Annotated in this window: 53 protein-coding genes, 5 tRNA genes and 1 pseudogene (1 of these 59 running past the window's edge); 39 read left to right on the top strand and 20 right to left on the bottom strand. The window is 38.1% G+C overall.

Annotated features, from left to right (window positions below; genetic code table 11):
* On the top strand, positions 1 to 216 hold the final stretch of the coding sequence (locus G466_RS0109935) for a biotin--[acetyl-CoA-carboxylase] ligase (protein WP_026813527.1). Its footprint begins 516 nt before the window's first position; 216 of the gene's 732 nt are visible here — the last part of the coding sequence; its start codon lies off the left edge, out of view; it ends in the stop codon at positions 214 to 216.
* 159 nt (positions 217 to 375) lie between these two features.
* On the opposite strand, the gene G466_RS0109930 is transcribed toward G466_RS0109935, so the two are convergent.
* Both G466_RS0109930 and pyrE read right to left on the bottom strand, forming a co-directional pair.
* A complete protein-coding gene (locus tag G466_RS0109930) occupies positions 376 to 768 on the bottom strand; it encodes a hypothetical protein (protein ID WP_026813526.1) in 393 nt (130 codons plus the stop codon).
* 3 nt (positions 769 to 771) lie between these two features.
* Positions 772 to 1,413, bottom strand: a complete 642-nt coding sequence (gene pyrE, locus G466_RS0109925) for an orotate phosphoribosyltransferase (protein WP_026813525.1) — start codon at positions 1,411 to 1,413, stop codon at positions 772 to 774.
* Between the two features lie 7 nt (positions 1,414 to 1,420).
* On the opposite strand from pyrE, the gene G466_RS0109920 reads away from it, so the two are divergent.
* Complete coding sequence (locus G466_RS0109920) at positions 1,421 to 2,008, top strand: NUDIX hydrolase (protein WP_026813524.1); 588 nt, start codon at positions 1,421 to 1,423, stop codon at positions 2,006 to 2,008.
* Positions 2,009 to 2,013: 5 nt separating this feature from the next.
* Here the strand turns inward: G466_RS0109920 and G466_RS0109915 are convergent, their stop codons facing one another.
* The 5 genes from G466_RS0109915 to G466_RS0109895 form a co-directional block, all read right to left on the bottom strand.
* Positions 2,014 to 3,759, bottom strand: coding sequence for a M14 family metallopeptidase (locus G466_RS0109915; protein ID WP_026813523.1), 1,746 nt, complete (start codon positions 3,757 to 3,759; stop codon positions 2,014 to 2,016).
* A gap of 133 nt (positions 3,760 to 3,892) precedes the next feature.
* Positions 3,893 to 4,303, bottom strand: coding sequence for a response regulator (locus tag G466_RS0109910; protein ID WP_026813522.1), 411 nt, complete (start codon positions 4,301 to 4,303; stop codon positions 3,893 to 3,895).
* On the bottom strand, positions 4,290 to 6,140 hold the full coding sequence (locus G466_RS0109905; protein WP_026813521.1) for a PAS domain-containing sensor histidine kinase: 1,851 nt from the start codon (positions 6,138 to 6,140) through the stop codon (positions 4,290 to 4,292). The genes G466_RS0109910 and G466_RS0109905 overlap by 14 nt, the downstream gene beginning before the upstream one ends.
* Before the next feature lie 107 nt (positions 6,141 to 6,247).
* Positions 6,248 to 6,706: a pantetheine-phosphate adenylyltransferase gene (gene coaD / locus G466_RS0109900; protein ID WP_026813520.1), complete on the bottom strand. Its 459-nt coding sequence runs from the start codon at positions 6,704 to 6,706 to the stop codon at positions 6,248 to 6,250.
* Between the two features lie 93 nt (positions 6,707 to 6,799).
* Entirely contained in the window at positions 6,800 to 7,783 is a 984-nt protein-coding gene (locus G466_RS0109895; RefSeq protein WP_026813519.1) for a D-alanine--D-alanine ligase, read from the bottom strand.
* Between the two features lie 186 nt (positions 7,784 to 7,969).
* On the opposite strand from G466_RS0109895, the gene G466_RS0109890 reads away from it, so the two are divergent.
* The 4 genes from G466_RS0109890 (at position 7,970) to G466_RS0109875 (ending at position 10,866) form a co-directional block, all read left to right on the top strand.
* Entirely contained in the window at positions 7,970 to 8,557 is a 588-nt protein-coding gene (locus G466_RS0109890) for a PASTA domain-containing protein (protein ID WP_026813518.1), read from the top strand.
* A 2-nt stretch (positions 8,558 to 8,559) separates the two neighbouring features.
* A complete protein-coding gene (locus tag G466_RS0109885; RefSeq protein ID WP_026813517.1) occupies positions 8,560 to 9,591 on the top strand; it encodes an RluA family pseudouridine synthase in 1,032 nt (343 codons plus the stop codon).
* A gap of 89 nt (positions 9,592 to 9,680) precedes the next feature.
* Complete coding sequence (yaaA, locus tag G466_RS0109880; RefSeq protein ID WP_026813516.1) at positions 9,681 to 10,442, top strand: peroxide stress protein YaaA; 762 nt, start codon at positions 9,681 to 9,683, stop codon at positions 10,440 to 10,442.
* Between the two features lie 61 nt (positions 10,443 to 10,503).
* Positions 10,504 to 10,866, top strand: a complete 363-nt coding sequence (locus G466_RS0109875) for a hypothetical protein (protein WP_157373851.1) — start codon at positions 10,504 to 10,506, stop codon at positions 10,864 to 10,866.
* A 24-nt stretch (positions 10,867 to 10,890) separates the two neighbouring features.
* Here the strand turns inward: G466_RS0109875 and G466_RS23505 are convergent, their stop codons facing one another.
* Entirely contained in the window at positions 10,891 to 11,019 is a 129-nt protein-coding gene (locus tag G466_RS23505) for a 30S ribosomal protein THX (RefSeq protein WP_084148844.1), read from the bottom strand.
* Between the two features lie 207 nt (positions 11,020 to 11,226).
* Here G466_RS23505 and G466_RS0109865 point away from each other — a divergent pair, with 207 nt between their 5' ends.
* Together G466_RS0109865 and G466_RS0109860 are read left to right on the top strand one after the other, a co-directional pair.
* A complete protein-coding gene (locus tag G466_RS0109865) occupies positions 11,227 to 14,679 on the top strand; it encodes a pyruvate carboxylase (RefSeq protein WP_026813514.1) in 3,453 nt (1,150 codons plus the stop codon).
* Positions 14,680 to 14,728: 49 nt separating this feature from the next.
* A complete protein-coding gene (locus G466_RS0109860; protein WP_034235238.1) occupies positions 14,729 to 15,439 on the top strand; it encodes a uracil-DNA glycosylase family protein in 711 nt (236 codons plus the stop codon).
* A 94-nt stretch (positions 15,440 to 15,533) separates the two neighbouring features.
* Here the strand turns inward: G466_RS0109860 and G466_RS0109855 are convergent, their stop codons facing one another.
* The 11 genes from G466_RS0109855 to G466_RS0109800 form a co-directional block, all read right to left on the bottom strand.
* Entirely contained in the window at positions 15,534 to 15,941 is a 408-nt protein-coding gene (locus tag G466_RS0109855) for a hypothetical protein (RefSeq protein ID WP_026813512.1), read from the bottom strand.
* A 475-nt stretch (positions 15,942 to 16,416) separates the two neighbouring features.
* Positions 16,417 to 17,184, bottom strand: a complete 768-nt coding sequence (gene trpA / locus G466_RS0109845; RefSeq protein ID WP_026813510.1) for a tryptophan synthase subunit alpha — start codon at positions 17,182 to 17,184, stop codon at positions 16,417 to 16,419.
* 51 nt (positions 17,185 to 17,235) lie between these two features.
* A complete protein-coding gene (gene trpB / locus G466_RS0109840; protein ID WP_026813509.1) occupies positions 17,236 to 18,417 on the bottom strand; it encodes a tryptophan synthase subunit beta in 1,182 nt (393 codons plus the stop codon).
* A gap of 66 nt (positions 18,418 to 18,483) precedes the next feature.
* Positions 18,484 to 19,140, bottom strand: coding sequence for a phosphoribosylanthranilate isomerase (locus G466_RS0109835; RefSeq protein ID WP_034235235.1), 657 nt, complete (start codon positions 19,138 to 19,140; stop codon positions 18,484 to 18,486).
* Complete coding sequence (trpC, locus tag G466_RS0109830; RefSeq protein ID WP_026813507.1) at positions 19,137 to 19,922, bottom strand: indole-3-glycerol phosphate synthase TrpC; 786 nt, start codon at positions 19,920 to 19,922, stop codon at positions 19,137 to 19,139. Before trpC ends, G466_RS0109835 begins: the two co-directional genes overlap by 4 nt.
* A 32-nt stretch (positions 19,923 to 19,954) precedes the next feature.
* Entirely contained in the window at positions 19,955 to 20,950 is a 996-nt protein-coding gene (trpD, locus tag G466_RS0109825) for an anthranilate phosphoribosyltransferase (RefSeq protein WP_026813506.1), read from the bottom strand.
* Positions 20,951 to 21,101: 151 nt separating this feature from the next.
* A complete protein-coding gene (locus G466_RS0109820) occupies positions 21,102 to 21,716 on the bottom strand; it encodes an anthranilate synthase component II (RefSeq protein ID WP_051315596.1) in 615 nt (204 codons plus the stop codon).
* Between the two features lie 76 nt (positions 21,717 to 21,792).
* Complete coding sequence (locus G466_RS0109815; RefSeq protein WP_026813504.1) at positions 21,793 to 23,190, bottom strand: anthranilate synthase component I family protein; 1,398 nt, start codon at positions 23,188 to 23,190, stop codon at positions 21,793 to 21,795.
* Positions 23,191 to 23,467: 277 nt separating this feature from the next.
* Positions 23,468 to 24,046 (bottom strand): YceI family protein, encoded by a 579-nt coding sequence (locus tag G466_RS0109810; protein ID WP_026813503.1) that lies wholly within the window; start codon positions 24,044 to 24,046, stop codon positions 23,468 to 23,470.
* Positions 24,047 to 24,080: 34 nt separating this feature from the next.
* Positions 24,081 to 24,713 carry an NAD(P)H-dependent oxidoreductase gene (locus G466_RS0109805; protein ID WP_026813502.1) on the bottom strand — a complete coding sequence of 211 codons (633 nt, stop codon included), beginning with the start codon at positions 24,711 to 24,713 and terminating at the stop codon, positions 24,081 to 24,083.
* A 37-nt stretch (positions 24,714 to 24,750) separates the two neighbouring features.
* Entirely contained in the window at positions 24,751 to 25,197 is a 447-nt protein-coding gene (locus tag G466_RS0109800) for a MarR family winged helix-turn-helix transcriptional regulator (protein ID WP_026813501.1), read from the bottom strand.
* A gap of 189 nt (positions 25,198 to 25,386) precedes the next feature.
* Here G466_RS0109800 and G466_RS0109795 point away from each other — a divergent pair, with 189 nt between their 5' ends.
* The 28 genes from G466_RS0109795 to G466_RS0109660 all read left to right on the top strand — a co-directional run bounded on the left by G466_RS0109795 (position 25,387) and on the right by G466_RS0109660 (position 51,456).
* Positions 25,387 to 25,701 carry a rhodanese-like domain-containing protein gene (locus G466_RS0109795; protein WP_026813500.1) on the top strand — a complete coding sequence of 105 codons (315 nt, stop codon included), beginning with the start codon at positions 25,387 to 25,389 and terminating at the stop codon, positions 25,699 to 25,701.
* A 299-nt stretch (positions 25,702 to 26,000) separates the two neighbouring features.
* Positions 26,001 to 27,284, top strand: coding sequence for a DUF2851 family protein (locus G466_RS0109790; protein ID WP_026813499.1), 1,284 nt, complete (start codon positions 26,001 to 26,003; stop codon positions 27,282 to 27,284).
* Positions 27,285 to 27,293: 9 nt separating this feature from the next.
* Positions 27,294 to 27,521, top strand: a complete 228-nt coding sequence (locus G466_RS0109785) for a PspC domain-containing protein (RefSeq protein ID WP_026813498.1) — start codon at positions 27,294 to 27,296, stop codon at positions 27,519 to 27,521.
* A 2-nt stretch (positions 27,522 to 27,523) separates the two neighbouring features.
* Positions 27,524 to 28,531 carry a potassium channel family protein gene (locus G466_RS0109780; RefSeq protein ID WP_026813497.1) on the top strand — a complete coding sequence of 336 codons (1,008 nt, stop codon included), beginning with the start codon at positions 27,524 to 27,526 and terminating at the stop codon, positions 28,529 to 28,531.
* A 100-nt stretch (positions 28,532 to 28,631) separates the two neighbouring features.
* Positions 28,632 to 30,695, top strand: a complete 2,064-nt coding sequence (locus tag G466_RS0109775) for an amino acid carrier protein (protein ID WP_026813496.1) — start codon at positions 28,632 to 28,634, stop codon at positions 30,693 to 30,695.
* Between the two features lie 166 nt (positions 30,696 to 30,861).
* Positions 30,862 to 32,676: a sodium-dependent transporter gene (locus G466_RS0109770; RefSeq protein ID WP_026813495.1), complete on the top strand. Its 1,815-nt coding sequence runs from the start codon at positions 30,862 to 30,864 to the stop codon at positions 32,674 to 32,676.
* Positions 32,677 to 32,696: 20 nt separating this feature from the next.
* Entirely contained in the window at positions 32,697 to 32,828 is a 132-nt protein-coding gene (locus G466_RS24600; protein WP_262482324.1) for a hypothetical protein, read from the top strand.
* Positions 32,829 to 32,831: 3 nt separating this feature from the next.
* Positions 32,832 to 33,725, top strand: coding sequence for a ComEA family DNA-binding protein (locus G466_RS0109760; protein WP_229797130.1), 894 nt, complete (start codon positions 32,832 to 32,834; stop codon positions 33,723 to 33,725).
* Between the two features lie 44 nt (positions 33,726 to 33,769).
* A complete protein-coding gene (locus G466_RS0109755; RefSeq protein ID WP_026813493.1) occupies positions 33,770 to 34,909 on the top strand; it encodes an acyl-CoA dehydrogenase family protein in 1,140 nt (379 codons plus the stop codon).
* 120 nt (positions 34,910 to 35,029) lie between these two features.
* Entirely contained in the window at positions 35,030 to 35,377 is a 348-nt protein-coding gene (locus G466_RS0109750; protein ID WP_026813492.1) for a DMT family transporter, read from the top strand.
* Between the two features lie 250 nt (positions 35,378 to 35,627).
* A complete protein-coding gene (gene rpsU / locus G466_RS0109745) occupies positions 35,628 to 35,822 on the top strand; it encodes a 30S ribosomal protein S21 (protein WP_026811407.1) in 195 nt (64 codons plus the stop codon).
* Positions 35,823 to 35,968: 146 nt separating this feature from the next.
* On the top strand, positions 35,969 to 36,859 hold the full coding sequence (locus G466_RS0109740) for a tyrosine-type recombinase/integrase (protein WP_026813491.1): 891 nt from the start codon (positions 35,969 to 35,971) through the stop codon (positions 36,857 to 36,859).
* A 36-nt stretch (positions 36,860 to 36,895) separates the two neighbouring features.
* Complete coding sequence (gene hpf / locus G466_RS0109735; protein WP_026813490.1) at positions 36,896 to 37,198, top strand: ribosome hibernation-promoting factor, HPF/YfiA family; 303 nt, start codon at positions 36,896 to 36,898, stop codon at positions 37,196 to 37,198.
* Positions 37,199 to 37,295: 97 nt separating this feature from the next.
* Positions 37,296 to 37,369, top strand: a tRNA-Thr gene (locus G466_RS0109730).
* A gap of 291 nt (positions 37,370 to 37,660) precedes the next feature.
* Positions 37,661 to 37,742 (top strand) — tRNA-Tyr (locus tag G466_RS0109725).
* Positions 37,743 to 37,820: 78 nt separating this feature from the next.
* Positions 37,821 to 37,893, top strand: a tRNA-Gly gene (locus tag G466_RS0109720).
* A gap of 180 nt (positions 37,894 to 38,073) precedes the next feature.
* A tRNA-Thr gene (locus G466_RS0109715) sits at positions 38,074 to 38,145 on the top strand.
* 54 nt (positions 38,146 to 38,199) lie between these two features.
* The gene (gene tuf / locus G466_RS0109710; RefSeq protein ID WP_026813489.1) at positions 38,200 to 39,387 is read left to right on the top strand and encodes an elongation factor Tu; all 1,188 of its coding nucleotides are present in this window, start codon (positions 38,200 to 38,202) and stop codon (positions 39,385 to 39,387) included.
* Positions 39,388 to 39,528: 141 nt separating this feature from the next.
* Positions 39,529 to 39,601 (top strand) — tRNA-Trp (locus G466_RS0109705).
* Positions 39,602 to 39,770: 169 nt separating this feature from the next.
* Complete coding sequence (secE, locus tag G466_RS0109700) at positions 39,771 to 39,959, top strand: preprotein translocase subunit SecE (protein ID WP_026813488.1); 189 nt, start codon at positions 39,771 to 39,773, stop codon at positions 39,957 to 39,959.
* A gap of 10 nt (positions 39,960 to 39,969) precedes the next feature.
* Complete coding sequence (gene nusG / locus G466_RS0109695) at positions 39,970 to 40,521, top strand: transcription termination/antitermination protein NusG (RefSeq protein ID WP_026813487.1); 552 nt, start codon at positions 39,970 to 39,972, stop codon at positions 40,519 to 40,521.
* A 106-nt stretch (positions 40,522 to 40,627) separates the two neighbouring features.
* Positions 40,628 to 41,065: a 50S ribosomal protein L11 gene (gene rplK / locus G466_RS0109690; RefSeq protein ID WP_026813486.1), complete on the top strand. Its 438-nt coding sequence runs from the start codon at positions 40,628 to 40,630 to the stop codon at positions 41,063 to 41,065.
* Between the two features lie 20 nt (positions 41,066 to 41,085).
* On the top strand, positions 41,086 to 41,775 hold the full coding sequence (rplA, locus tag G466_RS0109685; protein ID WP_026813485.1) for a 50S ribosomal protein L1: 690 nt from the start codon (positions 41,086 to 41,088) through the stop codon (positions 41,773 to 41,775).
* A 21-nt stretch (positions 41,776 to 41,796) separates the two neighbouring features.
* A complete protein-coding gene (gene rplJ, locus G466_RS0109680; RefSeq protein ID WP_026813484.1) occupies positions 41,797 to 42,312 on the top strand; it encodes a 50S ribosomal protein L10 in 516 nt (171 codons plus the stop codon).
* A 53-nt stretch (positions 42,313 to 42,365) separates the two neighbouring features.
* A complete protein-coding gene (gene rplL, locus G466_RS0109675; protein WP_026813483.1) occupies positions 42,366 to 42,743 on the top strand; it encodes a 50S ribosomal protein L7/L12 in 378 nt (125 codons plus the stop codon).
* Between the two features lie 132 nt (positions 42,744 to 42,875).
* On the top strand, positions 42,876 to 46,685 hold the full coding sequence (gene rpoB, locus G466_RS0109670) for a DNA-directed RNA polymerase subunit beta (protein WP_026813482.1): 3,810 nt from the start codon (positions 42,876 to 42,878) through the stop codon (positions 46,683 to 46,685).
* Between the two features lie 62 nt (positions 46,686 to 46,747).
* Positions 46,748 to 51,046: a DNA-directed RNA polymerase subunit beta' gene (gene rpoC / locus G466_RS0109665; protein WP_026813481.1), complete on the top strand. Its 4,299-nt coding sequence runs from the start codon at positions 46,748 to 46,750 to the stop codon at positions 51,044 to 51,046.
* Between the two features lie 98 nt (positions 51,047 to 51,144).
* The gene (locus tag G466_RS0109660) at positions 51,145 to 51,456 is read left to right on the top strand and encodes a DUF3467 domain-containing protein (protein WP_026813480.1); all 312 of its coding nucleotides are present in this window, start codon (positions 51,145 to 51,147) and stop codon (positions 51,454 to 51,456) included.
* Between the two features lie 86 nt (positions 51,457 to 51,542).
* On the opposite strand, the gene G466_RS0109655 is transcribed toward G466_RS0109660, so the two are convergent.
* On the bottom strand, positions 51,543 to 53,132 hold the full coding sequence (locus G466_RS0109655) for a peptide chain release factor 3 (RefSeq protein ID WP_026813479.1): 1,590 nt from the start codon (positions 53,130 to 53,132) through the stop codon (positions 51,543 to 51,545).
* A gap of 722 nt (positions 53,133 to 53,854) precedes the next feature.
* Here G466_RS0109655 and G466_RS0109650 point away from each other — a divergent pair.
* The 3 genes and pseudogenes from G466_RS0109650 to G466_RS21730 form a co-directional block, all read left to right on the top strand.
* A complete protein-coding gene (locus G466_RS0109650; RefSeq protein ID WP_026813478.1) occupies positions 53,855 to 54,808 on the top strand; it encodes a PorP/SprF family type IX secretion system membrane protein in 954 nt (317 codons plus the stop codon).
* Positions 54,809 to 55,096: 288 nt separating this feature from the next.
* Positions 55,097 to 56,680, top strand: coding sequence for an Ig-like domain-containing protein (locus G466_RS0109645; RefSeq protein WP_026813477.1), 1,584 nt, complete (start codon positions 55,097 to 55,099; stop codon positions 56,678 to 56,680).
* Between the two features lie 461 nt (positions 56,681 to 57,141).
* A pseudogene (locus G466_RS21730) lies at positions 57,142 to 57,671 on the top strand (hypothetical protein); the annotation flags it as partial.

Genomic DNA, 57,671 nt, shown 5'->3' with positions numbered 1-57,671 from the left:
TTAGTACACGCAGAGGAAGAAGAATTTAAGACCATGTTTGCTAATTATGAGGACCAACTTTTTAGAAAGGATAAACCTTCCACTTTTCAAAATACCAATGGGGAGCTATTTATGGGATTTATAAAAGGGGTATCTCCTTCTGGTAAACTAGTACTGCTTTTAGAGGATAGTGTTATGCGGGAGTTTGATTTAAAAGAAGTGAGCTTGATGTATTAAGGACTTTTACTATCGAAATAGGGGAGTAAAAGAATTGCGTGGGTAGCGAAGTATCCCAAGAAAGGAATAATTAATAGACTTGGGTATTTGTAAAGGTAAATAGCTCCTTCTCTTTCTAAAATAATAGAAGAGAAGGAGTGTAGGGGTAAGGTTAAGTTTTTATATCTTAGATAGGTTCTGAGATAGCGTACCTATGAAGTTAGTGATGGGTGATTTAACCATCATCGCCATCATGGCATTAAACTGGCCTTCAAAGCTTAGAACTACCTCGCTTTCAGAGTCGTTAATTTCTACGATATCTGCTGTCAATGAAAAAGGTAATTTATCACTTGCGGCACCTAAAACAATTTGTGAGTAAGGAGTCTGCTCTTTTTTCTGCAATACTATTTCTGGCATTCCCTTAAGAGCAAACAAAAATCGCTCTTCATTAAGCACCTCAAACTTGCTTATGTTATCGGGCATTAGAGTTTCAAAATTCTTAATGTCGTTAAGGAAATCAAAAACTTCTTTGCTGCTTTTGTTTACGGTTTTCTTTGGTGTCTCTAAATGCATAATTTATGGTTGCCAGGTAGCGGGCTCTGTCCTCCACTCCATTAGCGTTTTATGTTGATCTTCCTTTATGTAATTGGTTTCTGTGGCTTGTTGCAAAAGGTGGTCGTAATCACTTAGAGTGTGTAATTCCACATTGTATTTCTCAAAGTTTTCGTTTGCAACTGCAAAGCCATAGGAAAATACAGCTAGCATTCCTTTAACGTTAGCTCCATTGTTTCTCAGTGCTTCTACTGCGTTAAGACTGCTTTTTCCAGTGCTTATTAAATCTTCTATAACTACCACGTTCTGGTTAGCTTCCAAATGGCCCTCAATTTGATTTTGACGTCCATGAGCTTTGGCTTCCGGTCTTACATAAATAAAAGGAAGACCCAAATATTCCGCTACCAACATCCCTATTCCAATGGCGCCTGTTGCCACTCCGGCAATAACATCGGGCTTGCCATAAAGGGTTTCTAATTGCTTTCCTAATTGTTCCCGCATATAATTTCTGATAACCGGATAGGATAAAATTATACGATTGTCACAATAGATGGGAGACCTCCAACCAGAAGCCCATGTAAAAGGATTTTCAGGTTTCAACTTTATTGCATTAATTTGCAACAGAAGTTCGGCCGTTTTTTTTGCTGTGTCTTTATCTAAAACCATAACGCAAATGTATAAAGTTTTTGTTAATGAGTCACCTTTGATTTTAACAAATAAATTGTCTGACGCCACCAACAATAAATATTTCTTGTTAAATGCTTCCTCTATTAATGAGGCTATCAGCTCCTTGGCTTCAAAAAAGCTAAAAGAAGCTTTTATTTATCATCCAAATAAAGAGGAAATATTAAAGAAATTTGCTAAAAAAATACCTTTGGTGGTCGCTGCAGGGGGTGTGGTGACCAATAAAGAGGGTAAAGTGCTCTTTATTTATAGGGAAGGGAAATGGGACCTTCCAAAAGGCAAACTGGACAAAGGAGAGACTATAGAGGAGTGCGCTCTTAGGGAAGTGGAGGAGGAAACAGGTGTGAAAGGGCTTAAAATTGAAAACTTTCTAAAGACTACCTATCACATTTTTAAAAGGAATGGTGGTTATAAATTAAAAGAGGTGCATTGGTTCGCCATGAGAACCAATTATAAGGGAGAATTGGTGGGAGAAGCCAGTGAAGGCATTGAAAAAGTGAAATGGAAGGGGCCAGGGAAAATTAAAAAAGCGTTGGAAAATTCCTATGCAAATATTAGAATTTTGTTTGAAGAATAGGTAAGCTAATCTTTAAGGACCCGGTAAACCGGATATTGCATAAAGTGGGGGTCGTAATGCTTGGATCGCTTATAGATCCAATCTAATTGTGCATACCAATTGCTTGCGAAAAGACTGTCCCTCTCCTTTTTTAGAATAAAAGCCGACTTTAGTTTTGAGTCTTTTTTTAAGGTTGCTAAGGCTATATCCTCAAAGACATAAGGGGAAAATCCTTCTTTTCGCTGCAGTATTACATCAAAAAAGTTCCAGTTGAAAAAAGAATCTGTTGCCTCGGGCTCTAAGGTTTCCATTAAATATCGTAATCCTTTTTGATTGGTTGGAACCAAAATATCGCCTGGGGTAAATTCAATATTTTCCAGTGTGGCTACAACATTGGTATTGTAGTGTGGGTAATGACCCTCATAAGAATTTTGGTAGGTCTCAAAAGTATCAATCTTATACGATTCTACATTGTAGGTTTTCTTTTCTTTTAAAATTTCATAACTAATCTGATTGTTTTCTAATAGAGTGATGATGTTTTCCCATCCTTTTTTTATTAGGTATGCTTTTGGTATTTCTACTTCTTTGGTAGGCGTATAGTAATTGTGGTAAGTGACTTCTTGGGTGAAAGGTTTTTTCTGATCGTATTTTAATCTAGGCAAGCCTGTTACTTCGCTAACAAGGGTGTCTGCGCTATATCCTTTAAACTCTAAAAGGCTGACTTTTGTGCTGTCTATTGCCCATTGTAGGGGATAGGTCATTTTCTCCAAGTACCTTTCAAAGGAGTGTTCCCTTAGGTTTTTTATTTTTTTGTGATCCTTCTCGGCAAGGTCTATTAGTTTTGCCATTAATATATAGGTGCCCTCTACCCTTTGCTTGTAAGGTTTTAGCATATGGGTCTCTACCATTAACCCTAAGGTATTCCATAAGGCCGTGTATCCGGTGGAATAGCGAGGATAATCCATAAACTGGTGAAACCCGTTCTCTGGGACAGTGTTAAACACATTAACGTAAGGGGTGATGTCCCAACCTGCATCTGTTAATGATTTTTCTAGCGAGGGCATCATTTCTTGGTGTAAGTATTCCCCTAATTCACCGTCTAGTTTGTTATGTTGAGTGAATAAATGGGTAAGAGTATATTGATAATCTGCACCATTGCTTACGTGATTATCTATAAAAATGTCTGGCTTTACCAGGTGAAAGATTTTGGAAAAAGTGTGTGCATTTTTTGTGTCCGCCTTAATAAAATCCCGATTAAGGTCGTAGTTCTTTGTATTTCCTCTAAAACCATAGGAGTTGGGACCATTCTGGTTTGTCCTGGAGGTGGAATTTCTGCTCAATGCACCCCCAATATTGTAAACGGGGATAGTGACAAGTACAGTGTTTTTTGGAGGCCTTATCTTCTTTAAGGCTAGATCTCGGTATAATAGCATGCTAGCGTCTATGCCATCGCTTTCACCAGGATGAATTCCATTGTTGATGAGGATTACGTTCTTCTCCTTGCCTATTTTATTAAAATTAAATTCGGCTTCGGTGTTATAAGTTACAATATGTAGCGGATAGCCACTATCAGTGGAGCCTATGGTCTGAATATTTATTTCGGAAAATTCCTTGGCAAGTTCAATGTAGAAATCAATGGCTTGGAGGTACGTTGCGGTTTCTTTTCCGTTGCTCTTTTCAAAAATGGTGGTAATCTCCTTTGTCTTACTTTCCATTTGGGTCTCGCAGGAAATTAAGCTGAGCACCAAGCTAAGCGCAAATATGAATTTCATTCTTTATACTTTGATTTATAGTTGATAATCAAAAGAAATATCCCCGGAAATAATACAATAAATGGGAATTAATTTTGATGTAAGGGATTGTATTTAATTTTGTATAAATCAAAGTTAACTAAAAACCACTGGGTTAAGTGGTGACCGCATTGGTAATTTCAGTAATTTCTTCTTTGCGTATGGGTTTGCTGTTAAAAAGAATACGGTGATGGGTGCCTGGCTTGTAACTATCAGTTTTATCTATATCGTTTTGGTCTATGGAAGAACTAACAATGTTTATATTGACGGATTTTGCTATTGGGAATTTAATGAATTCATCCAAAAACTCCCAACCGTCCATAATAGGCATATTGATATCCAAGAATATAATGTCTGGGAATTCTTTTTTCTCCAAGATTAATGCCTGCAAATGGTCAATGGCTTTTTTGCCATTTTGGAAATCTAAAACTTCCTCGCAATTAACAACTGATTTTAAAATTTTTTTGATTCCGTACACGGTAATCGGATCATCATCTACTATGAAAATTGAATTAATTTTCCTCATTGAAATATAAATTTAATGTGGTTCCTTCTCCAACCTGACTGTGAGCATTTACTTTTCCGTCCATAGTTTCGATCTGATTCTTGACAATAAATAGCCCCAACCCTTTAGTATCCTGGTTATCATGGAATGTTTTGTACATACCAAATAATTTTTCGCCATATTTCTTCATGTCCAATCCCAGTCCATTATCTTCAATACTTAGTACCGTGTAATTTTGTACATAGCTTAGACCAAGCTTTATTAAGGGATTGACATTAGGTTTTTTGTACCTAATGGAATTAGAGATAATTTGGGTCAGAATATTGTTCAGGTAGCTGGGGATTACGTGTATGCGAGTACCTATTGGAATATCCGTGATAACAGTTGCCTTATTCTCTTCTAAAAGTGAATTTAAATTATTCAGGACTTTATTTACTTGTATGTTTAAATCCACCTCTACCTTGCTAGTAGCAGATTCTGAATTAATGGTCACTATATCATTTAAAGTATGAAGTGTTTCCATTAGGTTATTGGAGGCATCCGTTAACATACCTACAATTTTTTGGCGCTCCGCTTCTTCTTGTTCTGCGATCAAAAACTCCAATAACATGGAAAAATTGGCCGAATGCGATCGCAGATTGTGCGATATAATATGTGCAAAGTTTAACAGTTTTTTATTTTGTAGCGAGGTAACGTTGATAAGATTTTTTAAGTCTTTCTCCTTTTGTTTTATTTCGGAAATGTCCATGGTAATACCAACCAATCCTGTGGTTTCCCCATTTGTGCCTTTTAATGGTATTTTGGAACTTAGGAAATAGCTGCTAGACCCGTCGGGATTTTTATGACGTAATTCCTTATTGATCATTGGAGTTTGGGAAATCATGACCTCTAAATCTTCATTCCTATATTTTTGCGCTAATTCTTTGTCATAAATATCAAAATCGTCCTTCCCAATAATATCAATTTCATTGCTTATCCCACAGTGATCCAACTCCATTCTATTGGCTAATATTTTTTTGGATTCAGTATCCTTGATATAGATTTGAAGTGGAATATTATTGATTAGAGTCTTTAAAAGGTGTTCACTGGTTTTTGTTTGATGTTCTTTTAGCACATAGTCGGTAATATCTTGAACGATACCAATTATACCAACATACTTCCCGCTGTTATATAGGGGTTTTCCGGAAACATTTACCCATCTCTGATTTCCCTTTGCCGTTATCAGCTGTAATTTTTCGTTCCAAGCGCGTTTGTTTTCCATAGCGGAAAAGATGGCCATTGATAAGGTGTTTCTATTGTATCCTATCTTGTAAAATTCAATATACTCATCCAAGGTTAACTTGGAGTTTTCCTCTATTTCCAATATGGTATTGATCATGGAACAAGAGGTAAAAATATCTTGAGACTGCTTATATTCCCAATTTCCAATCTTTCCTATTTCAACGGTTTCTTTTAGGATAAATTGGAGTTGTTCAAGTTTTTGTTCGTTATTGGCGTGTAAGGTAATATCCTCTGCTTGGATAATTGCTCCTATTATGTTCTCGTCTTCGTTATACCAAGGAAGCATGTCCCATTGAAACCATCTTGTTCCATGTTCTATGGTAGTGTAATTTTCCTGAAAGCTGTCTGATGTTTTTCCCTTAAAACAACCGAGTACAGCATTTATCCATTGATCGCTGTTGAGGCCTAATAGGTCCTGGATATTCTCATTCAAAATATCCCTAGTAGACAAGTTAAACTCCTCGACCCATTTATCGGATGCAAAAACAACCTTAAAATCCCTATCAATTAATGCAGTTGCTTTGGGCAACTGCTTAAGTAGAAATTGGTTGATAATGACTGGAGTATTCCTAAACATCAATATATTAATTTAATGCAATATTATTTTATTCCTACCAAGTATAGAATTGTTTGTTGTGAATTGCTCTATTTAAGTGGTGTAAATATTAATATGGAGGGATTCGTTCAGTTTACGCGAACTGAATCGGGTACCAAGCCGGTGTAATCCCCTCCATTTCGTATTACATCTCTTACAATAGAAGAGCTAATATAAGATTTTCCTGATGAAGTTAGTAGGAAAACAGTCTCAATTTCTGATAGTTTTCGATTAGTATGGGCAATAGCTTTTTCAAATTCGAAATCCCCAGGATTTCTGAGTCCCCTTAGAATAAATTGAGCATCCATTTTTTTGCAAAAATCTACCGTTAACCCTTCATAGGTAAGCACTTTTATTTTGGGCTCTCCTTCAAAAGCTTCTGAAATAAAACGTTTGCGTTCTTCTAGGGAAAACATATAATTTTTATCCGTGTTTACTCCAATGGCGATAATCAATTCGTCAAATAGGGTTATGCCACGTTGAATAATATCGTAATGTCCCAATGTTAAAGGGTCAAATGATCCTGGAAAAATTGCGCGTCTTTTCATTCTTTCGGATTAATATAGTGAGCATTACACTGTTACGATGAACATAGGAATATTAATGTAGGTAAATTCTTTACATTCAAAATTTCCGTAAAGTTACTTCTTTTCTTCCAAAGCTTGCCAAATAGCACTTTCAAAGAGTTCTGATAGCGAGATACCTGCCGCAGCTGCCTGTTGTGGTAAAATACTTTCATTGGTCAAGCCAGGGGTGGTGTTCATTTCTAACATGTACGGTTCGTCCCCTACAAAAATAAACTCACTTCTAGAATATCCCTTCATTTTCAGAGTGTCATAAGCCAACTTAGCGACTCGGACTACATTTTGTTCCTGTACTTTGGAAATTCTGGCTGGAGTAATTTCTTGGGCTTCTCCTTTATATTTTGCGGAATAATCAAAAAAATCATTTTCAGAAACGATTTCGGTTATCGGAAGCACTTTCGTTTTTCCTTGATGTTGGATAACCCCTACCGATACTTCTGTACCATCCAAAAATGATTCTACAAGAATTTCATCATCCTCTAAAAAGGCGGTTTTGATGGCTTCAGGCATTTCTTCTATTTGATAAACTTTGGTGATGCCAAAACTGGATCCAGCCTTATTGGCCTTTACAAAACAGGGTAACCCCACTTTTTTTATAATATCCTCGGCGACTATCTTATCGCCTTTATTGAGGTAATAAGAGGTGGCCGACTTAATTCCGTACGGTTTTAGTACGCTTAAAAGGTCTCGCTTGTTAAAGGTAAGCGCAGCTTGATAGTAATCGCAGGATGTCTGAGGAATGCCTATAAGATGAAAATAAGCTTGCATAATGCCATCCTCGCCCGGTGTACCGTGTATAGCATTAAAAACACAATCAAATGTCAGTTTATGGGAGCCCAAATTTACTGAAAAGTCATTTTTGTTAACCAAATGCTCTTCATTGTTTTCATCCACTAGGACCCACTTTTCTTCAAGGATGTGAATTTTGTAGGCGTTAAATTTCTCCTTATTTAAATTTTGGAAAACCACATCCCCACTCATCAGGGAAATTCCATACTCGCTAGAATAGCCACCCATAATAATGGCAATGTTTTTTTTCATCCTATAAAAATTAAATGTTCCTGATTGCTAAGCGGTGCAATGCCTATTTTCCTGTTGCCGTTATAATCTGGATTGGGTTGTTTCTTAGTGTTTTTAACTCTTTAATTTGAATCGGCAAATATCATGCATTCAAAACAAAGAAAAAAGCATTCGGTTTTCTATCTTTGCTGTTCAAGAAAATTAATTATGCGGAACTTTTTCAAATTTTTATTTAGTAAGACTTTATTAATACAGTTGGGACTTGCAATATTGGTTTTGGTATTAGTGGTCTTTGGTGCTATGCAATGGTTAAAGAAAACTACCAATCATGGACAGTTTGTTGAAGTTCCAGATTTGGCTGGGCTCTCTGTAACGGAAACCAGATCCTTAATAGATAAGTCGGGCTTGCGGTTTTCTGTATTAGATTCCGCTAATTATAATCCGTCTTACCCCCGATTCTCTATAATAGATCAGAATCCGCTAGCCGGTAGTAAGGTTAAGGAAGGCAGGAAAATATATATTACGGTAAATCCGTCAGGATATAAAAAAGTTACTATTCCCAATATTATTCAAGTAACCCAAAGAAATGCCAGTTCTATGCTTAAGGCGGTAGGATTGGATGTGGAGCGCGTTACTTATATTGACGAGTTGGGAAAGGATATGGTGTACCAAATAAAATACAAGGGAAAATATATAAAGCCTGGAGATAAATTACCAAAAACTTCCAAGATAGAATTAGTTTGTGGTAATGGAAATATCTCTGATAGGGCTCAAATAAAGGCAGATTCGGAATAACTATGGTAGAAAACGACGATTATGAATTAAATGAGGATGACCTTTTTGAACACCATAGTTTTGTAGCATCAAAAGGCCAAGACCCATTAAGAGTAGATAAGTTTTTAATGAATTTCATTGAAAATGCTACTAGGAATCAAATCCAACACGCAGCAAAAGACGGGAATATATGGGTGAATGGGGCTTCGGTAAAACAAAATTATAGGGTTAAAGCCGGGGACCATATACGTGTAATGTTTCCGCATCCACCACACGAATTATTATTAACTCCAGAAAACATCCCATTGGATATTGTCTATGAGGACGATGTTCTTTTGGTGGTGAACAAGCCGGCTGGAATGGTGGTGCACCCTGGTCACGGTAATTATTCGGGGACATTGATCAATGCCCTACTATATCATCAAGGGAATTTGCCGAAGAATAGCGATGACCGTCCAGGATTGGTCCATAGGATAGATAAGGATACCTCTGGGCTATTGGTAGTGGCAAAGACGGAAGCGGCTATGACGCATCTGGCCAAACAGTTTTTTGATAAATCTAGTGAGCGCGAATATATTGCGTTGGTATGGGGAAATGTAGCGGAAGATAAAGGAACTATAGAGGGGCATATTGCAAGAAATCCGAAAAACAGATTGCAGATGATGGTGTTCCCAGAAGGGGATCAGGGAAAGGAAGCAGTTACCCATTTTAAGGTGCTAGAGCGATTGGGGTTTGTAACCCTTATTTCCTGTAATCTAGAAACGGGAAGAACACACCAGATAAGAGTGCATTTAAAGCATATTGGCCATACCTTGTTCAATGATGAGCGATATGGTGGTGAGAAAATCTTGAAGGGAACTAAATTTACGAAATACAAACAATTTGTAGATAATGCTTTTAAACTTCTACCAAGACAAGCGCTGCATGCAAAAACACTAGGATTTGTACATCCTGTATCTGGAGAGTATATGAGGTTCGATTCCGAAATACCGGACGATATGGCACAGTGCATTGAAAAATGGAGGCATTATGCCCAACACAGTCAGACAGAATAACGCTGCTTAAAGCCCCACTAGTTTTTTTTTAGATGGATGGGATTGCAGTGGTGAGTATATAGATTGGATTATTTGTAAAATATTGAAGAATGAAGATTGTTATTTCCCCGGCGAAGTCGTTGGATCTTGAAACTAAATTACCCATAAATGATTTTTCTCAACCTTTATTTCTAGACCATGCCGTTCAATTAAATAAAGTGTTGAAGAAGAAAAAGCCCATAGCCTTATCGGAATTAATGGGAATATCGGATAAATTGGCCCAACTTAATTGGGAGCGGAACCAATCTTTTTCTACACCCTTTAGCCTTGAAAATGCAAGGCAGGCAATTTATGCCTTTAGCGGCGACGTTTATCAAGGTTTGGATGCCTATACCATTGCTCCTGAAAAAATGACACAATTACAAGGACAACTTCGTATCCTGTCGGGACTATATGGGATTCTTAGGCCATTGGATCTTATGCAGCCCTACAGATTGGAAATGGGAACCTCTTTAAAGGTGGGCAGGAAAAAAAATCTATACGAATTTTGGAAAAAACAACTTACTGATCACCTGAATTCGGAATTGCAAGAGGACGAGCTGTTTATAAATTTGGCAAGTAATGAATATTATAGTGCTTTGGAAGAAAAAAAGCTAAAAGTACCTGTAATCACTCCTATTTTTAAAGATTGGAAAAATGATAATTTAAAGATAATCAGCTTTTATGCCAAGAAGGCAAGGGGATCTATGGTGCGATATTTATTGGATTCCAATGCCAAAACATTGGACGATGTAAGAGGGTTTGATAAAGATGGATATCTATTTAGCAAGGCGCATACCTTAAAGGAAAATCAGCCTGTATTTATCCGATAGGTAATGTTCTACCTAATAATACTCATAGTTTTCAAACCGTTTTCCATAAATAAAATATAAAATGAAAAAGTGTGCTTTGTTTATATTGACTATAGTTCTTAATATGGGTTGTACGGATCGTGATGACAATCTTGAGGGGGTTCATATTAGGGTAAAGAACGAAAGCAGTGTCCATTTTGATGTTGTGGAGGTTGGTAGTTCTAGCAAAGTGCATAAAAATATCGCTGCTGGATCTTTTTCAAAATATTTGGAATATGAAACTGCCTATAATTACTCCTATATTAATATAATAGTAGGGAGCGAAAATTACACATTGCAACCAATCGACTATGTTGGAGAATCTCCATTAAAAGATGGTTTTTACACTTATGGGCTCACTATTTCTGAAGAGGGTGAGATAGAATTGAATTTTAGAATAGATTAATCCTTTTCAGAATCTATATTCTATTTACTTTTTTTTCTCCACATTAATCTTTTCCTCTACACTAGGCTTTCTTTTTATTTTTCGTTTTCGTCTGGTACCATAGGTTCCATTAATTATTTTACCCCTTTTAGATTTCTTATCTCCTTTTCCCATTACTTTCCAATTTTAGTTGCCCTAAAAATATATTATTAATTGGGTTATTCAAAGTTTTAAGGTATGACCTTATCTTGCGGTTTCCTATTGTTTTACAACAATTTTCTTTAAACATAACTACTTTATGTGTTGTCATGCTAGACCTAAAGTGCTAAGTTTGTGAGACAACCGACTTGTTGAAACCAACATCTCTAAAAAACTATAGCGTTGAAAATAAAAAAAGTATTAGTAGCAAATAGGGGAGAGATCGCCATTCGTGTTTTTCGAGCATGTGTAGAAATTGGGATTAAAACTGTTGGGATTTATACCTATGAGGACCGGTATTCCCTACATCGATATAAGGCGGATGAAAGTTATCAGATAGGAGGCGATAATGAGCCGTTAAAGCCTTATTTGGATATGGATGCTTTAATTAAGATTGCTAAGGATAATGGAGTAGATGCTATTCATCCCGGATATGGGTTTTTATCTGAGAACCCAAAATTTGCACAAAAATGTGAGGACAATGGAATTATTTTTGTTGGTCCAAAAGTATCGGTGCTAAAAGCTTTAGGCGATAAGATCACAGCAAAGGAAGTTGCAGTCGCCAATGGGGTTCCCATCATAAGAAGCAGTGATAAGGATTTAGTGGATGTTGCGGTGGCATTATCCGAAGCTAAAATAATTGGGTATCCCTTAATGCTGAAAGCTGCCTCTGGTGGTGGGGGAAGAGGTATGCGCGTTATTCGTACCGAAGAAGAACTTAGAAAAGGGTTTCCCGAGGCGAAACGGGAATCTTTAAATGCATTTGGTGATGATACGGTATTCCTAGAGAAATATGTGGAGAACCCCAAGCATATAGAGATTCAAATTGTTGCAGATACCCATGGAAACATGGTGCATTTGTACGAGAGAGACTGTTCTGTGCAGAGGAGATATCAAAAGGTAATAGAGTTTGCTCCATCAATAGGGCTGCCGCAAGATACCAAGGATAATTTATACAAATATGCCATTGCTATCTGTAAAGCGGTAGACTATAACAATATTGGTACCGTAGAATTTTTGGTAGATGACGATGGCAGCATCTATTTTATTGAGGTAAACCCGAGGATACAGGTAGAGCATACGGTAACCGAAATGATTACCAATATAGATTTGGTAAAGGCACAATTATTTATAGCGGGCGGATATCGATTATCGGACAAACAAATCAAAATTCAAGATCAGGCCGCCATTATAGTTACGGGGTATGCCTTACAATGTAGAATAACTACCGAAGATCCTGCCAATGACTTTAAACCAGATTATGGGGTGGTAACTACCTACCGTAGTGCCTCTGGTTTGGGTATCCGATTAGATGCGGGTAGTATTTACCAAGGAGTGGTTATTTCTCCATTCTTCGATTCCATGCTAGTAAAGGTATCTGCGCTAAGTAGAACGTTGGACGGGTCTTGCCGTAAAATGAGAAGGGCCTTGGCAGAATTCCGTGTTAGGGGGGTAAAGACCAATATGGCGTTTTTGGATAATATCTTAAAACACCCCACTTTTAGAGAGGGGAAGGTAACAGTAAACTTTATTAATAATGCACCGGAGTTATTCCAATTTGTGGAACCTAGGAACAGGGCCAATAAGTTGCTGGAGTTTCTAGGAGAGGTTATTGTAAACGGGAATCCTGACGTAAAAAAAATGGATAAGGGCCATGTGTTTTCCAAACCGATAGTACCTTCTTTTCCTAATATGGAGGGGTTTCCTAAGGGAACAAAAGATCTTTTGACGGAATTGGGCCCAGATCAATTTTCACAATGGCTTAAAAATGAAAAAAAGATTCATTTTACCGATACCACGATGCGGGATGCCCACCAAAGCCTATTGGCGACAAGGATGCGTACCATTGATATGTTGAAGGTTGCTGAAGGGTATGCTAAAAATCACCCAGAGGTATTCAGTATGGAGGTTTGGGGAGGTGCTACTTTTGACGTATGTCTTCGGTTTTTACAAGAAAATCCGTGGGAGCGATTAGAATTGCTAAGAAAAGCCATGCCCAACATTCTATTGCAAATGCTGATACGGGGCTCCAATGGAGTAGGGTATACCGCCTATCCAGATAATATGATAGCGCGTTTTGTTGAGGAATCTTGGAAGTCTGGGGTAGATGTTTTTAGGATTTTCGATTCCCTTAACTGGATGAAATCCATCGCTCCCTGCATAGAATATGTAAGAACCAAGACGGGAGGCTTAGCAGAAGGATCCATCTGTTATACTGGGGATATACTAGATCCCTCAAAATCTAAGTACGATTTAAAGTATTATGTACAACTGGCAAAGGATATTGAAAACGCTGGTGCCCATATTTTAGGGGTGAAGGACATGGCCGGATTGTTAAAGCCTTATGCTGCCTATGAATTGATATCTGCTTTAAAATCGGAAATCAATATTCCTATACATCTGCATACCCATGATACCTCCTCTACCCAGGCCGCAATGTACCTAAAAGCGATTGAAGCGGGGGTAGATGTAGTTGATGTGGCATTGGGCGGACTATCGGGACTTACATCCCAACCCAATTTTAACTCCGTTGTAGAAATGTTGCGTTTTCAGGAGAGAGAAAATAAGTTGGATACCAGTAAACTGGCGGAATATTCAAATTATTGGGAAACCGTACGAAATTACTATTATACCTTTGAATCTGGATTGAAATCTGGGACTGGGGAAGTGTACCAGCATGAAATACCAGGGGGTCAATATTCTAACCTCAAGGGACAGGCAATAGCTTTGGGCTTAGAAGATAAGTTTCCCGAAGTCACTAAAATGTACGGAGAAGTAAATACCCTTTTTGGAGATATCGTTAAGGTTACCCCTAGTTCTAAGGTGGTAGGTGATATGGCCCAATATATGATTGCCAATAACCTAACAGTTAAAGATGTCTTAGAAAAGGGTGATACAATTTCTTTTCCGCAATCTGTAATTGGTTATTTTAAAGGTGATCTAGGGCAACCAGTAGGAGGATTTCCAAAAAAATTACAAAAAATGGTCCTTAAAGACCAGCAGGCTTATACAGATAGACCCAATGCTCATTTGGAAGCGATCGATTTTGAGGCTGAATTTGAAGCTTTTAAAAGCGAATTTAATGTTGGGATGGGGCGTGAACTATTAATAACAGATTTTCTTTCCTATAAATTGTATCCAAAAGTTTTTACCGATGCCTATAATAACCATATAAAGTATGGTAATGTCATGAATATCCCCACCAAGAATTTCCTTTATGGGATGGAAGTGGGGGAGGAGATTATTGTAGAATTAGATAGGGGCAAGAACATTTTAGTTTCACTAATGTTAAGAGGGGAACCGGACGATTCGGGAAATGTGAGTACCTACTTTAAAGTCAATGGACAATTACGGAATGTAATGATCAAAGACAAGTCTGTTAAAGTTAATAAGATTGAAAATGTAAAAGTAGACCCTGCCGATGTAAAACAGATAGGAGCTCCATTACAGGGAATGCTATCTAGCGTGCTGGTAAAGAAAAATCAGGAAGTGAAAAAAAATCAACCACTGTTTGTGATAGAAGCTATGAAAATGGAAACCACCGTAACTGCTACCCAAGAAGGGGTGGTAGATAGGATACAATTAAATGGGGGTACTTTAGTTAATTCGGAGGATCTGGTACTTGTTTTAAAATAATTTTCATTGTAAATTATATAAAATTATAGAGCTCCTTTTTTACCATTGAATGATTAATTTGACACCTAAAATATTTATTCATACCCATCCCTATGAACCTTTCCTGTTTCCAGAGGCTACTAAGCTTATCGTTGGAACCCTGCCTCCACCAAGGTTTACCATTGGCGATTTAAAGGAAGGAGATGTCGATTTCTGTTATGGCAGCAGGGATGGTCAATTATGGCCAATATTGGACCAGATGTTTGGACTGGGGCTCGCATTTGAAAATACTGAATTGGCAGTGCAACAGCGAAAAGATTTTTTACGGGAATACCGTATTGGTATTTGTGATATTGTAAATAGTGCTGAGCGAGTAAAAATAGACGCCTCGGATCTTGGATTGCAGAATATTGAATTGAGAGATATGTTCGGGTATTTACATGATTATCCTAAAATTGATACCTTGTTGTTTACTGGTGGAAATAGTAAAAATGGACCTGAGTATTTTTTTAGAAAGTATATAAAAGAATATGGGGTTAAATTAAAGTTGCTGTCTGATGAAATCCCTCGTATTCATGAATTTGTACTACCCCAAACCGACCTACCTCTATGCGCTACTTCGGAAACAGCTAGGGTAATTAGGACTGTTTCGCTTACGGCGCCCTCTGGGGCAGCCAATAGAGCAGTAGGAAGTATGGCAGCTTATAAAGGTATGAAAGCAAAAAACCCCGAATTCACTACCATAGATTTCAGGGTTTTGCAGTATCGAGAGTTTTTTTAATTTTCATTCCATACCCTTATGGATTCCTGAATTTACTAAAGGAACAGAGTACAATCAGTTAACTGAATACTAAAAAGAATGATTTGGAGGATTGTTAACGGTCAAGTTTTATTTTCAGTGAAACTATAGAGTATGGCTTGGTGGCAACTAAGCTTTCCCCAGGTAAATAAATAGGTTTATAATCAAATGTAATGGACATTGCTGTTTTCTTATTATTAGCTGCGCTGATAAAATATGGTATGCTAGCTCCATCGGCTAGGATTCCTACCAACACAAAAACACCACCTATATCAGCAGAACTATTGGAGCCACTATCCCAGCTAGAATTGAATGCCGTTATCCCGCCTATGACCATTGCAGTTCCTCCGCCTAATAAAATCCAGCCGGTGGTGTTTTGTTTTTTGCTTTTTTGTAAAAAATAGTCTTTGGAGAATTCTTTGGTCTGACCTGCTATTTGGGAATTGACCAGTAGTAATGCTAGAAGTAAAAGAATTGATCTCATGACATCGGTTTAAATGACATTCAGGATACTCTTCTTATAAAGGGGACAATTACTTTTCTAAGGTATTAAGGGCTTATTAGCTAGTGGTTTACTATATTAAAGGTAGCTGTTAATTTTGGATATTCAATCTGTCTAGTAGTTAAATTACAGGCAGGGTCAGTATATAATTTTGAGGCAGCAGTATGCCGTTTATTCTAAAAGTTAATGCAGCAATGAGGGAATTCCGCAACCCTCTAATAGTCGTGATGATGAAGTTATGTTTTTAAGATTTTTACGAGCAGTAACCTAAAAAATAAAAGAAAGGGGAATCCATGAAGTATCAAATCAAACCAATCCATTGGCTGCATACCCTTGGCGCCACCCCAGACCCACGTAAGTTTACCCAACAAATGCGGCTCTGGGAAGTAGGGTGCCAAACCTAGGGTAAGGCATAAGAGTGCTATAATTTTCCAATTATTAAGGAGTTCTTTCACCTTTATGATTTAATGATTTGCTTGACGAAATCTCCAATCGTATCAGTACCATTTTTAGTAATATATTTTATAAATGCCGATCCTATTATGGCGCCTTTTGCCCATTTAGTAGCCTGCTGGAAGGTCTCGGAATTACTAATTCCAAACCCAATGATTTGCAGCGATTTTAATCCCATCTTCTCAATTCTCTGAAAATAAGACTCCTGAACGGTGCCAAAGCCATCTGAAGAACCGGTAACACTGGCAGAACTCACCATGTAAATAAATCCTTCTGATGCAGCATCTATTTGTGCAATACGGTCATCACTGGTTTGTGGAGTAATCAGGAAAATATTTATCAATCCGTATTTTTTAAAAATAGCCTCATACCGCTCCTGATATACATCTAGTGGTAAATCGGGTAAAATGAGTCCGTCTATACCTACTTCCTCACATTTTTTGCAAAACGCTTCTACGCCATATTGTAAGATGGGGTTGAAATACCCCATAATGACTAAGGGAATGCTTACCGATGATCTTATATCCTTTAATTGTTCAAACAAAATGGCGGTAGTCATTCCGTTTTTTAAGGCTTGGGTAGAGCTTGCCTGAATGGTAGGACCGTCTGCTAAGGGATCGCTAAAGGGCAACCCAATCTCTATCATATCTACTCCATTACTTTCCAGAGCCTGGATTATTTTAACGGTATCGTTTAAATTCGGATAGCCAGCCGTAAAATATATGGAGAATAATTTTTTATCCGATTGTAATTTTTGATGTATTCTGTTCATTCTAAAAGTATGTTTAGGGATCCCAACAAAAGCGGGAATCATATCTTTTGCTTATAGCTCAAAGTATTTTATATAGGTGCTTAAATCTTTATCCCCACGGCCAGATAGGTTAATTACCACGACGTCATTAGGTTTGAAGGCTCTAGTTTTTAATATGGCAAATGCGTGCGACGATTCTATAGCCGGAATAATACCTTCCAATTTGGATAGTTCCATTCCCGCTTCCATAGCAGCATCGTCGGTTACCGGAATAAATTCTGCCCTTCCCGTTTTGTACAGGTGGGCATGCATTGGTCCAACACCAGGGTAATCTAACCCAGCTGAAATAGAGTAGGGTTCGGTAATCTGCCCATCTGGGGTCTGCATTAAAAGCGTTTTGCAGCCATGGATAATTCCTTCTTTCCCTAAAACTGATGTAGCAGCACTTTCGCCACTATCTACTCCCTTACCAGCAGCTTCTACCGCAATAATCCCCACTTCTTCTTCGTGTAGGAAATGATAGAAGGTTCCGGCGGCATTACTGCCACCACCAACACAGGCCACTACATAATCTGGATTCTGCTTGCCTTCTTGTTCCTTCAGCTGCCACTTTATCTCTTCAGAAATAATGGACTGGAATCTAGTGACCATATCGGGGTAGGGATGGGGGCCAATGGCAGAACCTATAATATAATGGGTATCTACAGGATTATTGATCCAATCTCTAATTGCTTCATTGGTAGCATCCTTTAAGGTTCTACTTCCAGAAAGTGCAGGTCGTACCTCGGCACCCAACATTTTCATTCTAGCCACGTTTGGAGCCTGACGGGCAATATCAATCTCACCCATATAAACAATGCATTCCATTCCCATTAGGGCGCAAACGGTGGCAGTGGCCACACCATGCTGTCCGGCACCGGTCTCTGCAATAATTCTAGTCTTGCCCAGTCGCTTTGCCATAAGGATCTGCCCTATGGTATTGTTAACCTTATGGGCCCCGGTATGGTTAAGATCTTCACGCTTTAGATATATTTTGGTATTGTATTTTTCCGAAAGGCGCTTAGCGAAATATAAAGGAGAAGGTCTACCTACATAGTTCTTCAGCAATAGGTCAAACTCGGCTTTAAAGGAAGGTTCTTCCATCACCTTTAAATACTGCTGCCTTAGATTCTCTACATTGGGATAAAGCATCTCCGGAATAAATGCTCCACCAAACTCACCGTAATATCCTTTTTCGTCTACGTTATAATTCATGTTTTTTCAGTATTGAGTACAAAGTATTGAGTAGTGGGTATGGAGTAGTGAAAATCTCGATAGGCACTACTCAATACTCACTAATCTTTTTTTAAATTCCTTTAATTTTTCCACTTCTTTTAATCCCGGTTCTGCTTCAAACTTACTGTTTACATCTATAGCGTAGCAGTATTTGGATTCCGGCCTTTGTAGAAAGTCTATTATTTTACCTGTTTCTTCTATTCCAATTCCCCCGCTTAAAAAGTAGGGCTTTTTGGAAGGGTATTCTTTTAAGATTTTCCAACTAAATGCATAACCATTACCACCTGGTAATTTTCCTTTGGTGTCGAACAAAAAATAATCACACACCTCCTCATAGGCTTCCAATACACTAAAATCAAAATTATCCTTGATGGAAAAAACTTTAATGATTTCTAGTTTCTTTTCCGCGTCGTCTAATGTTGCTTTACAGGTTTGTCTCAGTTCACTGCAAAATTCAGGGCTCTCCTTCCCATGGAGCTGAACTGCCTGTAAACTGTATTTTCTTATTTTCTCTATGATTTCCTTTACGGGTGCATCCACAAAAACACCTACCTTTTTAATGTTTTTTGGAATATTGGCAAGGGTGGAATTAAAGAACCGGGTTGAGGGTTCCCAAAAAATAAATCCAAGATAATCCGGCTGTAGGCTGGCTACTTCCAACATATTATCTGGGTATTTCATGCCACACACTTTTAGTTTCATGAGGTTACCTGTTTTATGAATTGGGATGCACTTTCACCAGGATTATCGGTTTTCATAAAATTCTCTCCTATTAAAAACCCTTCAAATCCATAGGGCTGAAGTTCTTTTATGGCCTCTACAGAACTGATACCGCTTTCGGAAACCTTTACAAAATCATTTGGGATAAGTGTAGAAAGGGTTTTACTGGTTTCTAAGCTTACCGTAAATGTTTTTAGATTCCTGTTATTAACCCCTAGGAGGTCTAAGCTGGGCATTTTGGATTTCTGTAGCTCTTCTTCATTGTGCACCTCTAATAGCACCTCTAGTTTTAGACTTTGTGCAAATTGGGAGAGGGCTTTAATCTCAGCTCTTGTTAGAATAGCGGCGATCAAGAGAATAACATCAGCACCATAGGCCTTGGCTTCTAATATCTGATATTCATCTATAACAAATTCCTTGCGAAGCAATGGTAATTTTACAGAGGCCCTGGCCAGCAAAAGATCGTCCATAGATCCACCGAAATATTTACCATCGGTTAAAACGGACATCCCGCAAGCTCCTGCATTTTCGTATCCTATGGCCACATCGAAAACACTATTGTTTTGATTGATTACCGCTTTGGACGGGGATCTTCGTTTGTGTTCTGCAATGATGCCACTATTGCTATTCCTAAGTTTATGTACCAGGGAACTGGTAGTTTTTTCGAATAAAATGGAAGCTTCCAACTGTGATATGGGAACAATGGATTTCTTTAGTTCCACCTCTTTTCTCTTATCTATAACTATTTTATCCAGTATGTTCATGTTTATATTTTAATTGAAGGAGGAATTTTTTTTTAATTACTACTAAGGGTTTGTAGTTTTTTAAGTACTTGCAGCCCTTTACCACTAATCAGGGATTCCTTGGCTAGCTCAAATCCTTCCTTTGGACTAATTCTTTTCACAGTGGCAATTGCGATGCCAGCGTTGGCGCAGACTACATTATTCTGTGCTGAGGTTCCTTTGCCACTAAGTACATCCATAAAAACTTGTGCCGAATCTTCAATGCTGTCGCCACCCACAATTTCGGAAGGGGAGATCATATCTACCCCAAAATCTGCAGGCTTTAGCATGGTCTCAGTGGTATTGGTAATGGTCTTGGTATTACAGGTCAAGGAAATTTCATCATATCCGTCCAAGGCGTGTAATATGGTGAAGTTTTTGTCCGTCTTTTGATAAAGGTAACCGTACATTCTGGCGAGTTCTAAATTGAATACCCCTACCATTTGATTTTTTGGAAAAGCGGGATTAACCATGGGGCCCAACATATTGAAAAAAGTTTTGACTGCTAACTCTTTCCGGATGGGGGCTACGTTTTTCATGGCGGGGTGGAATAAGGGGGCATGCAGCACGCAAATCCCACTTTCTGCTAAACATTTTTCCAAGAATCCAGGGTCGTTACTAAATTTAATACCTAAAAATTCCATTACATTACTACTCCCACATTTAGAGGAAATACCGTAATTGCCATGTTTTGTTACATGAACACCAGCTCCTGCAGTTACAAAACTTGCAAGTGTAGAGATATTGAAGGTGTCTTTTCCATCCCCTCCAGTACCACATAGGTCCACTGGGTTGTATTGTGACAGGTCTACTGCCAAACACAGTTCTAGTAGGGCATCCCTAAATCCTTCCAATTCTTCAATGGTGACACTTCGCATCATATATACCGTTAGGAAAGCTGCAATCTGACTGGTGTTATAATCTCCTTTTGCTATGTTGACCAATACCTGTTTTGCTGCCTCTTTGGAAAGTACGTCATGGTTGATCAGCTTATTTAATATATCTTTCATTTCATGTTTACTATTTAGGGACCAGGATATATAATTCAGATTAAACCGTTACTATTCCCTGTATTTACCTCAAATTTTATTAATATCACTACTCACTACTCACTACTCACTACTCACTACTCACTACTCACTACTCACTACATACCTCCTACTAATTCCTGACCCAATTTCTTAGTATCTCTTTACCCATAGGGGTAAGTACCGATTCTGGATGAAATTGAACGGCACTCACGTCATAGCTTGTATGGTGTAAGGACATTACCTGCCCGTTTTCGTCGTAGGAGGTGGCTATCAAGACTTCTGGAAGTTTCGGATCTACCACCCACGAATGGTAACGGCCCACTTCAAGTTCCTTAGGTAACCCTGCAAAAAGTGCATCGTCTTCTACCACTTTAATTTTAGTAGCTACACCATGGAATACTTGATCTAAGTTGATTAAGGTACCACCAAAAACCTCGGCTATGGCCTGTTGCCCCAAACACACACCAAAAATACTTTTGGTTGGGGCATATTGGGTAATAATAGCTTTTAATAATCCGGCCTCATCTGGTATACCAGGACCTGGGGATAAAACAATTTTATCAAAGGCATCCACTTCATCAAGGGTTATTTGGTCATTTCTCCTTACAACCACTTCACAGTCTAAATCTTCCAGATAATGTACCAAGTTATAGGTAAAACTATCGTAATTATCTATGACAAGGATGGCTCCTTTAGGTGTCCCCTGAGAGGAACTTGTCTTTGTTTTATGTTGATTATTATCCATCTGTATCGAATATTGTTCTATTTCTTGTTGATTTTACGTCTTCCTACTTTGGATCTATATAATTCCGTCAACGGCGTTATATGGATTCTGCTATTTCTAATGCTTTAGTAAGCGCACCTAATTTATTATAGGTTTCCTGTAGTTCATTTTCAGGATCCGAGGCGGCTACCAGTCCTGCTCCCGCCTGATAATGTAATTGATGGTTTTTGCTTAAAAAGGTGCGGATCATTATAGCGTGATTGAAATTGCCGTTAAAGTCCATAAATCCGATTGCTCCTCCATAATAGCCTCGGTTGGTCTTCTCATATTTTTCTATCAATTGCATGGCCATGTGTTTAGGAGCGCCACTTAGGGTACCTGCAGGAAAGGTATCTGCCACTACTTTCATGGTAGATACCTCTGGTTTCTTTTGGCCGGATACCTTTGATACCAGATGGATTACGTGGGAGAAAAATTGAACCTCCCTATAATTCTCCACTTTTACCATGCTTCCATTTCTACTTAGGTCGTTTCTAGCAAGGTCAACTAACATTACATGTTCACTATTCTCCTTATCATCTACCTTTAATCTCTTAGCTAATTCTGCATCTTGTTCGTCGTTTCCAGTCCGTTTAAAGGTGCCGGCAATAGGATGTATCTCGGCCTTACCATCCTTAACGATTAATTGTGCTTCGGGCGAACTTCCAAATATTTTAAAATCGCCATAGTCAAAATAGAACAAATAGGGCGAAGGGTTTATGGAACGTAATGCTCGGTAAACATTAAATTCGTCTCCTTTAAATTCTTGAGAAAATCGCTTTGACAATACCAATTGAAAAACATCTCCCCTATGGCAATGTTGCTTTGCCAATGTCACTTGCTCTTTATATTCGTGGTCTTCTATATTAGAAACTGGATTACCACTCTTACTAAAATTATAAGAGGCAAAGTTTTTAGCACTTAGGATTTGCTCAATCTCTGGAATGTTATTTTCAGATTGGTAACAATGTGCAAAAATATAGGCCTCGTTTTTAAAGTGGTTAATGGCCACTATATTGCTATATACGGCATAATAGATATCTGGGATCGCAACGCTGTTGTCTTTTTTGGATATGGTAATGTCTTCAAAATACCTAACCGCATCATACGCCATATATCCAAAAAGCCCATTATTTATAAACTTAAAATTGTTGTCAGAAGTTTGGAACCTTTGACTAAATTGGTGTAGAAGGTTAGGGATATCTGTATCCTTGTTTACTGCGGTCTCTTCTGTAGTACCATCTGGGAATTGTTGCACCATTACCTCATTCTCCAGTGTAATGGAAGCAATTGGATTGCAACAGATATAAGAGAAACTATTATCATTAGCATGATAGTCGCTACTTTCCAATAAAATGCTATTTGGAAATCGGTCCCTTATTTTTAAATATACACTAACAGGAGTAATAGTGTCTGCAAGGATCTTCTTATGGTGTGATTCTAAAGGATATTTCATTTTAAATCTTTTAATTCTTTCCTACAACTTGGTGTTTTTACTTATTTGATAAACGAAAAAAAGGCTTGTCGTGATGACAAGCCTTTTTATATAGTTATACTACAATAGTGCTCTTCTCACGATGTTTTTCGTAAGTTGATCCACCACCAAGTATTTGATATAGAGTTTTTCATTGTGTAGCCAAATATAGGAATGAATTTTAAAACTACAAACGATGTGTTACGTAAAAAATAAAAAACCCCACAAATGTGAGGTTTTAAACAATGGAACCATTTTCTTAGAATACGAGATCTACCACTAGATCAAATTCGTCATAGATAGTTTTGTCTCCTAAATTATCAAAGAAACTACCAGATCCGTATTTAACATCATATAAAGAGCGGTCTACTTTCAATGTGGCTGTAGCCTTGCTCCCGTATACGGACATGTTAAAAGTAATTGGGTTGGTTTTTCCTTTGATGGTAAGGTTGCCAATTACTTCATAGGAGTTCTTTCCAGTTGGAGTAACTTTTGTAAAAACTAATTTAGAGGTTGCATGTTTATCTACTCCAAAGAAATCGTCCGATTTTAAATGTCCCTCTAATTTTCCTTTATATTCTCCTTCTAAGTCATGAGAAACCAAGGTAGTCATGTCTACAACAAATTCACCTCCGGTAAGTTGATCATTGTTAAAAGTTAAAGCACCGTCTTTTAGGTCAATAACTCCATAATGTGATCCAGTAACTTTATATCCTTTCCAGGTTACGGTACTTTCTGATACTTTCACCTCTTTTTTATCGTTTTCTACTGGGTTAGAAGCAGTTGCTGTGAAACCTGTAACTACGGCCAATACTAATGTTAATGCAATTTTTCTCATAATTCAACTATTTGTTTTTGTGTTTATATTTAATTTATATGTGGGTAATTAATTCTTTTTTAGGCTTTCGTACTTTTTTATTGTGTTGGGTGGTATCTTCTTCAGATCTATGGCCTATGGCTACCAACACCGCGGCGTTTAAACCCTTTTCAGTAAGTCCAAGGATTTCATTTACATCTGGAGCGTCAAATCCTTCCATCGGGCAGCTATCTATTTTAAGATCTGCCGCTGCTGACAATAGATTTCCCAGAGCAAGATATGCTTGTCTAGCTGTCCAAGAAGCTTTTTCAGACTCGGGAAGTGTTACCAATTTAGATTTCATAAAGTCAGCATAACCCCCTAAATCTTTAAGAGGAATATTACGGGTGGCACTGACTTTCTCTAAATAATTATCTACTAGTTCTTCGCCAAAAGTAGATTGATGTGCTAATACAATAACATGCGATGAATCAGTGATCTGAGCTTGGCCCCATGCAGCAGGTTTTAGTTTTTCCCTCACCGCTTTATCTTCAATTACAAAGATTTCATAAGGCTGTAACCCGTAAGAGGAGGCACTTAAGGATATAGCATCTAATAAGCTTTCTAATTTTTCTGGTGATACTTTTTTCGTAGTATCAAATTTTTTGGTGGCATATCGCCAGTTTAAGTTATCTAAGTAGTTGCTCATCTTTAATATATAGGTATACGATTTTTAGTCTTTATTTTTAAAACTTGTCCAAGAGTCTGTTTAATTCCTCTAGTTCTTGAAGGTTAAAATTTTGGACTATTTCTCTTTCCGCTTCAATAATGTTCTTATCAATTTTTAATAGATCTGCCTCACCTTTAGGAGTAATAGTAATTTCTATTTTCCGCCTATTGCTCGGGCAAACTTTTCGATTTACATAATCCTTTAGAATCAATTTGTCTACAAGTCTGGTTGTGTTGCTCATTTTGGTAACCATTCTTTCATTTAGCGTAGACAGATTTGCAGGCTTCCCTTTTTGTCCCCTTAATATCCTAAGTACATTAAACTGCTGCAAGGAAATGTCGAAGGGTTTAATCGCCTGCGCCATTATCTCATTAATCTTGTTTTGTACAAGGCTAATATGAATTAGCGTCCTACTTTCTATAGGAATCGGTTTATCGGTTTTTATGATTTTTTCTACATCCATGTCTATACAACAATTGTATATACAAATGTATGGCGTGTTTTTGGAAATCCAGTATTTTTCAATATTAAAATTTTGTTAAAAACGGGTGTGGGGAATTTTTAATGGGCTCATTTTTCAGAAAACCTTAGGTTAAATTAGTACTTGGAGTTTACTAAAAGTCTTATTTTTGAAAACTTAAACTAGAATGATATGGCAGATTTATCTCAAGAAGAATGGAGTGCCCAATTAGAAAGCGATCAGAATGCTTTTATCTTGGACGTTAGAACACCAGAAGAGGTGGAAGAAGGGTATATTCCCAATATGACAAACCTGGATATCCGTATGGGGCAGGAGTTTATTACCGAATTGGAGAAATTGGATAAGTCCAAGAATTACTATGTTTATTGTAGGTCTGGGCAACGAAGTGGTCAGGCATGTGCCCTTATGAATAAATTGGGCATTGAAAATGCTTACAACCTAGAAGGTGGTATAATGAACTGGCAAGGCGAGATTCTTGAGGACTAGCTTTGGATTTTATAATTTCATAAGCAAATAGCACATATTGCTCATTTATAAAATAGAATTGTTGCTGTTTTATAGTGGGGCGATGTGGCTGTTACCTGCTTAATCGGATATGAATGCCCTGCATTTAGCAGCCTATTCCGTTCTGGAGGACGTTGGAGTGTATCTGTAGTTTCGGTCCAATGGGCCACGGCCCTATTTAGAGGTAATTAATAAGCCTGTGCATTGGTTCTTCCCTTTCGCATTGAGATGATAATCGTGATCAATGCAGAAAAACTCGAATAATTTTCTTACTTTGGATTATGCGGGAAGATTTTTTGCATTATATCTGGAAGTACCAAAAATTTCGGATGGGTAAACTCTACACCTCCAACAATGAGCCTGTTCAGGTTTTTGAGGTAGGTAGCCATAATTTATTAGCGGGTCCAGATTTCTTTAATTCTAAAGTTGAGATTGGGGAACAGCTATGGGCGGGTACAGTGGAAATTCATATAAAGTCTTCCGATTGGTACGCCCACCATCATGAGCAAGATCCCAATTATAATAATGTTATTCTACACGTGGTCTGGGAAGACGACGTAAATGTATATAGAAAGGATAATACGGCAATCCCTACGCTGGTTCTTAAAGATTATATACCTCCCCAAGTATTGGTAGCATACCAGGAATTGTTCCATCAACATAAAGTGAAGTTCCTAAATTGCGGCAATGAGGTTTCGAATGCCTCATCTTTAGTTTGGGAAAATTGGTTGGAGCGACTCTATTTTGAGCGATTGGAAAAGAAATGGAACTTGGTAGACCACCTACTTAAAGAGTCGAAGAATGATTGGGAGAGGGTGTTTTTTATAATGTTGACAAAGAATTTTGGAGTAAAGATCAATGGAGATGCTTTTTTTGAGATTGCAAAACAGTTAGATTTTTCCATGATCCGTAAGATTCAAAATAATGTGATGCAGTTAGAAAGTGTATTTTTTGGGGTGGCGGGGCTATTGTCAGAGGACATTCAAGGAGATTACTATTATAATGGGTTAAAAAAAGAGTTTCAGTTTTTAAAAACTAAATTCCCCTTATCGGAAAATTATATGCAGAAACCTCAATTCTTTAAGCTAAGGCCTCCTAATTTTCCAACCATTAGGTTATCTCAATTGGCCAATCTGTATTTTTTGCAAAGAAATATATTTAGTGAGGTGCTTGCAGCTAAATCAGTGGAAGAGGTATATGAACTCTTTGCTGTTGCGGCAAGTCCCTATTGGGACAGCCATTATACTTTTGGGAAGGAGTCTGGAACTAATCCTAAAAAGTTGACAAAGAAATTTATAGATCTTTTGATTATAAATACGATACTGCCAATTAAAATGGGCTACTCTAAACACATGGGTAGGGATGTAAGTGAAGAGGTTGTGCAAATTATTTCTGAGGTAAAGGCGGAAAGTAATAATGTGATCAACAATTTTAAAGAACTAAATGTATCCTTGCCTTCTGCTCTGGAGAGTCAGGCCACACTACAGTTGTATAATGAGTACTGCATTAAAAATAAATGTCTGCAATGTGTAGTGGGGCATGGATTATTGAAGGGAAAAGCCTAATTTTAGATCATGAAAATTTTTTATAAGTTACTTTATTATTTTCAGAAAAGGGGATTCGAGGTCTGCCGCCGCATCGCAGAGCGTTTAGGAATTAGAACTAGGGTGGTAAGAACCACTTTTATCTACCTTACTTTTGTAACCTTAGGATTTGGTTTTGCCCTTTACCTTTTCATGGCTTTTTGGTTAAGAATAAAAGATCTGGTATATACTAAAAGAACTTCTGTTTTTGACCTGTAAATATGAATAAACTCTTTCGTTCCAAAATGTATCAGGCCTTTAGCTTGCTAGTGCTTGTGCTTTTATTTGGAGTGTTGGGGTATCGGTTTTTATCGGGTTATACATGGGTAGATGCCTTTTATATGACCATAATTACCGTCACTACGGTGGGTTTTTCCGAGGTAAGGCCATTGGATGTTGCTTCCAAAATGTTTACCGTTGTTTTAATTATTTCTAGCGTATTTATTTTTGCCTTCGCTATTTCGGTGATTACAGAATATATTTTAAGTCGCAATTCACTACAACTTTTAAAGAAAAAAAAGGTGCAAAATAAAATTTCGGGTTTATCTAATCACGTAATTATATGTGGTTATGGAAGAAACGGTATACAGGCTGCAGAACGATTAAGAGCCTATAAAAGACCTTTCGTTGTAGTGGAAAAGGACAAGGAGGTAATAGAAAAACTCGGTAGCGATATTTTATACGTGGAAGGGGATGCTAATGAGGATGAGGTTTTGCATGAAGCGGGAATACTAAAGGCTCAATATCTTATCTCGGCTATGCCAGATGATGCAGCAAACCTGTTTGTAGTGCTTTCGGCGAGGCAATTAAATAAAGACCTGTTTATTATCAGTAGGGCGGCCCAAGTTACTACTCAGAAAAAGTTGAAACTTGCTGGTGCCAATAAGGTAGTAATGCCAGATAAAATTGGAGGTGATCATATGGCTTCACTTGTAGTTATGCCCGATCTTATTACTTTTATGGACAAGCTTTCTGTAGAAGGGGAGCATACTACCAATCTAGAAGAGGTTTCCATAGATAACTTTATGGGAAAATTAGAAAATAATTCCATCAGAGACCTAGACCTTAGAAATAAAACGGGCTGTACTATCATTGGATATATAGAGCCCTCGGGTGCGTATATTATTAATCCGGAAGCAGATTTAAAGCTTCTACCTGGAGGTAAAATAATTGTGTTGGGGAGACCAGAACAGATTAAAAAATTAAATGAAATGTTCCATTTAGATTGATTTATTTTCAATCATTTTATTTTTTTGCATTGATTATTTTTATGATATTGCTCAAATAATTTAACTAAAACCTAAGAAAACTCAACCTTTTCAACCCATTATGAGAAACATTCTAACTTTTATTATCTCCTTAATTTCCCTAACCATTTTTTCTCAGGAACTTATAGTGAAGGAAACCCTTTTAAATCCATCAATTCGTATTAACGACGGAGTTATTAAAGTAGAAGTGGAGGGAGGTACGCCTCCTTACCAATATAAATGGAGTAGCCAAGAAACACCTTTGACTTCCAATCAGGCTTTTGGCCTGATAGAAGGATTGCCATATACGGTAGTGATTTCCGATGCAAATGGACAGAGCGTAACCAAAGAATATACTGTCCCAACAGAGGCTATAACCGAAGTTTTTAATGGGTTTATGACTCCAGCTGTTAGTGCTATGGGTGCTGTTTTGTTTTGGGATCCCTTTGCGGCGATAGGTATTTATGACCCTGTGGTCTATGCAGACCAAAAACTTATAAGTATTCCTAATTGGTCCACTGAAATGGAAGGGAAATTTATGTTGAAGCAGTGGTTAATGCCCGAAGGTCAGAAAGTAAAGAATGGGGATAAAATAGCGGTTATATCACGCAATGGTGGTGAATTGGACACTATAATTTCTCCAGTAGCAGGGAAGCTAAATTACCTTGCCCAAGAAGGTGGAGTGGTCTATAATTCCGACAATAAAGAACATGTTATTGAGCAAGGCGCTCATTTCTTGGCCAGTGTAAAATATGATGAACCTGTAGCTGTGTTACATCCTAATGGGGATAAACAACAGAAGGCTATACCATTTATTGTAATTTGGTTGGTTATTGGCGCTTTCTTTTTTACCGTAAGAATGGGCTTTATTAACCTTAAAGGTTTTAGGCACTCATTGGATTTGGCTAGGGGGAAATATGACGATCCTGATGCACCAGGGCAAGTAACCCATTTTCAAGCTTTGGCTACTGCGGTATCAGGTACAGTAGGTTTAGGTAATATTGCAGGAGTAGGGGTGGCTATTTCATTAGGGGGTGCAGGAGCAACATTTTGGATGATTGTTTGTGGCCTATTGGGGATGTCTTCAAAATTCGTCGAATGTACACTAGGGGTGAAATATAGGGATATTCTTCCCGATGGTCGTGTTTTTGGTGGTCCAATGAACTATTTGCGCTACGGTTTGGAAAAGCGTAATATGAAAGGATTTGGAAAAGTTTTGGCAGGATTGTTTGCTGTTTTGGCCGTAGGCGCCTCTTTTGGTGGAGGAAATATGTTTCAGGCCAACCAATCTTTTGAGCAGCTATCCGGACAGTTTCCCGCCTTACAAGGAATGGGCTTTTGGTTTGGAATCATTACCGCAATATTAGTAGGGATAGTTATAATTGGAGGTATAAGTAGTATAGCCAAAGTAACGGGGAAAATTGTACCCATTATGGCATCTATCTATATTGTAGCGGCATTGGCTGTTATTATCATAAATATTGAAAATATTGGTCCGGCATTTTCTGCTATAGTAAATGGCGCATTTAGCCCAAGTGCTTTAAAAGGTGGCGTGATTGGAGTATTGGTAGTAGGTTTCCAGCGAGCTGCTTTCTCTAATGAGGCAGGAGTAGGATCTGCTGCAATTGCCCACAGTACGGCAAAGACAAATAACCCACCTTCAGAAGGGTTTGTTGCGCTTTTGGAACCTTTTATAGATACCGTGGTGGTTTGTACCCTTACGGCCTTGGTGCTAATTTTTACCGGAATGCATGAGGTTGGTGGCCTTGGTGGTGCCCAGCTTACCTCCGATGCTTTTGGGAGTGTAATATCTTGGTTTCCCTATGTATTGGCGCTAGCAGTTTTCTTGTTTGCCTTTTCAACGATGATATCTTGGTCGTACTACGGAATGAGAGCGTGGACTTATCTTTTTGGGAAAAGCAAAAAAGTAGAGTTTGTATATAAAATGTTATTCCTTGTGTTTGTGGTTATTGGGGCTTCAGTTAGTTTAGGAGCTGTACTGGATTTTTCAGATATGATGATTCTGGCTATGTCGTTTCCTAATATAATAGGACTATATATCATGTCTGGGGAAGTGAAATCAGATTTAAAGGAATATTGGATAAAACTTAAATCTAACCAGTTGTATAAAAAACAAAAAGCTTAGTTTATCATATTCAGAAAAAGATGAGAATCTTATAAGTATTTCCGCTTAACCTTGCTGTAAATGCAAGTGTTTAAGCGGAATTTTATATTTAATTCGTTATAAATATAATTTTTCCCGAACTTGCGCCACTTAATTAAAATTACCGATCAATAAGCGTAAGTAGAAAATGGCAAAATCAGTAGAATCTTGGGGGTCGCGTGTAGGGCTAATTTTGGCAATGGCCGGGAATGCAGTAGGATTGGGGAATTTTTTGAGATTTCCAATACAAGCTGTTGAAAATGGGGGAGGAGCATTTATTATCCCTTATTTAGTTTGCTTTCTATTAATGGGAATTCCCTTGCTGTTTATAGAGTGGTCCTCTGGCCGTTATGGCGGCAGGTTTGGAAACCATAGTACTCCGTACATTTTGGATTCTATGGTAAAAGGAAGAGCGCTTAAATATATTGGGGTGTTTGGTATTTTTACCAATTTGGCTATTGTTGCCTACTATTCCTATATAGAATCTTGGACCATGTCCTACGTCTATCACTCTTTAAAAGGAACTTTTTCTGGCATGACCCAAGGTGAGGTCGCTGGGTTTTTTAACTCTTATGTAGATGTAACCAAAAGTACTACTGGTATTCCTTATGAGGCTATTATTTTCTTTGTGCTCTGTTTAGCCTTCAATACGTTCATATTGTCAAAAGGTATCCGTGGGGTAGAGAAAGTTGCAAAAATTGGGATGCCTTTATTGATTCTATTTGGGGTTCTCTTGGCAATACGTGGTTATACCTTGGGAACAAGTGGTGCATCGGAACTTTTTCCGGATGCAAATGCCTGGGACGGACTTAACTTCTTATGGACTCCCCAATACGATTCATTGCTTAATCCGAAGGTTTGGTTGGCAGCAGCGGGACAAATATTCTTTACACTATCGGTAGGTCTAGGTACTATTCATTGCTATGCCTCTTATGTTAAGAGTAAGGACGATATAGCTCTTAACTCTGTCACAGCAGGTTTTATGAACGGATTTGTAGAGGTGGTTATCGGTAGTGCCATCGTAATTCCTATCGCAGCCGGGTACTTAGGGTTGGATTGGGTAATGAACAATGCCGGATTCGGAATGGCCTTTCAGACCATGCCCTATTTATTTCAACAATGGGGCCCCGTGCTCGCAGCAATTGCCGGGGTAATGTGGTTTGGATTATTGTTCTTTTCCGGAATTACAAGTTCTCTGGCAATGGGAACGCCTTGGTTGGGCTTTATGAAGGATGAGTTTGGATGGAGCAGTACAAAAGGAGCATGGTCTTTTGGAGGGTTGGCCCTAATTCTGGGGTTGCCAACCGTATTCTTTTTTCAGGAAGGGGTGTTCGATGATTATGATTATTGGGCCGGAACCGTGAGTTTGGTGTTCTTTGCATTTTTTGAGGTCATTTTGTATTCCTGGGTATTTGGAATTGATAAGGGTTGGAAGGAAATTAATTTAGGAGCCGATATTAAAATCCCTGAAATTTATAAGTATATTATTAAATATGTGACACCTTTATTGTTGGGATGGGTCTTTTTTGCGAGTCTTCCCAGCATGTACGATAAGATAACGCATCAAGATACTTTTAATAGGGCTGCATTTGCCAATGTTTATTATGCGGAGAATTTTGATAAGTCGGGAACTGCATTTGGTATTGTTGAGGAAGTTGGTGATCACTATATTAAATTTTCTTTCGATAATACTCGTAAAAAGTTCGATAAAGAAAATGATGTGGCTTTGTATGAGGATTTTATCGACTTTAAGGAATATACGTTTTCAGAAGATCAAAAAACAACTGTTGTTGTGGGAGATATTATAAAACCTGGCGATGCAATTGCTGAGGGGGATTTCATAAATGATGTTTTTTATAAAAATATAGGAAGGGCAATTTTGGTGTCTTTATTCCTATTTATTTCATTATTAGTATATTTAGCATATAATAAAAGAAGAAAAGAGGGGAGGGCAACCATATGAATTCATCAGCATTAACTATCATGATACTTGCGCAGGGAGTCTTTATATTCTTTGCAGCCTATTTTTTTTATAAGGTATTGACCACAGCTCCAAAGCAAGAGCCGGACTCCTATTCGGAAAATGACGATATCGAGGAGAGACAAAAACAATAAATTTTGAGCAAAAGATCCATAAAATCCCATTTCAGTTTTAATAAGCAAGAACGAAATGGGATTTTCTTTTTGCTGTTAATTATTGTACTACTTCAATTGTTGTTTTATTTTGGAAGCACATTTTTAACTAGTGAGGTTGAGCCCCAATTAAAAGTAGATACGGAACTTCAATCGGAAATAGATCAACTCAAAATAAAATATGCACAACAAGATTCAGTAGTGGTCTATGATTATAACCCCAATTTTATTACCGATTATAAAGGCTATGTGCTTGGGATGTCACCAGAAGAAATTGATAGGTTGCATAAATTTAGAGCTAACAATACCTATGTAAACTCAGCGTTGGAATTTCAAGAAGTTACTCAAATATCAGACTCCTTGTTAAGGGTTATGTCCCCTCAATTTAAATTTCCGGGCTGGACGCAAAAATCAAAGGGCTCCCATAATAGCGTAAATATATCTTCAGCAGTTGGGGTGCGCAAAGTCCCTACTAAAACAATTATTAAAGACCTTAATCTGGCAACAGTATCGGATCTAAGGAAGGTGGTAGGGATAGGTGAGGTGTTATCAGCACGTATTATAAAGTTTAGAGATCGGTTGGGTGGGTTTGTAGCAGAAGAGCAATTGGAGCATGTGTATGGATTGGAAGAAGACGTGGTGACTAGGGTATGGGAGCGTTTTAAAATTGTGGAAACTCCGGAGATCGTTAAAATAAATATTAATGACGCTTCCGCATCGGAATTGGTGCAGCTAGTATATATAAATTATAAGCTCGCTAACAGGATAATTGCATATAGAGAGTATAACGGAGCTATATCTTCCTATAATCAACTATTGGATATTGAAGATTTCCCTTCGGAAAAATTAGATATAATTCAGTTATATTTGCAATTATAAATATAGTAATAGCTAATATAATGGTGATAGAGACCCCTAACGAAATGAGTTTTGATTATTCTGAAACTCAGAAGATGGTGGCTGCCTCCGCAAAGGAGTTTGCTGAACAACATATAAGACCCTTTGTAATGGAATGGGATGAGGAACAGACCTTTCCTGTAGAAGTTTTTAAAAAAGCAGGGGAGATGGGTTTTATGGGAGTACTGGTTCCGGTAGAACTGGGAGGTTCCGGATTGGGTTATCATGAATATATTAGTATTATAGAAGAGATCTCTAAAGTAGATCCATCCATTGGTCTTTCAGTGGCTGCACATAATTCTTTATGTACAAATCATATCCTCACTTTTGGAAATAAGGATCAAAAAGAAAAATGGATTCCTAAATTAGCTACCGCAGAATGGATAGGGGCTTGGGGGCTAACAGAACACAATACAGGTTCCGATGCGGGGGGAATGAACACTACTGCAATAAAAGAGGGTGATTCTTGGGTGCTTAATGGGGCCAAGAATTTTATCACTCATGGTAAAAGTGGGGATATTTCAGTGGTTATTGCTAGAACCGGTGAAAAAGGCGATAGCCGTGGCATGACTGCTTTTGTGATAGAAAAAGGTACTCCTGGATTTAGTAGTGGAAAAAAGGAAAATAAACTGGGAATGCGCGCAAGTGAAACTGCGGAATTGGTCTTTGATAATTGTAGAATCCCAGATGCCAATAGATTAGGAGAGGTGGGAGAAGGTTTTATTCAATCCATGAAAATATTGGATGGAGGTAGAATTTCTATTGGGGCCTTGTCCCTAGGTATTGCTAAAGGAGCTTATGAAGCTGCTTTACAATACTCTAAGGAAAGGGTGCAATTTGGAAAGCCGATCAGTCAATTTCAAGGTATCTCTTTTAAATTGGCAGATATGGCAACGGAAATAGAAGCTGCAGAACTACTGCTTCATAAATCCGCCTTTCTTAAAAATGAAGGCCGTAGTGTGACCAAGTTAGGTGCCATGGCTAAGATGTTTGCTTCCGAAGTTTGCGTGAAGGTGGCAAATGAAGCGGTCCAAATTCACGGTGGATACGGGTATACAAAAGATTATCCAGTAGAGAAATTTTATAGGGATTCTAAGCTGTGTACTATTGGTGAGGGGACTACCGAAATTCAAAAAATTGTAATCGCAAGACATATTTTAAAATAAGCATAGGTTTTTATCTAAATCACACTCCATATTAATTATTGAATTCGATTTTATGGCTTGTGATCTGTTGGGTTTACTATTATGCTTGCTAACGAGGCTTAATTTGGTTATTCTTTCATTATGAGTGTTAATTGGATAGTATTGATACTAGGTGGTTTGTTTGAGACCGGATTTGCTATAAGTTTGGGAAAGGCCCAACAGACATCGGGCAAGGAGATGTGGGGATGGTTGGTTGCCTTTATTATATGTGTGAGTATTAGCATGTACCTACTTTTTAAGGCCATGGGAGGTGAGAAGGCTATTCCTGTAGGCACTGCATATGCTGTCTGGGGTGCTATTGGGGCTGTGGGTACCGTAATTGCCGGTATATTAATGTTTAAGGAGCCAGTTACCTTTTGGAGGCTGTTTTTTCTTTCTACACTTATCATTTCGGTTATTGGCCTACAAGTATTTGGCAGTAATGCCTAATACGGGGTAACGTAAATTTATTTTATCGCTATTTTTCTGTAGATCTTTGGGGCACTATAACTGTTTTTGTAGTGGAATTAGCTAGTAGGATATAGGTGCAATATGTAATGTGGTAATAAGATACTTGGGTTGGGCTTGCGAGGAAGCGAATTTTAAAGGTTTTTAAAATATTTTAAAATATTTAATTGAATTTGAATATTAATGATATATATTTGCACCCTTAATCACAAAAGAGAGGAGGTTATCGCCCATGTTAATAATACCAATAAAAGAAGGAGAGAATATAGATAGAGCTTTGAAGCGTTACAAGCGAAAGTTCGATAAAACCGGTAGAATGCGACAATTGAGAAAGCGTCAGCAGTTCACTAAGCCATCTGTTCTAAACAGAGCTCAGAGACAGAAAGCCGCGTATATTCAGCATCTAAGGGATGAAGAGGAAATCTAGATCCCTGTAACATACTATAGTAAAAGTAAAACGTCCTACCTTTTTTGGTGGGACGTTTTTGTTTGTTTTTATAGGTCGTAAAGCGTGGTTAGAGGAAAAGTTGAAATCTTAAGAGCTTCTGAGATTAACTTTTGTAAATTTGGTTTATGTCTATAGATTCATTTATATCTTATTTATCCCTAGAGAGAAATTACTCTTCCCACACTGTCCTTGCATATGAAAAGGATATTCTTGATTTTAAGGAGTTCGCTGCCCTTCAATTTAATTTAACGGATATTGATGAGGCTAACTATTCGTTAATACGAAGCTGGATTATTAAATTGGTGGAGTCTGGTATTTCCAATAGATCAATTAACCGAAAGGTAGCTTCTTTAAAAGCGTATTATAGATTTCTTTTGGGAACAGAAAGATTATCTGTTAATCCATTGGCGAAACACAAAGCGTTAAAAACGCCTAAGCGAATTGAGATTCCATTTTCCGAAAGGGAAATGGAGGAGGTATTGGGGAAGGTGGTCTATGAAGGTACTTTTGAGGGAAAGCGTGATAAGCTTATAATCGAACTTTTATACGCAACGGGAATCAGGAGGGCGGAACTAATAAACCTTCGGATAAAGGATGTTGATTTAGATGGAGGAACTTTTAAAGTGCTGGGGAAGAGAAACAAAGAGCGTATTATACCTTTATTGGGATCCTTAAAGCGCTCAATCTTTGATTATATGGCGGAACGGGAAAGCTTAGAGACCATTCAGGATCCAGCTTTTGTTTTTCTTACCACCAAGGGCAATAAAATATATGAATCGCTTGTTTATAGAGTTATAAATAGGTATTTTAGTGAGGTGTCGACTAAGGTGAAAAGGAGTCCGCATATTTTAAGGCATACCTTTGCAACCCATTTGTTAAACAAGGGAGCGGATTTGAATGCTGTAAAAGAATTATTGGGTCATTCAAGTCTGGCTTCAACCCAGGTTTATACTCATAATAGTATTGCGGAATTGAAAAAAGTACATCTATCGGCGCATCCTAGAAACAAAAAATAGTATGTATAGGATTGTTTAACTTTAAAAATATAATATATGAAAGTAAACACGCAATCGGTGAATTTTACGGCTGATGGTAAGCTAATTGATTTTATGGAGACAAGATTAGGTAAGCTAGAGCAGTTTTATGATAAAATAGTTAGTACGGATGTGTACCTTAAGGTAGAAAATACAAGTACTAAGGAGAATAAGATAGTGGAAATCAAAGTTTTAGTTCCTCGGGATAAGTTTGTGGTGAAGAAGCAATGCAAGACTTTTGAAGAGGCAATAGACACCGCTTGTAGTAGTTTGGAGCGCCAATTGGTGAAGCGAAAAGAAAAAATAAGGCTAAATGCATAAAAAAAAATTAAAAAATGTTTTGAATAAATAAATAAAGCTTTACATTTGCAGTCCGTTAGAAATAGCGGACTTTTTTTTGAAAGGAAAAGAAGTAAAGGCCGATGTAGCTCAGCTGGCTAGAGCAGCTGATTTGTAATCAGCAGGTCGTGGGTTCGAGTCCCTCCATCGGCTCAAGTAAAAGCAACAGTTTCGATTGTTTTTGTTGAAATTTTGAAGTAAGGTTGAAAAGAATTCGCGCTTAGAGATTTGTCTCGAATTTAGTGGGAAAAAAATTCCGGCCAACTTTAGGAAAAACAAAAATAAATATTATTTTTGCTCACTTTTTGAAATGAAGTTGCATACATTTAGAATGGCGTTGTTGTTCTAAGGGAGCGGAGGAGAAATCTTCTGGTAAGCAGCTTAAATGAAAGTAAAGGGAATTTAATTTTCTTACGTTCTTTAAAATTGTAATAATATTACGTTGGGGAGATACTCAAGCGGCCAACGAGGGCAGACTGTAAATCTGCTGACTACGTCTTCGCAGGTTCGAATCCTGCTCTCCCCACAAAATTTTGTAATAAAAATACAACGTATTTTTTTGAAATAATGAATTAAATTTTTAGGTTTGCCTAAAAATTGCAATGCGGGAGTAGCTCAGTTGGTAGAGCGTCAGCCTTCCAAGCTGAATGTCGCCGGTTCGAACCCGGTCTCCCGCTCAAATTTCAAAAGCAAAAGGCTCCTTTATATGGGGCTTTATGTGATTGGGATTGATTTGACTTGAATTGAGTTATTCGGTCAGGGGTGAAGCTGTAAAAGTTTCGCTCGAGTTCATTAAACTTTGGGTTAATGGCATACACAAGGGGTAGAGGTTTTCTTTGCTTCTCGTAATTTTAAAAGCCGGTGTAGCTCAGGGGTAGAGCGTTTCCTTGGTAAGGAAGAGGTCATGAGTTCAAATCTCATCATTGGCTCAATTAAGGCATTATTTGTACACTAATATAAACTAAGAATTAAATTTAACAAACATGGCAAAGGCAACATTTGATCGTTCCAAACCGCATTTAAATATAGGTACTATTGGACACGTGGATCACGGTAAAACTACATTGACCGCAGCTATTACTACTGTATTGGCTAACGCGGGATTTTCTGAAATGAGAAGTTTCGATTCTATCGATAACGCTCCTGAGGAAAAGGAAAGAGGTATTACCATTAATACTTCGCACGTAGAGTACGCAACTGCTAATCGTCACTACGCTCACGTTGACTGTCCAGGTCACGCCGATTACGTAAAGAACATGGTTACTGGTGCTGCTCAGATGGATGGTGCTATATTGGTTGTTGCTGCTACAGATGGTCCAATGCCACAAACGCGTGAGCATATCCTTTTAGGACGTCAGGTTGGTATTCCAAGAATCGTTGTTTTCTTGAACAAAGTTGACATGGTTGATGATGAGGAGTTGTTGGAGTTGGTAGAAATGGAAGTAAGAGAATTGCTTTCTTTCTATGAGTACGACGGGGATAATGGTCCTGTTGTTGCTGGTTCTGCATTAGGAGCACTTAACGGTGAGCAGCAGTGGGTTGATACTGTTTTGTCTTTAATGGAAGCTGTTGATTCTTGGATCGAATTGCCTACAAGAGATGTTGATAAGTCTTTCTTGATGCCAGTTGAGGATGTATTTACAATTACTGGTCGTGGTACTGTTGCTACTGGTCGTATTGAAACTGGTGTTGCAAATACAGGAGATTCTGTAGATATTATCGGAATGGGAGCTGAAAAATTAACTTCTACTATTACTGGAGTTGAGATGTTCCGTAAGATTTTGGATAGAGGAGAAGCTGGAGATAACGTTGGTATCCTTTTAAGAGGTATTGAAAAATCTCAAATAAAAAGAGGAATGGTAATCTGTAAGCCAGGTTCTGTAACGCCACACGCTAAGTTTGAAGCTGAGGTGTATATCCTTAAAAAAGAAGAAGGTGGACGTCATACTCCATTCCACAATAACTACCGTCCACAGTTCTACGTAAGAACAACTGATGTTACTGGTACTATTAATCTTCCAAGTGGAGTAGAAATGGTTATGCCAGGTGATAACCTTACTATTACTGTTGATTTATTGTCGCCAATTGCACTTAACGTAGGTTTACGTTTTGCGATCCGTGAAGGTGGTAGAACAGTAGGTGCAGGTCAGGTTACTAAGATCATTGACTAATTATTTTTTGATAAGATAAATTTTACATTGAGGGTGTCTTGCTAAAGCGAGATACCTTTCAATGTAAATATAAGTGATGTAGCTAAATCTGTTCCTAATGTTTTTAATATCAGGAGTTTGGTTAAGTAAATCGTCACAGAAACGGGTGTAGCTCAGTTGGTAGAGCACTGGTCTCCAAAACCAGGTGTCGGGAGTTCGAGCCTCTCCGCCCGTGCAAAATAAAAATGGGTTCTTGCCCTATTAGGTCAAACTGGTGTTAGGCGAAATTCTATAAAAGATAGCCAACCATAGATGCCAGAATGAAGTTAGATAGGATAATCCGAAAATGTTGGGATATACCACATGTCCTTTCGAAATAGTTAAGACAATAAATAACGCGCTGCATGTTTACATATATATCAGAATCTATAGACGAACTTAAGAATAATGTTACTTTGCCTCCAAGGGCCGAATCCACCAATCTTATGGTTATTGTGGCTGTATTTTCTATAATTTTTGCATTGGCGACTTGGGGTGTGGATAGTTTGTTTAGTGAACTAATTCTGCTTTATTTCAATAATATAATCAATTAAGGAGAGCTCTATGTCAGAAGTGTTGGATAAGAAATGGTATGTTGTAAGAGCTGTAAGTGGTCAAGAGAATAAAATTAAAGGCTATATAGAGACTGAGGTTGCTCGTTTGGGTTTTGAGGATTATCTAGAAGAAGTCCTTGTCCCAACAGAAAAAGTAGTTCAGATTAGAAACGGGAAAAAAATAAACAAAGAACGTGTTTATTTTCCTGGGTATATTATGGTAAAAGCAAACCTTGGTGGTGAGATGGTTCATATTATCCGTTCCATTACTAATGTTATTGGATTTTTGGGTGAAACCAAAGGTGGTGATCCAGTGCCGTTGAGAAAATCTGAAGTAAATAGAATGCTAGGGAAGGTAGATGAATTGGCCGTTAAGACGGACAGTGTTGCTATTCCCTTTGTATTTGGAGAGACAGTGAAAGTAATAGATGGTCCCTTCAATGGCTTTAATGGTACGGTAGAGAAGATTAATGAGGAGAAGCGTAAGCTAGAGGTGATGGTGAAGATCTTTGGTAGAAAAACACCTTTGGAGCTTAGTTATATGCAGGTTGAAAAGGTGTAATTTATATTAAGGAATTTAAGTAAATAAGAATTTAATAAGAACTGTTACATAGTTAAAAGTAGTGTTGCTTCCAAAATTAACACGACTTTAATTTTAATTAGAAACAATGGCAAAAGAAGTAAGTAAAGTAGTTAAACTACAAGTTAGGGGAGGTGCAGCGAATCCGTCGCCACCGGTTGGACCCGCTTTAGGTGCTGCCGGGGTTAACATAATGGAATTCTGTAAGCAATTTAATGGGCGTACACAGGATAAAGCAGGGAAAGTCCTGCCCGTTGCAATCACGGTTTATAAAGACAAGTCGTTCGACTTTGTTATAAAGACACCGCCGGCGGCAGTTCAATTAATGGAAGCGGCTAAGGTTAAAAAAGGATCTGGCGAGCCTAACAGAAACAAGGTAGCGAGTGTTACTTGGGATCAAGTTAAAGCAATCGCTGAAGACAAAATGGTAGATTTAAATGCCTTTACGGTAGAATCCGCAATGAGCATGGTAGCTGGTACAGCAAGATCTATGGGTTTAAGAGTTTCAGGCACGAGACCTTTTTAAAATCTTAAAAGCAATTTAGAATGGCAAAATTAACGAAGAAGCAAAAAGAAGCTCACAGTAAAATAGATAAGAGCAAGCTCTATTCTGTTTCAGAAGCAGCTGCTTTAGTAAAAGAGATAACCAATACAAAATTTGATTCGTCTGTTGAATTAGCGGTACGTTTGGGTGTAGATCCAAGAAAAGCTAACCAAATGGTGCGTGGGGTAGTAACACTTCCTCATGGAACTGGTAAGGATGTAAAAGTTTTGGCTTTGGTAACGCCGGACAAGGAAGCAGAGGCTACAGAAGCTGGTGCTGATTATGTAGGCTTGGATGAGTATTTGGATAAAATCAAAAACGGTTGGACCGATGTTGATGTAATTATCACAATGCCCAGCGTAATGGGTAAATTAGGTCCTTTAGGAAGGGTTTTGGGGCCAAGAGGTCTTATGCCTAACCCAAAGACTGGTACAGTAACTATGGATGTAGCTAAAGCGGTTACAGAAGTGAAGGCTGGTAAAATTGATTTTAAAGTTGACAAAACAGGAATCGTGCATGCAGCTATCGGGAAAGTTTCTTTCTCAGCAGATAAAATTGCAGAAAATGCCGAGGAGTTGTTGGATACCTTGATGAAATTAAGACCAACGGCAGCTAAGGGAGTATATATGAAGTCAGTTTATATGTCTAGTACTATGAGCCCTAGCGTTGCATTAGATCCAAAAGTAGATTAACTGTAGTCAAAAGTTTTTATTATGACAAGAGAAGAGAAGAAAAATGTTATACAGGATTTAACTGCGCAGTTAGGGGAGAGCTCTACTATATATTTAGCTGATATTTCTGGATTAAATGCTGAGAGAACTTCAGCTTTAAGAAAGGCATGTTACAAAGCAAATATTAAGCTTGCCGTAGTTAAAAATACCATGCTTGCAAAAGCGATGGAAGCTTCTGAAAAGGACTTTGGGGAACTTCCTGAGGTTTTAAAGGGAAGTACTTCCATTATGCTTTCGGAAACTGGAAATGCACCTGCGAAGCTTATCAAAAACTTCAGAAAGAAGACTGATAGACCTTTGTTGAAAGGAGCATATATAGCCGAGGCAATATATATTGGTGATGATCAATTGGATGCTTTAGAAAGTATTAAGTCTAAAGAGGAAATGGTTGGAGAAATCATAGGATTGTTACAATCCCCAGCCAAGAATGTTATTTCTGGACTTAAATCTGGTGGAGGTAAACTTGCCGGAATCCTTAAGACATTATCAGAAAGATAATACGTACGCACTAAAAACAATTATATTTTAAAATTTTATTAAACGATAGAAAAATGGCAGAATTAAAAGATTTCGCAGAACAATTGGTTAACCTTACAGTAAAAGAAGTAAATGAGTTGGCCGCTATATTAAAAGAAGAATACGGTATTGAGCCTGCAGCTGCTGCAGTTGCTGTTGCTGCTGGTGGCGCTGCCGACGGTGGTGAAGCTGCTGAAGAGCAAACAGAATTCGACGTAATATTAAAAGCAGCCGGTGGTTCTAAATTAGCAGTTGTTAAATTGGTTAAGGAATTAACTGGTTTAGGATTGAAAGATGCTAAGGACATCGTTGATAGCGCGCCAAAAGCTATTAAAGAAGGTATTGCTAAGGATGAAGCTGAAGCAATTAAAACTCAATTGGAAGAAGCAGGAGCTGAAGTTGAGCTTAAATAATAGCATCAACCATAATTATTCTGGTTTAGGTCTTTCCGCTTTTTGTGGCTAGACCTAAGCCTTTTTATACATACCGTGTATAAAGGGATACACGACCCAATTAAGTATTCACGATCAAAATTTTGTCCATCGATGTTCACAAATCAGACTGAAAGAATAAGTTTCGCATCCGCTAAGAACACGCCGGATTATCCGGATTTCTTGGACATTCAGATTAAATCATTTCAAGATTTTTTTCAACTTGAGACCAAATCTGACGAAAGGGGCAATGAAGGGTTGTACAACACCTTCATGGAAAACTTTCCCATTACAGACACTAGGAACCAATTCGTACTAGAATTTTTAGACTATTTTATTGATCCACCTAGATATTCCATACAAGAATGTATAGAGCGTGGACTTACGTATAGTGTTCCTTTAAAAGCAAGATTAAAATTATATTGTACAGATCCAGAACATGAGGATTTTGAAACCATTGTTCAGGATGTGTATTTAGGTACTATTCCATATATGACCCCTAGTGGTACATTTGTGGTAAACGGTGCTGAACGTGTTGTTGTTTCTCAGCTACACCGTTCTCCAGGGGTTTTCTTCGGACAATCCTTCCATGCAAATGGAACTAAATTGTATTCGGCCAGGGTAATCCCATTTAAAGGTTCTTGGATAGAATTTGCAACTGATATCAATGGCGTTATGTACGCGTATATTGATAGAAAGAAAAAATTACCAGTAACTACCTTGTTCAGAGCAATTGGTTATGAAAGGGATAAGGATATTTTGGAAATCTTCGACCTTTCGGAAGAAGTTAAGGTTTCCAATGCCGGATTGAAAAAGGTGCTGGGCCGTAAATTAGCGGCAAGAGTATTGAACACGTGGCATGAGGATTTTGTGGACGAGGATACCGGTGAAGTAGTATCCATTGAGCGTAATGAGATTGTATTGGATCGTGATACCGTTTTGGAGAAAGATCATATTGCAGAAATCTTGGATGCTGATGTTAAAACTATCCTTCTCCATAAAGAAAATAATGCACAGAGCGATTATGCTATTATTCATAATACGCTCCAAAAGGATCCAACAAACTCCGAAAAAGAGGCTGTGGAACACATCTATCGTCAATTGCGTAATGCAGAGCCGCCAGATGAGGAGACCGCTCGTGGTATTATAGATAAATTGTTCTTCTCTGACCAACGTTATAACTTGGGTGAGGTAGGACGTTATAGAATGAACAAAAAACTTGGTTTGGATATCGCAATGGACAAGCAGGTCCTTACCAGAGAAGATATCATTACTATTATAAAGTATTTAATTGAGTTGATCAATTCCAAAGCGGAGATCGATGATATTGATCACCTTTCAAATAGAAGGGTAAGAACAGTTGGTGAGCAATTATCACAACAGTTTGGTGTAGGTCTTGCCCGTATGGCTAGAACTATTCGTGAGCGTATGAACGTTCGTGATAATGAGGTGTTTACACCTATTGATTTGATTAATGCTAAAACCTTATCTTCTGTAATTAATTCATTCTTTGGTACCAACCAGTTGTCCCAGTTTATGGACCAGACTAACCCCTTGGCGGAAATTACGCACAAGAGAAGATTGTCTGCATTAGGACCAGGTGGATTATCAAGAGAACGAGCAGGATTTGAGGTGCGTGACGTTCACTATACCCACTACGGAAGACTTTGTCCTATTGAAACTCCAGAAGGACCTAATATTGGATTAATTTCTTCACTTTCGGTATTTGCTAAGGTAAACCCAATGGGCTTCTTAGAAACACCATACCGCAGAGTGGAAGATGGAAAAGTTAATATAAACGACTTTATTTATCTGAGTGCCGAAGAGGAAGAGGGAATGAAAATAGCGCAAGCTAACATTCCTATGGATGATGAAGGAAATATTACTCCAGAGAAAGTTATTGCAAGGGAAGAAGGCGATTTCCCCGTGGTAGATCCAGTAGAACTTAACTATACGGATGTTGCTCCTAACCAGATCGCTTCTATTTCAGCATCGTTGATTCCTTTCTTGGAACATGATGATGCGAACAGGGCCTTGATGGGATCTAACATGATGAGACAAGCTGTACCGTTACTTAGACCAGAGGCACCTATTGTTGGTACTGGATTAGAGCGTCAGGTTGCTTCAGACTCTCGGGTATTGATAAATGCTGAAGGCGATGGGGTTGTAGAATACGTTGATTCTCAAAAGATTACTATTAGGTACGACAGAACGGAGGATGAAAAATTAATTAGTTTTGATGAAGACTCCAAGACCTATGAGTTGGTGAAGTTTAGAAAAACTAACCAAGGTACAAGTATTAACCTTAAACCAATTGTTAGAAAAGGATTTAGGGTAAGAAAAGGAGAAGTTCTTTGTGAAGGTTATGCCACCGAAAATGGCGAGTTGGCCTTAGGGAGAAACCTTGTAGTGGCGTTTATGCCATGGAAAGGTTACAACTTTGAGGATGCTATCGTAATTTCCGAAAAAGTGGTTAGAGAGGATATCTTTACTTCTATACACGTAGATGAATATGCGTTGGAAGTTAGGGATACTAAATTGGGAGCTGAGGAATTAACAAATGATATTCCAAACGTTTCCGAGGAAGCTACCAAGGATCTGGACGAATACGGAATGATCCGTATTGGAGCAGAAGTGAAGCCTGGTGATATCCTTATCGGTAAGATTACTCCAAAAGGAGAGTCCGATCCTACACCTGAAGAAAAATTATTGCGCGCTATCTTTGGTGACAAAGCAGGAGACGTTAAGGATGCTTCCTTAAAAGCTTCACCTTCTTTACACGGAGTGGTTATCGATAAAAAATTATTCTCTAGATCTGTAAAAGATAAGCGTAAGCGTTCTGAAGATAAAGAAGAATTGGCGAAATTGGAGTTGGAATACGAAGTTAAATTCCAGCAACTTAAAGATGTATTGGTAGAAAAGCTGTTTACATTGGTCAATGGTAAAACTTCACAAGGAGTGTTGAACGACCTTGGGGAGGAAGTACTTCCAAAAGGAAAGAAATATACCTTGAGAATGTTGAACGCAGTAGACGATTTCGCTCACTTAGTAGGTGGAAGCTGGACTACGGACAAGGACTGCAATACATTGGTAACCGATTTGTTGCATAACTATAAGATTAAATTGAACGACCTTCAAGGTAACCTTAGAAGGGACAAGTTTACAATTTCTGTAGGAGATGAATTGCCTTCAGGAATTATGAAATTGGCCAAAGTTTATGTGGCTAAAAAACGTAAACTAAAAGTTGGGGATAAAATGGCGGGACGTCACGGAAACAAAGGTATTGTTTCTAGGATAGTGCGTCATGAAGATATGCCATTCTTGGAAGATGGAACCCCGGTAGATATTGTATTAAACCCACTAGGGGTACCATCCCGTATGAATATTGGACAGATTTACGAAACTGTTTTAGGATGGGCCGGATTGAAATTAGGGAAGAAATATGCTACCGCGATTTTTGATGGTGCTGATTTGGATCAGATCAATACCTACACAGATGAAGCAGGCATTCCTCGATATGGACATACCTATTTATATGATGGAGGTACTGGTCAACGTTTTGACCAACCGGCAACCGTAGGGGTTATCTATATGTTGAAATTAGGACATATGGTAGATGATAAGATGCACTCGCGTTCTATAGGACCCTACTCGCTTATTACGCAGCAACCATTAGGTGGTAAAGCACAATTTGGTGGTCAGCGATTTGGAGAGATGGAGGTTTGGGCCTTAGAAGCTTATGGTGCCTCGGCAACCCTAAGGGAAATATTAACGGTTAAATCGGATGATGTTATTGGAAGAGCCAAGACATATGAGTCTATCGTTAAGGGAGAAACCATGCCAGAACCTGGGTTACCAGAATCTTTCAACGTATTAATGCACGAACTTAAAGGTTTAGGTTTAGACATTAGATTGGAAGAATAACAAGAATAGGTTTTCAACACTATTCCTAACAATTAGAATTAAATTAGTATCAGAATATAGTTATGGCTAGACTAAAAGATAATAATACCGTTAAAAGGTTCAATAAAATTTCAATCGGTTTGGCCTCTCCAGAAGCTATTTTGGCAGAGTCCAGAGGTGAGGTTTTAAAACCTGAAACTATTAACTATAGAACGCACAAACCTGAGCGTGACGGTCTTTTCTGTGAGCGTATCTTTGGTCCTGTAAAGGACTACGAGTGTGCTTGTGGTAAGTACAAAAGAATTCGCTACCGTGGGATTGTTTGTGATCGATGTGGCGTAGAGGTAACAGAGAAAAAAGTACGTAGGGACAGGGTAGGACACATTAACTTGGTTGTGCCTGTAGCCCATATATGGTATTTCCGTTCTTTGCCAAATAAAATTGGATACCTATTGGGATTGCCTTCCAAGAAATTGGATATGATCATTTACTACGAACGTTATGTAGTAATTCAGCCCGGTATTGCCAAAGGTCCAGAAGGGGAAGAAATTAAGAAAATGGATTTCTTAAGTGAAGAGGAGTATCTAAATGTTTTAGAGTCCATCCCACAGGAAAACCAGTATTTGGAAGATACCGACCCGAACAAGTTTATCGCTAAAATGGGAGCGGAGTGTCTTATAGATCTTTTAACGAGGATAGATCTAAGTGAATTATCTTATGAGCTTAGACATAAGGCAAATACAGAAACTTCCAAGCAGCGTAAAACAGAGGCATTAAAAAGGCTTCAGGTAGTAGAGGCCCTAAGAGAGTCTCAGGAGAATAGGGAGAATAACCCAGAATGGATGATCATGAAGGTTATTCCCGTTATTCCACCAGAATTACGCCCATTAGTACCGTTGGATGGTGGCCGTTTTGCTACCTCCGATTTAAATGACCTTTATAGAAGGGTTATTATTAGAAACAACCGTCTTAAAAGATTGGTAGAGATTAAAGCACCTGAAGTTATTCTTAGGAATGAGAAGCGTATGCTTCAGGAAGCGGTAGACTCATTGTTTGATAATACCCGTAAGGCTTCGGCAGTAAAAACAGAATCTAATAGACCATTAAAATCACTTTCAGATTCATTAAAAGGAAAACAAGGACGTTTCCGTCAGAACCTTTTAGGTAAACGTGTGGATTACTCCGCTCGTTCGGTGATTGTTGTTGGACCAGAGATGAAATTGTTCGAATGTGGTCTTCCAAAAGATATGGCCGCAGAACTGTACAAACCTTTCGTTATCCGAAAATTGATCGAAAGAGGTATAGTCAAAACGGTGAAATCTGCTAAGAAAATAATAGACCGTAAAGAGCCTGTTGTTTGGGATATTCTTGATAACGTGTTAAAAGGACACCCGGTTCTATTGAACCGTGCTCCTACATTGCACCGTTTGGGGATACAAGCGTTTCAGCCAAAACTTATTGAAGGTAAGGCAATTCGTCTACACCCATTGGTCTGTACGGCATTTAACGCGGATTTTGATGGTGACCAGATGGCGGTTCACCTTCCATTGGGCCCAGAAGCAATTTTAGAGGCACAACTATTGATGTTGGCGTCTCATAATATTTTGAACCCGGCAAATGGTTCTCCTATTACTGTACCTTCACAGGATATGGTTTTGGGTCTGTACTATATGACCAAGGAAAAGAAATCCACTCCCGAACTGAAAGTTAAAGGGGAAGGACTTACTTTTTATTCAGATGAAGAGGTTGTTATCGCTCATAACGAAGGACGTTTAGACCTTAATGCAGGTATCAAGGTACGTGCAAAGAGCTTTAACGAAGCTGGGGAATTGGTAAATCAAATTATACCAACCACCGTAGGTAGAGTCTTGTTTAATATGGTAGTGCCAGAAGAAGCAGGATATATCAACGAAGTGTTGAATAAAAAATCGTTAAGGGATATTATTGGTAATATCTTAAGTGTTACTAGTGTACCTGAAACGGCAGAATTCTTGGATAAAATTAAGACTATGGGATATGAATTCGCCTTTAGAGGTGGACTTTCCTTTAGCTTAGGGGATATTATTATTCCACCAGAGAAAGATGAAATGATTGCAGATGCCAACGAACAAGTAGATGGTATTATGGCAAACTATAACATGGGTCTTATTACCAATAACGAACGTTATAATCAGGTGATAGACGTGTGGACATCTACTAATACGGTGTTGACCGAATTGGCGATGAAGAGGATTCGTGAAGATATGCAAGGGTTTAACTCCGTATATATGATGTTGGATTCTGGAGCAAGGGGTTCTAAAGAGCAAATTCGTCAGTTGACCGGTATGCGTGGATTGATGGCTAAGCCTAAGAAATCTACTGCTGGTGGTGGAGAAATTATTGAAAACCCGATTTTATCTAACTTTAAAGAGGGATTATCCATCTTGGAATACTTTATTTCTACTCACGGTGCGCGTAAAGGTCTTGCGGATACGGCGTTGAAAACGGCGGATGCAGGTTACTTAACACGTCGTTTGGTAGACGTTTCCCAAGATGTGATCGTTAATACAGAAGACTGTGAAACGCTACGAGGTATTCAAGTAGAAGCTCTTAAGAAGAACGAAGAGATAGTAGAATCATTAGGTGAGAGAATCCTAGGAAGGGTTTCCCTACACGATGTGTATGATCCAATAACCGAAGAAAAACTCTTAACCGCCGGACAAGAGATTATGGAAGCGGATGTGAAGCGTATTAACGCTTCTCCGATTGAAATGGTTGAAGTGCGTTCTGCATTGACTTGTGAGGCATTGAAGGGTATTTGTGGTAAATGTTACGGAAGAAACCTTTCTACCAATAAAATGGTACAAAGAGGAGAGGCTGTTGGAGTTGTTGCTGCACAATCTATTGGTGAACCAGGAACACAGTTAACTTTAAGAACTTTCCACGTGGGAGGTATTGCAGGTAACATTTCCGAAGATAATAAACTAGAAGCTAAATTCTCTGGTATCGCTGAAATTGAGGAGCTTAGAACGGTGACCAATAAAAACGAAGAAGGAAAAGAAACGCAAATTGTAATTTCTAGAACTTCTGAAGTTAAGGTGTCAGATCCTAAAACTGGTATTACCCTAAGTACTAACAATATTCCTTATGGTTCTCAATTGTTCATTAAGAACGGAGATAAAGTAGAGAAAGGTCAAGTAATCTGTTCTTGGGATCCTTATAACGGGGTTATCGTTTCAGAATTCCCTGGGCAGATCGCTTATGAGAATATTGAACAAGGAGTTACCTATCAGGTAGAAATTGATGAGCAAACCGGTTTCCAGGAAAAAGTAATTTCTGAGTCTAGAAATAAAAAGCTGATCCCTACCTTATTGATTAAGAATAATAAGGATGAAGTATTGCGTTCTTACAACTTACCAGTTGGTTCGCATATTATGGTAGATGATGGTGATAAGATTAAAGAAGGTAAGATCTTGGTTAAGATACCACGTAGATCCGCCAAGTCTGGGGATATTACTGGAGGTCTTCCAAGAGTTACCGAATTGTTCGAAGCACGTAACCCATCTAACCCAGCTGTAGTTTCTGAGATTGACGGTGTTGTTTCCTTCGGAAAGATTAAACGAGGAAACCGCGAAATCATTATCGAATCTAGATTAGGAGAGGTCAAGAAATACTTGGTAAAACTTTCTAATCAGATCCTGGTTCAGGAAAATGACTATGTACGTGCCGGTATGCCGTTATCCGATGGGGCAATTACTCCAGAAGATATATTGGCGATAAAAGGTCCGTCTGCAGTTCAGCAGTACTTGGTAAACGAAGTGCAAGAAGTATATCGTTTACAGGGTGTGAAGATTAATGACAAACACTTTGAGGTTGTAGTTCGTCAGATGATGCGTAAGGTTCGTATCCAGGATCCAGGTGATACTATTTTCTTAGAAAATCAGTTGGTTCATAAGGAAGACTTTATCGTAGAGAACGATGAGATATACGGAAAGAAAGTGGTAGAAGACGCTGGTGATTCTGAAAACCTGAAACCAGGTCAAATTATCACTCAACGTCAACTAAGGGATGAAAATTCTATCTTAAAGCGAAATGATCAGAATTTGGTTATCGCTAGGGATGCGGTTGCAGCTACGGCCACGCCAATCCTTCAGGGGATTACTAGGGCGTCGTTACAGACCAAATCATTTATCTCAGCTGCTTCTTTCCAGGAAACGACCAAAGTATTGAACGAAGCTGCGGTAAGCGGTAAAATAGATTACTTAGAAGGATTGAAGGAGAACGTTATAGTGGGACATAAGATACCAGCTGGAACGGGAATGAGGGATTATGATAATATCATTGTTGGCTCTAAAGAGGAATACGATGAAATCATGGCCCGAAAAGAGGAACTGAAATTCTAAAAATTAAAAACCTCGATGTGACCCATCGAGGTTTTTTTTTGTTTGTCTAAAATAGGTTACTTTAAACCTTATGAACTAGAAATAAATCGGTGAAAATAATGAGCGAGAAAGACCAAAAACCAAATCAGATCAATATAGAATTGGACGAAAAGACTGCAGAAGGAATATATTCCAATCTTGCTATAATCAACCATTCCGTATCCGAATTTGTGGTAGACTTTATTAGTATGATGCCGGGGGCACCAAAAGCTAAAGTGAAAAGTAGAATTGTACTTACACCCCAGCATGCCAAAAAGTTTTTAAAGGCGTTAAGTGATAATGTAAATCGCTTTGAGCAAGCCCACGGTCCAATCAAAGACTACGATCAACCCCCAATTCCAATTAATTTTGGACCTACAGGAGAGGCATAATACAAAAGGCCCTTTGCAGATGCAAAGGGCCTTTTTGTTTATAATTACTGTGTAATTCGGTCCTACAATAGTAGGGGAAGTATCAATTAATTAAACTCCGAAGTAAAGTGTAGTTTAACGTTGGGATATTTTTGCTGGGTCATCTGTAATGAAAATTGAGAATCTGCCAAGAAAACCAATTGATTGCGTTTGTCTTTTGCCAAAAACTTCTGTTTTACCCTTTTAAATTCCTTAAACTCCTCACTTTTGCTATCTTTTGCTTCTACCCAACAGGCTTTGTATACCGGGAAGTTCTCATAGGAACATTTAGCGCCGTACTCGTGCTCCAATCGATATTGTATCACTTCAAACTGTAGAGCACCAACAGTACCAATAACCTTCCTGTTATTCATCTCCAGCGTAAATAATTGAGCTACACCTTCATCCATTAGCTGATCTACACCCTTGTTTAATTGTTTCGACTTTAATGGGTCTGCATTGTTTATATACCTAAAATGTTCTGGTGAAAAACTTGGGATTCCTTTATAGTGCAATATTTCTCCTTCAGTTAAAGTGTCCCCAATTTTAAAATTCCCAGTATCGTGTAAACCAACAATGTCTCCGGGATAGGAGATGTCCACAATTTCCTTTTTCTCTGCAAAAAAAGCATTGGGGCTGGAGAATTTTAGCTTTTTACCCTGTCTTACGTGTAAATAAAGTTTATTTCTTTCAAAAGTACCAGAAACCACTTTTATAAAAGCCAAGCGATCGCGGTGCTTAGGATCCATGTTGGCGTGAATTTTAAATACAAATCCCGATAATTCAGTTTCCTCAGGTCGTACTAATCGCTCTTCAGCCATTTTAGGTTGGGGCTGGGGAGCAATATCAATAAAGCAATCCAAGAGTTCTCTTACCCCGAAATTGTTTAATGCGGAGCCGAAAAATACGGGTTGCTGCTCTGCTTTTAAATAGAGCTCTTTATCAAAATCTGGATAAACTCCGTTCACCAATTCCAAATTGTCGCGTAATTCGTTTGCCGCTTTTGCACCAATTATTTTTTCTAATCCAGGATTTTCTATATCGTCAAAAGCAATAGTTTCCTCTATGTTCTTTTTATTGTCGCCACTAAAAAGATTAATATTTTTCTCATAAATATTGTAGATTCCCTTAAAGTCGTACCCCATACCTATTGGGAAACTTAGCGGGGTTACATTAAGTCCAAGTTTCTGTTCCACCTCGTCCAAGAGATCAAATGCATCCTTACCTTCCCTGTCCATTTTATTGATAAAAACGATCATTGGTATCTTACGCATCCTACAGACTTCCACCAGTTTTTCTGTCTGCTCTTCCACCCCTTTGGCTACGTCTACCACAACAATAACACTGTCTACCGCTGTAAGGGTTCTAAAAGTATCCTCGGCAAAATCCTTATGCCCTGGAGTATCTAGAATATTAATCTTCCTGTCCCTGTAAAGAAATGCCAATACAGAGGTAGCAACGGAAATTCCTCTTTGCTTCTCAATCTCCATAAAGTCACTCGTAGCACTTTTCTTTACTTTATTATTTTTAACGGCGCCTGCTTCTTGTATAGCTCCACCAAATAAAAGTAACTTCTCTGTTAGAGTAGTTTTACCTGCATCGGGGTGAGCAATAATTCCGAAGGTTCTTCTTCGTTGAATTTGATTCTTAAAACTCATTATTCAATTAATTTGTGCAAAAATAGGGCAAATAAACTTTCTTCATCCCTCAAAAGTAACCAAATAAGGCAAAGCGATTAAATCTTGGTTTATAACCCAATTATATTGAAATCCATTTTTTACCTGATATTACATCCTATTTAAATCGACTTAATATAGTGACGATATTAAACTGATAAGATATTAGACTATGTTTTTTGGAAATGGTGCTTTATCGATTATTAGTGTCGTTGCTAGATTCTTAGCCATAATTGTAGTCGCAAAAAATATGATGGTGAATATTTTAATTTAACTTAGTCCTATAATTTGTGGTATTCCCCAATACTTACATCATTGATGCCTAATCTGCTTTTGTTGATGATTATAGGCAAATTTATCATTCTTAATCTCAGGAATAAGTATCATTGGACATAAAACTTATGCTGGCGTTTTGGTTATGGGACTAATTCTATCTTTTGATAGCATAATTAGTGCCGTAGGTCCATATAGTAATGTACCTGATGGTTTTGGTAGACCACTGCTATAGAATGGGGTGCTGATTAATCATAGGATAATGGTAATCCTATGGAAGTAGAACCTAACTTATAAGTGGAAACGTATAGGTTCCTGTCACATTATTACCACAGGAGTTTTTTTTTATTACATTTCCAGTTCCTGTTTAATCAGTGAATGGTTATGGATGGTGATTGACTTTAAGTGGGTTATTAAATATATTATACAAGATGAACTATAAACAGAGTCTTTTTGTTACTGTTTTATTCTTATTTTCCCTATCTATTGGGCTATATGCACAGCAAGACGCCCAATATACCCAGTATATGTACAATACAATGAGTGTAAATCCTGCTTATGCTGGATCTAGGGGGCAATTGAGTATTGTCGCATTATACCGATCACAATGGCTAGGACTTAAAGGCGCACCAAAAACCCAAACCATAAACCTGCACTCACCCATAAGGAGAAGTAGGTTAGGATATGGAATTTCTGTAATAAACGATAATGTAGGAGATGGTGTCGTACAAGAAACGCAATTCGATGCTATATTGTCCTATACGATAGATGTATCCATGGATAGTAAAGTATCCTTTGGATTAAAGGCAGGAGGTAATTTGCTGAATCTGGATTTTACCGAATTAAACAATTATACTTCTGAGAATGTACAAGGGGATAATATTGATAATAAATTTTCACCCAATTTTGGGGTAGGAGTGTATTATCATTCGGATCAATTCTATGCCGGACTATCTGTTCCCAATCTTGTGGAAACGCAACATTTTGATAATTCCCAAAGAGATGCCAATTCGGTGCAGTTCCTTTCTACCCAAAGAATGAATTTTTACCTTATAACCGGTTATGTCTTTGATCTTAATTATTACTGGAAATTTAAACCTGCACTATTGACCAAGGTAGTGGGAGGAGCTCCATTACAGGTAGATCTATCGACAAACTTTCTTTACAAGGATCAAATTAGCTTTGGGGCAGCTTATAGATGGAATGCCGCATTAAGTGCCTTAGTAGGCTTTCAGCTAAATGATAACATAATGCTAGGTTTAGCTTATGATCGTGAGATTACGGAGTTGGGAGGCACACGATTTAATGACGGCTCCTTTGAAGTGTTTTTGCGGTTTGAAATTAAAGGTTGGTACAGTAGAATGGTAACCCCCCGCTTCTTTTAAAATGGTTAAAGTTACTGCTCATAGCACCTAATTTTTGCTGAATGCTAACTTTTTCTTGCTTGTCTGAACAATCCACTTACAATATTTTCTATCTATTGGAGTTTACCACAGTTTATACTTCATTCACAACAAATTATATTATGAATTTATAGTACTAGGTATATTTAGCAATTCAAAGCTGTATTTCTGTAATCGGAAGGTAATATGCCATTCATATTTAAAAATCTAAACTATAATTTTAAACGCTTAATATCAACGACGTTGTTTTTGGTAGTATGCTTTCCTATTATGGCCCAGGTTACCGGAGATTATAGATCAAAAGCTAGTGGTAACTGGAATAACGTCAATATATGGCAAACGTTCAATGGTTCCACTTGGATGAATGCTACTTCCTATCCTGGCCAAAACAGTAATGTTAGCTCTGTAACTATAGGAGGTAATAATACAGTAAGCCTAAATACGAACATAATATCCTATACTATAGACAGGCTTATTATTGGAGATCAAACTGGAGGTAATGACACCTTATTGTTCTCGGATAATAGTGATTGGGAAGTGAATATAATGTTAGTCGCCATACAAAGTGACGGTATTATCTCATGGCAAGGAAATACAGCTTTGAAACTACCTGAAGAGGCCATTATATATAATAATGGCGGGAAAATAGAGGCAAAATGTTCAGAAGCTAAAAGAATACTTCTAGGAGATCGGGCATTTTCTTCATGTAAGGGAAATAAAGGTGAGTATTCTTTTGATGAACTAGAAGCTGCCTTACCTCCTCCCTCTAGTAACGGGAATATTGCCGAATGCGCAGATAAAACTATACAAACCTTGAACGCCAATGATACGGCAATTCCTCCATCTGGGGCTCATATTGTATGGTACAAAGCTACGAGTGGTGGTTCTCCCGTTTCTCCACCTACCCTAAGTTCGGTGGGAACTGAGACTTATTACGGGGAAAGTATAGATAATGCTGATCCAAATAGGAAAAGTCTTTTTAGGACTGCTGTAAAATTAACAATTTTACCGAGGCCAACAATATCGGTTACTAGCTCCCCACGTTGTGTTTTTAAACTTTTTCCATTTACTACGACCTATACTTTAGAGGTAACTGTTGGATCGGGTACGGTAACAAGTAGTGCTGGAAGTGTAGCTAATACCTCGGGAAATAGATGGGAGGTTACAAATGTGCCATCGGGAACCAATATTGTAGTAAAGGTTACCGATGGAAATGGTTGCTCTGAAAGTATTCCGATAACAGCACCAGATTGTACTTGTGTGGTTAACTCGCCCACAAGTGGAGGTAATAAAACCTATTGTTCAGGAGATACAGTTCCTAATATTACTGCATCGGTAGTTGTAGGGCAGACGGTAGACTGGTATGATGCGGCCAGTGGTGGTACATTATTATTAATGGGCAATACAACGTACACCCCTTTAGGCCCTGGTACTTTTTATGCCGAGGCAAGAAACGCTAGGAATTGCACTAGTAGTGCAAGAACGGCCATAAAAGTTGCCCAAAATACCCCTTCAACTGCGGTTATTGGTCCAAACCAATCCGTTTTTACCGGTGGAAATGCCATTTTCACGGTTACTACAACTAATGCAGATTCTTACCAGTGGCAGGTAAGTACAGATGGGGGAATTGTTTTCAATAATATAACTGATGGGGCCGAGTATGCTGGCACCCAGTCAACTGCCTTAACAGTAAAGTCAATTGGATTAGTTAAAAACGGTTATCGATACCGTGTTTTGTCATCAAAATCGGGCTCTACCTGTACTGCAATAAATTCTGCTTCAGCATTGTTGACAGTTAAGGTGAAAACGATTATAACCAATAGAAGGATTACCTATCGGGTAAATAAAGACTAGAGCCTCCTTTGTTATACCACAAAAGACGTTCTATTTCATAAGCGTGAACTTATGAAGGTTTGCCCAATCTTTCCGTATTCCACATATCTCACCCTATTTTTTTATGAATAATTGTTGATCAGTTTAATTAACTGCAAAAGCTTTATTGTTAAGTTGAAGAATGCAAGTAAAAAATAATCACAAATCAATTTTATTTAGGTTGTTTTTCATCGATGAAATACTACGGTTGCGGAGTAGGTCGACGAATAGCTTTTCTTATATATGGTCCTTCACTGTGATCAGACCCCTGTTTTTTTGCTCTATACAATTGTAATAGGGCATTACACAACATTTATTTTATGTAGGGGGCTAGATGGTTAATATTTGTAAAGTGTAGAAAATTCTTATTTCCAATGGTTTAAACGAGATATACACTTCATCAGTATTACAGATTCAAAATACCATAAAGTAATCCAACCGTCATGAACATAAAGATTCTACTTTTTATTTTTCTAATATCCAGCTTTGCCTTTGCCCAAACCACAGTTAGCTTGGAAGACCAATGCGATTGTAAGGTTTTAAGCGGAACGATAGTTTCCGCACCTGGGAGTGCAAACCCTAGTGGTGCAGATATGGGGGATATTTATGTAAATATAAATACAGGGACCATTTATTATTGGGATGGCGACTCTTGGGAATTGACGGCCACGGACAGGCAACAACTACAGAGCTTTAATTTTGACCCCATAACAGATCAACTTTCTCTATCATTAGAAAATGGAGGAAGTGTTAGTGTGGATCTAAGTAGTCTAAGGTTCATGGAGACTCTTACCGCTTTAATCCAAAACGCTGATGGAACTTTTACCTATACGGATGAAGCAGGTAATCCTTCAATTATTGATGTTAGTAATCTTGAGACACTAACTACTCTTACTTTAAATGGAGATAATATAAACCTAGACTATACGGATGAGGATGGGGTACTTACCCAATTGAACCTTTCTGCGCTTGT

This window comes from Arenibacter certesii DSM 19833, from assembly GCF_000429545.1.
Classification (GTDB): Bacteria; Bacteroidota; Bacteroidia; order Flavobacteriales; family Flavobacteriaceae; genus Arenibacter; species Arenibacter certesii.
This window is presented reverse-complemented; position numbering and strand designations above follow the sequence as displayed.

Bases quoted from the DNA above. Each gene is read 5' to 3' on its own strand.
- G466_RS0109930 (WP_026813526.1), bottom strand. From the start codon at position 768: ATGCATTTAGAGACACCAAAGAAAACCGTAAACAAAAGCAGCAAAGAA.
- pyrE (WP_026813525.1), bottom strand. From the start codon at position 1,413: ATGGTTTTAGATAAAGACACAGCAAAAAAAACGGCCGAACTTCTGTTG.
- G466_RS0109920 (WP_026813524.1), top strand. From the start codon at position 1,421: ATGTATAAAGTTTTTGTTAATGAGTCACCTTTGATTTTAACAAATAAA.
- G466_RS0109915 (WP_026813523.1), bottom strand. From the start codon at position 3,759: ATGAAATTCATATTTGCGCTTAGCTTGGTGCTCAGCTTAATTTCCTGC.
- G466_RS0109910 (WP_026813522.1), bottom strand. From the start codon at position 4,303: ATGAGGAAAATTAATTCAATTTTCATAGTAGATGATGATCCGATTACC.
- G466_RS0109905 (WP_026813521.1), bottom strand. From the start codon at position 6,140: ATGTTTAGGAATACTCCAGTCATTATCAACCAATTTCTACTTAAGCAG.
- coaD (WP_026813520.1), bottom strand. From the start codon at position 6,706: ATGAAAAGACGCGCAATTTTTCCAGGATCATTTGACCCTTTAACATTG.
- G466_RS0109895 (WP_026813519.1), bottom strand. From the start codon at position 7,783: ATGAAAAAAAACATTGCCATTATTATGGGTGGCTATTCTAGCGAGTAT.
- G466_RS0109890 (WP_026813518.1), top strand. From the start codon at position 7,970: ATGCGGAACTTTTTCAAATTTTTATTTAGTAAGACTTTATTAATACAG.
- G466_RS0109885 (WP_026813517.1), top strand. From the start codon at position 8,560: ATGGTAGAAAACGACGATTATGAATTAAATGAGGATGACCTTTTTGAA.
- yaaA (WP_026813516.1), top strand. From the start codon at position 9,681: ATGAAGATTGTTATTTCCCCGGCGAAGTCGTTGGATCTTGAAACTAAA.
- G466_RS0109875 (WP_157373851.1), top strand. From the start codon at position 10,504: ATGAAAAAGTGTGCTTTGTTTATATTGACTATAGTTCTTAATATGGGT.
- G466_RS23505 (WP_084148844.1), bottom strand. From the start codon at position 11,019: ATGGGAAAAGGAGATAAGAAATCTAAAAGGGGTAAAATAATTAATGGA.
- G466_RS0109860 (WP_034235238.1), top strand. From the start codon at position 14,729: ATGATTAATTTGACACCTAAAATATTTATTCATACCCATCCCTATGAA.
- G466_RS0109855 (WP_026813512.1), bottom strand. From the start codon at position 15,941: ATGAGATCAATTCTTTTACTTCTAGCATTACTACTGGTCAATTCCCAA.
- trpA (WP_026813510.1), bottom strand. From the start codon at position 17,184: ATGAACAGAATACATCAAAAATTACAATCGGATAAAAAATTATTCTCC.
- trpB (WP_026813509.1), bottom strand. From the start codon at position 18,417: ATGAATTATAACGTAGACGAAAAAGGATATTACGGTGAGTTTGGTGGA.
- G466_RS0109835 (WP_034235235.1), bottom strand. From the start codon at position 19,140: ATGAAACTAAAAGTGTGTGGCATGAAATACCCAGATAATATGTTGGAA.
- trpC (WP_026813507.1), bottom strand. From the start codon at position 19,922: ATGAACATACTGGATAAAATAGTTATAGATAAGAGAAAAGAGGTGGAA.
- trpD (WP_026813506.1), bottom strand. From the start codon at position 20,950: ATGAAAGATATATTAAATAAGCTGATCAACCATGACGTACTTTCCAAA.
- G466_RS0109820 (WP_051315596.1), bottom strand. From the start codon at position 21,716: ATGGATAATAATCAACATAAAACAAAGACAAGTTCCTCTCAGGGGACA.
- G466_RS0109815 (WP_026813504.1), bottom strand. From the start codon at position 23,190: ATGAAATATCCTTTAGAATCACACCATAAGAAGATCCTTGCAGACACT.
- G466_RS0109810 (WP_026813503.1), bottom strand. From the start codon at position 24,046: ATGAGAAAAATTGCATTAACATTAGTATTGGCCGTAGTTACAGGTTTC.
- G466_RS0109805 (WP_026813502.1), bottom strand. From the start codon at position 24,713: ATGAGCAACTACTTAGATAACTTAAACTGGCGATATGCCACCAAAAAA.
- G466_RS0109800 (WP_026813501.1), bottom strand. From the start codon at position 25,197: ATGGATGTAGAAAAAATCATAAAAACCGATAAACCGATTCCTATAGAA.
- G466_RS0109795 (WP_026813500.1), top strand. From the start codon at position 25,387: ATGGCAGATTTATCTCAAGAAGAATGGAGTGCCCAATTAGAAAGCGAT.
- G466_RS0109790 (WP_026813499.1), top strand. From the start codon at position 26,001: ATGCGGGAAGATTTTTTGCATTATATCTGGAAGTACCAAAAATTTCGG.
- G466_RS0109785 (WP_026813498.1), top strand. From the start codon at position 27,294: ATGAAAATTTTTTATAAGTTACTTTATTATTTTCAGAAAAGGGGATTC.
- G466_RS0109780 (WP_026813497.1), top strand. From the start codon at position 27,524: ATGAATAAACTCTTTCGTTCCAAAATGTATCAGGCCTTTAGCTTGCTA.
- G466_RS0109775 (WP_026813496.1), top strand. From the start codon at position 28,632: ATGAGAAACATTCTAACTTTTATTATCTCCTTAATTTCCCTAACCATT.
- G466_RS0109770 (WP_026813495.1), top strand. From the start codon at position 30,862: ATGGCAAAATCAGTAGAATCTTGGGGGTCGCGTGTAGGGCTAATTTTG.
- G466_RS24600 (WP_262482324.1), top strand. From the start codon at position 32,697: ATGATACTTGCGCAGGGAGTCTTTATATTCTTTGCAGCCTATTTTTTT.
- G466_RS0109755 (WP_026813493.1), top strand. From the start codon at position 33,770: ATGAGTTTTGATTATTCTGAAACTCAGAAGATGGTGGCTGCCTCCGCA.
- G466_RS0109750 (WP_026813492.1), top strand. From the start codon at position 35,030: ATGAGTGTTAATTGGATAGTATTGATACTAGGTGGTTTGTTTGAGACC.
- rpsU (WP_026811407.1), top strand. From the start codon at position 35,628: ATGTTAATAATACCAATAAAAGAAGGAGAGAATATAGATAGAGCTTTG.
- G466_RS0109740 (WP_026813491.1), top strand. From the start codon at position 35,969: ATGTCTATAGATTCATTTATATCTTATTTATCCCTAGAGAGAAATTAC.
- hpf (WP_026813490.1), top strand. From the start codon at position 36,896: ATGAAAGTAAACACGCAATCGGTGAATTTTACGGCTGATGGTAAGCTA.
- tuf (WP_026813489.1), top strand. From the start codon at position 38,200: ATGGCAAAGGCAACATTTGATCGTTCCAAACCGCATTTAAATATAGGT.
- secE (WP_026813488.1), top strand. From the start codon at position 39,771: ATGTTTACATATATATCAGAATCTATAGACGAACTTAAGAATAATGTT.
- nusG (WP_026813487.1), top strand. From the start codon at position 39,970: ATGTCAGAAGTGTTGGATAAGAAATGGTATGTTGTAAGAGCTGTAAGT.
- rplK (WP_026813486.1), top strand. From the start codon at position 40,628: ATGGCAAAAGAAGTAAGTAAAGTAGTTAAACTACAAGTTAGGGGAGGT.
- rplA (WP_026813485.1), top strand. From the start codon at position 41,086: ATGGCAAAATTAACGAAGAAGCAAAAAGAAGCTCACAGTAAAATAGAT.
- rplJ (WP_026813484.1), top strand. From the start codon at position 41,797: ATGACAAGAGAAGAGAAGAAAAATGTTATACAGGATTTAACTGCGCAG.
- rplL (WP_026813483.1), top strand. From the start codon at position 42,366: ATGGCAGAATTAAAAGATTTCGCAGAACAATTGGTTAACCTTACAGTA.
- rpoB (WP_026813482.1), top strand. From the start codon at position 42,876: ATGTTCACAAATCAGACTGAAAGAATAAGTTTCGCATCCGCTAAGAAC.
- rpoC (WP_026813481.1), top strand. From the start codon at position 46,748: ATGGCTAGACTAAAAGATAATAATACCGTTAAAAGGTTCAATAAAATT.
- G466_RS0109660 (WP_026813480.1), top strand. From the start codon at position 51,145: ATGAGCGAGAAAGACCAAAAACCAAATCAGATCAATATAGAATTGGAC.
- G466_RS0109655 (WP_026813479.1), bottom strand. From the start codon at position 53,132: ATGAGTTTTAAGAATCAAATTCAACGAAGAAGAACCTTCGGAATTATT.
- G466_RS0109650 (WP_026813478.1), top strand. From the start codon at position 53,855: ATGAACTATAAACAGAGTCTTTTTGTTACTGTTTTATTCTTATTTTCC.
- G466_RS0109645 (WP_026813477.1), top strand. From the start codon at position 55,097: ATGGCCCAGGTTACCGGAGATTATAGATCAAAAGCTAGTGGTAACTGG.